Source organism: Caulobacter sp. LARHSG274, assembly GCF_052871235.1.
Genome location: NZ_JBIXJO010000002.1, coordinates 109,959 through 167,103, shown reverse-complemented (window position 1 = coordinate 167,103; position 57,145 = coordinate 109,959). Strand labels below are relative to the sequence as shown.

Genomic DNA, 57,145 nt, shown 5'->3' with positions numbered 1-57,145 from the left:
GCTGGAAGCCTTGGGGGCCTCTGATTGGCTGATGGAATAGCATGACCCACTATCTCGTCGAATATAGGCAGGTCGGCGACGCGGCGCTGCGCGAGCTCAAACGGCCCGACCATGTCGCCTATCGCAAGGGGCTGGGATCACAGCTGGTCTTGGCGGGCCCGTTGCTCGGCGACGACGCCAAGCCCGAAGGCAGCATCGTGATCCTTGAGGCCGAAGATCGGGCGCAGGCGACGCTGATCGCCAACGCCGATCCTTTCGTCGCCGCGGAACTGTTCGACCTGGTGTCGGTCAGGACCTTCCGCATCGCCGCGCTCAACCCCTCGCCAGCCGGCGACCGATAGCGGCCGGATATCGCCACAGGCGTACTAGCGGGCCTCGCCGCGGTCGCGGACGAGCGCGGCGAAGAGCGCCGCGCCGGCCGGTCCGAGCGCTCGCTCGCGTGACCGAGCGACGACGACCTGGAAGCTTGGCATGCGATCGCAGCCGTCCCAGCGCTCGACCGACAGGGCGACCAGACGACCCGCGGCGATGTCTTCGGCGACAAGCGAGCTGGGCATGCTGCCCCAGCCCAGCCCTTCGCAAAGCAGGGCGTGCTTGGTGGCGAAGTCGGCCACGCGCCAGCAATCGAGCGCCGCGACGCCATGTTCGCTGCTGCCGGCGACCTCGCGCGGATCGGTGAGCACGATCTGAAGTTCCTCGCGCAACAGATCCACGCCGATCGGCCCTCGGCGCGCCGCGAGCGGGTGGCTGGGCGCGGCGACGGCGATCAGATCGACCGTGGAAATCGGGTTGCGCTCAAGCGACCTTGGCAGGTCGACGTCGACCACGACCGCCAGGTCCAGCCGTCCTTCGACCAGGGCTTCCCCCAGACCGAACGAGCCCCGCACGATCCTGAGGGAAACCGTCGGAAACATCGCGCGGAAATCCACGCATGTCGGCGCCAGGTCGGCCATCCTTTCGGTATCCGACACGCCGAGCCGCACCTCCGATTCTAATCCGAGGACCAGCGCCTTGGCGTGGTCCATCAACTGGTTGGCGTCGGCGAGGATGCGCCGCGCGCGCGGCAGCAAGGCCTTGCCCGAGGCGGTGAGCGTTGGCCGGTACTGGGTGCGATCGAAGAGCGGCGTTCCGATCTGATCTTCGAATTTCTGGATCGTATAGGTAACGGCCGTCTGCCCGCGGTTGAGTGCTCGCGAAGCGCCGGAGAAACTTCCCGCGTCGACGGCCGTCACGAAAACCAGAAGTTGGTCGAGCCTCAACGCATCCATGACCATCAATATAACTGAAGCTGTCCATCAGAACAAACGCGATATCTTCCAAAACGCCGCCGGAATAGATCGGTGTGAAATACACATCGGTGGAGAAGACGCATGGACACGCCCAAATCAAACGCCTCTATTATAATCCGGATCGCCCTGTGGGTCGCTCAAGGTCTCTTGTTTGTCCCCTTTGTGATGTTCGGCCTCATGAAGCTGTCCAAGCCCATCGCGGACTTGTCGATGATGATGCCCTGGACCGGCCAACTTCCGGTGGCTTTCGTGCGCTTCATCGGCGCGGTCGACGTGGCCGGTGGCCTTGGCGTCTTGCTGCCCGCCGTCACGCGCATCCGCCCGGAGCTTGGCATATGGGCTGCCCGGGGCATTATCGCGCTTCAGGTTCTGGCGATCGTTTTCCACGGCTCGCGGGGGGAATTCATGATGCTGCCCCTCAATTTCGTGCTGCTGACGCTGGCGATCTTCGTCCTGTGGGGCCGGTCGCGCAAAGTCCCGATCACCGCGCGCTGAGCGATCGGCCCGGCCCGACGCACCGGGTCGGGGCCGCCTGCCAATCGAAAGATTGGCTCGACGAATTTTGATCGGATGCAAGGGCCGGCGGACGCGCCCGCCGTTTACGTCAAGGCGCTTCTCTGAAAGGCGTCCCGCCGCCATGGTCCAGGCCGCCGTGGCGGGACCAATCAGCGCCTGGGGGAAGACCTCGTGAACGCCAGGCGATCGAGCATGGCTCACCCGGCGCAGTCTGGTCTCCCCGTGATCGCGCCGAATGTGCGACGCGGCGTTTGGCCCCCGAGCAACCCGTCGCCCCGGCGTCGGCTCCCCTAGCGCCAGTCGAACGCCAGCGGCGCTTCGCGGAACGCAAACCGGTCCAGGTGTCTGGCGACCGCGCCCTTCAAGCCCTCGAGCTGCGCGGCTGATGAGGCCTCGATGCTCACGGCCAGGCCCGCCTCCAAAACCTCGAAGATCACCTTGCCGTCGCCAGGGTGGTCTGCGCCCCGCGCGTTCTTGGGGAACACGACGGTCCCGTGCTGCGGATCGAACTCGACCTTCAGACTATGGGACCAATGCTTGCACAGCTGCTGCAAGTACCGGCTGCCCAGCTTTGTCGGGACGGTGGCGGTGGCCGAGATCGGTTCGTTCATCAGGGGCTCCCAGGGTCTGGTTTGGACATGTCGCAACCGTGCCGGCTCAAGAGACCGTCCTCGTCCGGCGCCGAGCGCAGCCCCGGACGCCCACGCCGTCGATGCACGAGCGGGCGACGTTTGCGTCGCGCTTCTTCGCTTTCGCGCTCGAAGATCAGCGATCGTTCCGACGCGCGATCAGGTCAAGGGACACGGTGGCCGGCCCGTCCGACTGCAAGAGAACATCGTGCCGCACCGGCCTTTGGCGCTCGTCGGGGAAGCAATCGGCCCAGGCTTGTTCGATCGCCTCGTCCTGGTCGCTCGAGAGCTTCCAGACATAGAGGTGATCGACATCGCCCAGCCCGAAACCGGCCTCTGTCAGCCCCTTCTTCATTTCGGCGAACAGCGCGCCTGGGTCTCGCGCCTGGAAAGATCCGAACAGCACGCCGTCCGCGGCGACCATGTTCGCAAAGCCTCCCGGAGCGGCGCCATAGCTGCGGCGTTCGGAGGCGCGCAAGGCGATGGTCTCCACCTGCGTGGCCAGGTTCATCGGCAGGGGCAACATCACCGTACGCCCGGCCGGGCGAGCCGGCGGCGCGAACCGTTCGGCCAGATTGGCTTGCGCCAAGGCGGCGAAGACCGGCTGGCTTTGCCAGCAGTATGCCTGGACGAGGTGCTCGCGATCGAAGCCGCCGATCTCCAGAAGCGCCTGGACATTGGTGAAGGCGAAATTCGTCTGGGCGGCGGGATCCTCCGCCTCCTTGCCCGTCTGCACGTTCCAGCCGGCGATCGCGCCGGTAAACATGACTTCGCCCATCACCGCCGCCAGCGGTATGAAGCCTCGATCGCTGCCCCCGCCCAGGGCCGCGCCCGGCATGGCCACGATCGTCCGACGCTGGCAATTTGCGATTGCCGTCGCCTCGATGACGATCACGCTGTCGCCCGGCCAGTCGCGGATGACGACGTGGCGAGCGGGGCGATCATCCGCCATCGGGAACATGTTCGCCCACTGGACATTCAGCGGGTCACGAAAGGCACGATCCTTCTGCCACACCATCAGATGCCCGACGGACTCGGCGGAGAGCCCCGCGGCGTCGAGCAATTGATTCAAATGATGGAAGCAATTGCGCACCTGGCTTTCAGGGTCGCTGGGCATGTCTCCGCTCACCGGATCGAAGCCGGTGATGGGGCCGGAAAAGAACCAGTCCCCACTGCGCCGGCCATGGTGCTTCAGGCGACCATTCTCGCTCTGGATCCAGATATTCCTCATCGACATGGGCGCCTCGGCTAGAGATCAAGCACGAGGCGCTTGCCGCGCGCTCGACTGACACAGGGAGTGAACATTTCGTTGGACCGATGAGCAGCGTCATCGAGGTACTTGTCGCGGTGATCGACTTGGCCTTCGATCACACGCGTGAGGCATGTTCCGCACACGCCCTCCTCGCAGGAGACGGCGACGAAATAGCCCTCGTCCTCGAGAACGTCGGTCACGCGTCGATCCGCGGGGACCTCGAATACGTCGCCGCTGCTGGCGATCTGGATTTCGAACGCGGCGTCCTGGGACGTGTCGATCGCGTCGGCGGAAAAATATTCCCGATGGATGTTGGCGTCCGCCCACCCAAGCGCCTTGGCGCTGTCTATGACCCAGTCCATGAACGGGGTCGGACCACAGACGTAGAGGTGCTTGCCCGCGGCGGGCCCGGCCAGAACGTCGGCGGGATTGAGCAATTGCGCCTTGGCTTGATCGTCGAAATGCGGCGTGAACCGCGAGGCGAAGGGGCTGCTGCGGATGCGGTCCAGAAACGCCATCCTTGCGGCCGATCGGCCGCAATAGTGCAGAGCGAAGTCCGACCCGATCTCCTGCAGGCGTTCGGCCATGCACAGGATCGGGGTGATGCCGATCCCCCCGGCGAGCAGCAGGCTTTCCTGGGCCTGGTGCAGCGGGAAATGGTTGCGCGGTTGGCTGACCTCGACGAGATCGCCTTCGCTGACATCATCGGCCAGCGACCTTGAGCCCCCGCGGGAGGCCGGATCGCGCAAGACGGCGATGTGATAGCGATCGCGTTCGGAGGGATTGTTGCACAACGAATACTGCCGCACCGGGCCAGCGGGCGTCTTGACGTCGATGTGCGATCCAGCCGCGAAGGCCGGCAAAGGCCGCCCTTCATCGCTGCGCAACTCGAAACTGTAAATGTCGTCCGCTTCGACGATCTTGCGGACGATCCTCAGTTTAAGATCCGTCATCTACTGTTCCGTCCCTTCCAGGTCGAATTGGTGCGGACTGCGCCCGGGGACCTCATGAGAAAATCACCGCGCAAGTCGGGTTGAGCGCCGGCAGCGCCTGATTGCGGTCCTCGATCAGGCCGTTGGCGCCCCGGTCGAACAGTCGAACCGCGCCCGCGCCCTGATTGGAAACGGCGACGAGGGTTCCATCCGGGCTCATCGCGATGTGGCGGGGCGTCTCGCCCCGGCTGGGAACATGAGCGATGAGCTCAAGCCGACCCGCCGCGCCGACCGCGAAACAGGCGATGCTGTCGTGGCCGCGATTGGTCACATAGACGTGACGTCCGGTCGGATCGACGAGGATTTCCGCCGGCAGGTTTGCCCCCGAGAACCCGGCGGGAACCGTCGATATCGTTTGCACGATGGCCAGCGTGCCCGCGGCCGGGTCGTAGCGGAACGTGGACGCCGTGCTGTCCAGTTCGTTCACGACATGGGCGAGACCTTGGCCGGAATTGAGCGCCATGTGCCGCGCGCCGGCTCCCGAGCAGACCTGGGCGAAAGGTTGCGCGCCAGGCGCCAACGCCCCGGTCGCCCCATCGACGTCGTAGATCATGACGCGATCCGACCCCAGATCGCAGGCAAACAGGCGCAGGTTCGCCGCGTCCATGTAGCAGCTGTGCGGCCAAGGCGCGGCCTGGCGGTCCAGGGGGCCTCTTCCGGCGTGCCGGACCACCTGGACCGCGCCCTGGGGACATCCGGCCTCGTCGAGCGGGAATAGCGCCACCGTGGGGCCGCGCGGGTTCGCCACGAGCAGGAAGCGTCCGTCGGGCGAGACATTGACATGGGCGGTGAACGCCCCTTGCGAACGCCGGCGGTCCACAACCGTCAACCGGCCGCTGTCGCGTTCGATGCTGAAGGTGGTCACCGCGCCGCTGCTCGGGTCGGCTTCGGACCATTGGCGTTCGGCCGCGTAGAGCCTCGGAAGCTGGGGATGGCGGCAGAGGAAGGAGGGCGAGAACAGCCCATCGACTTCCTGAACGAGAGCTGCGGGCTTGCCTTCCCCTTCCAGCGACCAGACGGCAAGCTTGTCGGTCGGCATGCCCCCTACATAGACGAACATGCTATGGCGCCGCCTTCGCGGACTGGTCTGAAACGGGACTTTCGAGCCGGCCTACGCCCTCGATCTCGATGGACACCTGATCCCCGCCGGAGAGGAAGCGAAGCTCCCCGATCGGCGGCGGCGCCCCGATGAGGATGACGTCGCCCGTCTCCAGCGTCAGGAAGTCGGACAGGTAGCTGATGAGCTCGGGCAGCTTGACGATGGCGTCGCGGGTGTTGGCCTCGATCTGCAGGTCGCCGTTCAGCCATTGCCGGATGGCCAGGGCATGGGGATCGGGAATCTCGTCAGCCGTCGTGATCGACGGCCCCATGGGGGCGAAACTGTCGAAGGTCTTCGACAGCATGTAGGGCCCGCGCGAGCCGATCAGGGTGATCAGGCGATGGCTGAAGGCCGTCACGTCATTGACGATCGTATAGCCGGCGACATGTGCGAGCGCCGTTTCGGCCGGAATGTGCCGGCCGCCCATGCCGATGATCGCCGCCAGTTCCGGCTCGACCACGATGTCGCTGGCGATGGCGGGCAGACGGATCGGTTGACCGGGGCCGACGATCGCCGTCGCGAACTTGGCGAAGAACAGCGGCGTTTCGGAGAGCCTTTTCGCCGTGGGATGGGCGAAGTTCGACCAGCAGCACAGGATCTTGCGCGGGTTGGCCAGGGGCGCCAGCAGCTTGGCTTCCTCGACCGCGGTCGCTCCGGCCACCGGCGCCTGCAACCGCTCGCGCAGGGCGGGAAGGAGCCAGGCCGCCCGCTCCAACAACGCCACCATGTCGCCCGGCGCCAGGTCCGCCGTGAGCTCGGGTAGGACCCGATGGACATCCACCAGCGAACCGTCATGGATCACGCCGGTTCGAGCGCCGCCGTCCATTCCTTCAAATCGGACAAGGCGCACGCCAGATCCCCCTCTTCCACCCATTTTCAACAGTCGTGCGCCGGCTTGACCTGCCCGCGTCTAGAGCAGCTTCCAGTCGAAGGCCTTGTCGATCGTCTGATCGGTCGGCAGGACCTGCGTCATGTCGGCGAAGTCCCAGCCCACGGGATCGCCGCCGCTCTCGGTGACCTTGATCGCCTTTTTGAGCATCGCCCGAAGTCTCATCACGGCGATGTCGGCCGCGACGAGATTTTCCGTCGAGCGATCCCAGCCCTTGCTCAGCGAAAGCGCCATGGCGAGGTCTTCGGGCTTGATGCCGTCATAGCCGCTCCAGCTGGAGTCCATGCTGGCGCGGTTCTGGAACAGCTTGTTGGGCCATTCCATGAGCACATTGTGGGTTGCGTCGTCATACATGGGCGGAACGAGCCCCAGGAAGATTTTGAACTCTTCCGTGCGATGGGCCAGCTCGGTGTCGTGGCTGTAGAGGATCGTATAGGTCCCCGTTTCGCAGTCGCCCATGGGCGCCTCAATGATGACGAGATCGAAGCCTTCTTCGCCCGGCAGCACCCGAATTCCGGGCATCATCGTGGGCACCAGCCGGGCCTGGCGCTTGCCCTCCTGGCCCGGGACGTCGCGGAACGCGACGTAGCGAAACCCATAGTCCATGTCCTGAACGTCATAGGTCGGCGCCAGGCTGTCCCAACGATCGGGCGTGACCTCCTCGCCGCGCCGCCGGCGTCCCCAGTTGGGGCGTATGGCGTTGGTGTGCAGGATTCCGACATGCGAGCTGTCGACGCCGCCCTCCCACATCGACAGATAGGAGGACTTGGCGTTGGACCGGAAAACCAGGCGTTGCGAGTCGGGGACATTGTCCGAGGGCAAGCTGCGCAGCGGGGGTTCCTTGTCCGCCGGCCCCATATACGCCCAAACGATGCCGCTGCGCTCCACGGCCTTGTAGGCCGTGGCCTTCTTGGACTCACGATAGCTGCAGACCGGGTGGTTCGGCGTGTCGAGGATGTTGCCTTCGACGTCGAATTTCCAACCGTGGTAGATGCAGCGGATACCGCCCTCTTCGACGCGCCCAAGGCCCAGCGACACGCCGCGATGCATGCAGCGGTCGCTGAGGACGCCAACGCGGCCCTCGGTGTCGCGGAACACCACCAGGCGCTCTCCGAGAAGATCGAGGCTGACCGGGTCGCAGTCGGGGGTCGGCACCTGGGACGACATCGCCACGGGGTGCCAATAACGACGAAACATGTTGCCGGCCGGAGTGCCTGGGCCAATTTCCGTAAGAAGATTATTTTCTTGGGACTTCATAGCACTCTCCGCGTCCGACCGGCGAAAACTGACCGAGCGGTCAAATCATCCATCCGATCCTACGCTTTTGATTGTTGGTATGTCAACATTGATCGGCTGCGAAATGGGCTCGGTTTCCACCCGGATCGGGCCGGTTCCGTCTTCGCTTGGGACGAGCAGGCTGAGGCGCCGCGGCCGATTCCAAGCCGCGCCCGTGATCCTATTGCCCGGCTATTGCCGCACGGCGATCAGCTCGATCTGCATCCGCAGCGGATCCGGCAGGGGCGATTCTATGTCGTGCCGCACCGGCCGCGTCGCAGCGTCGGGAAACGCCGCCTCCCACAGCGGATCGAAGATCGCGCGATAGTCCTCGCCCCGATGCCAGACATAGGCATGGACGACGTCCTTGGGTCCGAACTGATGGGCGGCCAGAATTTCCAGGGTGTGCTTGAAGGCGGCCTCGACCTGGTCTTCGAGCTCGGCGATGAACGCACCCGTTTCCTTGCTGGCCCCGAAGGTCGCGCCGGTGAACAGCATGTTCCCTCGCGCCGAAGACATCGGCAGGAAACCGGTCTCACGCTGCCCGGTGTGCGACAAGCCGCCCAGCGCCGTCAGGGTGGTCCTTTCGCCGCCGCGGGCGGCGATGACGCTCAGCTGGATGGCGAACCGTCCGGAATCGACCTTCAGCGCATGCCGGGCCGGGCGAAGGAACTTGTTCGGGAAGGTGGCGGCCCAGGGATCGTTGACCCGCTGCCGCAAGCTGTGGTCGCGTTGCCAGACGAACATGTGGACAGCCTCGTCGAGCTCGAAACCACAATGGTCGAAGATCCGCGAAAGATTGCCGAAGCAGGCGTCGGCCTGAGCGCCGGGGTCGTCGGGCAAGGATCCATCGGCCATGACCCCGGTGATATTGCTCGCAAACAGCAGGCCGCCCATCTCGACGGCCAGGGGTGCGTCGCTGTCCTCCTGAGCCAGGCCGACGCCGGGCGCCGCGCGCACGGCATGGCGGCGCGCGCCCTTGATGGCGATAAAGTCAAGGACGATGGCCCGGCCGTCTGGGAAGTCCGCACCGATGATGTGCCGCGCCGGGCTGTTGGCCGGATCGGGAAAGATGGCCTGCCATTGCTCGCGCACGGCGTCGCGCAAGGCGCTATCGCCAAGCCAGATGAAGCACTGCGCCAGATCATCGAGCGTGCAGCCGCAATCTGAGATCAGGACCTGCAGATTGCGGAAGGCCCGCTCCAGTTCGACGAGCCGATCGCCGGCGCCTTGCCCCTCGGCCTGCCCGCCATCGATCGGACCCGAAAACAGCATGTCCCCGGCCCAGCGCGCCGCCGGCCAGAAGTCGAACGAGCCCGGCGGTTTGAAGACGGCCTGGTTGGGCATCATGCACTCCCGTTCTAAAAAACCAATTGGCTGGCGCGCGCCGTCCGCCGGGCGATCGCCTGAAACGGCGACCACGCCGGCCTTCAGAGACGCCTGGCCTTGTCGCCAGGCCTGGAGGGGCGCTCAGGCCGATCAATCAACCCGGTTCAGGCGTAGGCCTCGCCGCATTCGCGCATCATCGCTTCGGCCGCCGCGCGCTCGGCTTCAGGCAGGAACCAGCGGAAGTGCCCGTTCTTCGCGATCGACGGCAGACCCGTGGCCAGCCTGGACCAGTTGAGGGCGGCGTCGTCGGTGACGTAGATCTCGCCCGTCGCCGTGCCCGCGAAGATGGTGATCTCGTCGCCATGATGATGCAGGCCCATGGCCTCGATGTTTCCCACCAGATCCTCGGGCAGCCCGTTGCGCCGCTCCTGCCATGTGCGGCCAAAGTCGCGGCTGGCCATGAACGTCGGGTTGGAGGTCCCCCACTTGGCCCAGAGTCCCGGGCCCGCCTGGGGACCGGCGACATAGACGGTGTTCTCGTCCCTGGGATCGATGAACATGGCGTCCGGATAGCCGATCCGGTCCGAGCGCTTCATGACCTTGGACCAGCTGGCGCCATCGTCGAAGGTCACGTCGAGCCCCTCGCCGCCGCACATGATGTAGCGGCTCGGATTTGACTGGAACAAGACGCGGTGGTTGTCGTGCCGGAACATGTCCTGTTCGATGTCGGCATAGGCGCGATTTTCGGTCCAGCTCTGACCGTCGTCGTCCGAGATCAGAAGGGCGCCTTGTTCGATGCAGACATAGAGGCGTCGCGGGTTCGACGGATGCCAGGCGATGTCCTTGACGTGCGCCACGTGAGGCGGCGGCGGAAACTTCCACTGGTCGGTTTCCGGGACATCCCAGATCCCGGGCAGGTCCTTCCAGCTCGCGCCCAGATCGTCGCTGCGGTAGAGGGCCGAAGGCTCCGTGCCGGCGAACAGGACCGTCTGATCGCCGCGGTGCTGCGCGGCCAGGGCGTAGACGTGGGGTCGCGAGATCCCGTTCATGGAGGGCTCGAAGGATAGGCCGCCGTCGCGACTGACATAGAGGCCCTGGTTCCAGTGCGCGCCGGCGAAGACCAGCCCCGATCTGGGCTCGTACAGGATGGCGCTGATATGCTTGTCCTCGAGCGCGGTGGACCGCAGTTGCCAGGCGTCCCTGGTCGCGCCGCGCTCGAAGACCTTGACGCCCTTCAAGGTGGCCACGATCAGACGGGTCGCCGGCCGATGATCGGTCGTCACCGTACTGCCGTTGCACGACAAGACGGCGATGACAGGTTTCGCATCTACCATGATGTTGCTTTCTTGCCGGAACAGCGGGCGCCGACTTGCCGAACGCCACGCCGTCTCGACATCTATTTTGACGGGATGACGTACGGCTGTTCCGGCAGGCCCAATTGCGCCAGGCCGAAGTCGATCATGGCCTTGTTCTCGGTAAAGCCGACATGCTGCGCGGCCGAATTGATGTCGCGCCAGAACCGCTGCAAGGTCGAATTGTTGTAGATGGCCGAGCCTCCGGAGAGCGCATAGAGATCGTTGACCGCCTTGCGGCAGGCCTGGACGGCCCAAGACCAGTTGCGGGGCAGTTCGCGCCGCTGGATCTCGCCGAATGCCTCGGGATCGGTCACCTGGTCGATCCTGGCCGCGTCGGCGAGAACCACCAGGATGGCGGCGTCGACCGTCGCGGACGCCCGCGACAGGGCGATCAGCATTTCGTCCCGGCCCGGCGCCGACGGATTGGCGGCGATCGAGGCCTGCAGGCTGCTGGCGAAGGCCTTCACCGCGCCGCGCGCCATACCCAGGGGCGCGCCCGCGATCGAGAAGGGCGTCACGGTTCCAAAGGGAAGGCGATAGATCGGCTTGTCGTGGAAGGCCGCTCCGGGGGTCAGCCCCTTCACCATGTCCGTCACCAGGACGCTTCTGTGCTCGGGGATGAAGGCCTCGGCCACCTTGATCGACCGGCTGCCGGTCCCGCGCATGCCAACGGTGAACCAGTCGTCGACGATCTCGATCTCCGATCGGGGCAGAAGGAAGAAGCGAGGCTCGACCTGGCCGCCCTCCCCCTTCACCGCCCCGCTGGCGATGATCCAATCGGCGAAATCAACGCCGCTGCAGAAGCGGCCCGAGCCGTTCTTGAGGACAAATCCGCCCTCTGTCGCGGTCACGTCGGCCGCCAGGCGAAACAGGGTGGCCGTCAGCGCGCCGGGCAGATCGGCCACCTCTTGCTGAGCTTGGGGCGGGAAAAGGTTGAGCATCCAGCTGTGCCCCGCCAGAACCCCGAAGACCCAGCCGGTCGAGCCACAGGTTTCAGCGATCTCAATGGTGACCCGGACCAGCGCCTCGACGCCGACTTCGGAGCCCCCGAACGCGCGCGATCCGACCAGGCCAAAAAGACCGCTGCGCTTGAGCTCGGCGATCGAGGCGTCGGAGATCCTGCGCTCGGCTTCGACATCCGCGCACCGGGTGGCGATGTCGGCCTTTAGTTCACCGGCGCGTTCGACGGCCTCTTCCACCGATCCGACGATCGGCGAGCTCTGCACGGCGCCCGCCGTCGGCGAACCCATGTTCGATGCAAGTTGCATACGAGTCGTTCCTTCGTTCTGAGCCCAAGGCCGAGCGGTAGTTGTCATCATTTAAGTTGGTATGTCAACTAAACTGGCGCACCGAGCGGTCATGACCGTCAAGTTTTTACCGGGCGGATATCCGGCTTGTTTGAGGAAATTGCAGTATTCGCCAAATCCCGAAGATCATCGGATCGACGATGTCGAAAGTCGCGGGCGTGGTCTGCACGACATCGCGGTTTCAGGCGGCGGCTAGAGCATCGTGGGAAAGGGGGACACCGGTTTTCTGCAAAAACGGTACGAGAACAAAAAGCTAGAGCCCATCGCGTGAGTCTCGTATCGCGCGATGGGCTCTAAGTGGCCCGATCGATCAATCGATCGACCGGGCTGCCGAGGAAACCATCCTCCGATCCGCGCCGTCGTGCGGGCGACAGCGCCCGGACCGGCCGTCAGAAAGCGTACCTCACCCGGGCGCCGTAGGTGCGCGGCGCGGAGATGAAGGGAAACACCAGCGCCGGCAGGACCGGGCTGATGCTTCCGCCCGTATAGACCGCCTGGTTCTCGATGTTCTTCACATAGAGCGTCACCGAAAATGCCTTGCCTGGGGCCTTCCACGTCACGTCCGCGGCGGTCCGCGTATAGCCGTCGGCCCTTGAGCCCGACGTGAAATCGCTCAGAAAGTAGTAGCTCGAAGAAAACTGGGTATCGATGTTGAAGACGATCTCGCCGGACGCGCCAAGATCCTGGGTGTGTTGATAGCCCACGCGACCGGACCAGCGAGGCGCGTTGACCAGGGGCTTGCCGCTGCAATCGATCTGCCGCGTCCCGAACGGTACGCCCGGAACGAACGGGCCCACCTCGCAGCCGTTCGCAGGCGGCGCCGGGCTGAACTGGGCGCTGGTATAGGAGAAGGCGCCGTAACGGGTGTTGTTGTACTCGACGTCCGCGGAGACGATATCGTTGGAGGTGATCATCCCCATCACCGAAACATCGACGCCATAGAGCCTGGCCGAGGCGGCGTTGGCGGTTCTGTAGGTGATGCCCCCGCTCTGGGCCAAGCCGAGGAAGGACTCCTGCTTGTCCTTGTAGTCCCAATAATAGCCCTCGACATTGACCTGGAGGCGGTTGTCGAAAAAGCGGTTCTTGAGGCCCGCCTGATAGGACGTCAGCTTTTCCGGATTATAGCCATTGTCGAGGATATCGGCATAGAAGCCGCCGGCCTTGAAGCCGGTCGCGACGTTGGCGTACAGCATGGAAGCTGGCGCGACGTCGTATTCCACGCCCGCCCGGAAATTGACGGCCTTGTCCGTCCGTCGGCCGCTGGTGTCCAAGGCGCCGGGCGGTGCGGCGTCGACAGGGAACGTCCTGATCGGACCGGTCGGACCGAACGCATAGGGGACCTGGGCCGTGAGGCTGTCGGTGACCTTCTTCTCCCACGTATAGCGGGCGCCGCCGGTAAGGCGAAGACGGTCGGTCAGGCTATAGGTGGCCTCTCCGAACACCGCCAAGGTCTCGTCGATCATTTTCGGCCTGAAGGTGACCAGATCGAACACCGCCTGGTCGGTCTGATATTGATCCTTGACGCGCTCGTGGGAGGCGAACCCTCCGACAATCCATTTCAACCGCGACTGCCCGGAGTCGGCGAGCCGCACCTCAAGCGACTTCTGGACACTATGGGTGTCCACGAAGACGGGGACGATCACCGCCGAATAGGTCAGGCTTCTGAGATGTGAATCGACGTACGACGGCAGCACCGTGAGCGTGACCCCATTGAATTCATGCTCGTAGTTGGCCGTGACTCCGTAGGTGTCGACCTTCTGGAAGCCGTTCGAACTGGGGATCGTCGCGAAGAACGGGTCGGCCGAGGCGATCACCGCCAGGGCCCGCGGATCGGAGGGGCCGACCCAATCGCCCGCGCCGGCGGGGCCCGGCAAGACCACGGCCGCCGAGCCCTTGCTGTCGTCGCGGGTATAGGACCCGGTCAGCAGAAGACTGTCCTTGGGCGTCGGCTTCCACAAGAGTTCGCCGCGGACCCCTTGGTTGCCTTCATCGTTATAGCCGTCGCTCAGGTAGCCATCCCGGTCGACGACCTGCCCTGCGAGGCGGAAAGCCAGGGTATCGGTGATCGGCCCGGTGATCGCGCCGGTGAACCGTTGCTTGTTGTAGTTGCCGTACTCGGCCTCGGCGAACCCGCCCAGGGTGAATTGCGGCTTGGCGGTGATGAGATTGATCGCCCCCGACGTCGCATTGCGACCATAGAGCGTGCCTTGGGGCCCTCTCAGGACTTCGACACGTTCAAGATCGAAGAACTGTCCGGTAACGGAGAATGCCTTGGGATAGTAGACGCCATCGATATTCAATGCGACGGCGGGATCTGTCGTCGAGGTCAGCGTCCGATCGCCGACGCCTCGAATATAGACCTGCATCTGCGCGCCGGCGCTGGCGATCTGGAGACCCGGCACCAGCGAGCTCAGGGCGTCGGCATTGACGACGCCCTGGCGCGTCAGGGCCTCCGCGCCGAGCGCGGTGACGTCCCGGGACTGCTTTTGCAGGTTTTCGGCCCGGCGCGACGCGGTGACGATGATCTCGTTCAGTTCCGTCGAACCCGAGCTACGGGTCGGTTGCGTCCCGGATGCCTGGACGCTTTGGGCGTAAGCGGGGATCGCCGCCGCCGACGCGAGAAGCCCGCCGAAGATCGCAAGTTTGCGGATTGTGCGCTGAGCCAAAATTCCCTCCCTGATGGTGTTCGGCGCGCCAATTCGAGTTGGACACTGCCTTTGCTTGAAGCGATCGTTAAGCTTCAAAAGTTGGCATGTCAACATTGATAAGGTTGATCGGAGCTGCTTCCGTCGTGAGGGGCCGGAGCGATTTGCACTCCGCTGCGGCGCGCCTGGGATGGGTCGCCGCCGGCCCGCGCACAATCAACTCAAGGGCCTGCGCCTCGCCGGGGCCCGCTGTGACGGGCTCAAGCCACCCTCGGCCGTCTCAGCCTCCCTCGCCGCCATCATCGCCTGAGGCCGACGATCCGGTCGGGAACTAGGCGAAGACGAAGGCCCAAAACGGCAATTCTTGACCCGATTTTGCGTTGACATACCAACTATCTGCGGCACGATGGCCGCGGCGCGTCTGGTGCGGGAGCGATCCGGCGGCCCGGCGTCCGGCGCCATCGAAGCTCATGCCGAAGGTTTTCGCAGTCCATGAGCACGCCTGGCGCCCTCTCCCACCCCGCAACCCGGACCGACGCCGGCCGGACAGATGAGGCAAGACGCCATGGTCAGCTATTTGCGAAACGCCTGGTACGCGGCGGCGTTTGCAGACGAACTGCACGATCGTCCGCTCGCGCGCACCCTGCTCGACATGGCCGTCGTGCTGTTCCGCGGGGCGGATGGCGCGGCCGCAATGTTGCTGGACCGCTGTCCGCACCGCTTCGCCCCCTTGTCCAAGGGCAGGATCGCGGGCGACGGCATCGAGTGCGGTTATCATGGACTGCGGTTCAACAGCGCCGGCGCCTGCATCCACAACCCGCACTTGCCCGACGGGCGAGCGCCGGCCGCCGCGCGCGTTCCCGCCTTCCCGGTGCTGGAGCGTTTCGGCATGCTCTGGTTTTGGCCCGGAGATCCGTCGCGAGCGGATCCGGCGCTGTTGCCGGCCCTGCCCTATCTTGAGGACGATGCGACGTTCACCGTCTTTCGGGGGCATCTGCAGGTCCGGGCCAACTATCAGCTGATCATCGACAATCTGATGGACCTGAGCCACGCCTCCTTCCTGCACCCGCAGTTCGGGTCGGGCGGCGTCTCCCCCGAAGTCGCGCTCGCCGCCACGACCATGCGGCTTGAGCGCCGCGATCGCTCGGTTTTCAACTATCGCATGCGATCGGGGCTATCGGCGCCCGCAGGCGTCCGCGCGCTCTTCGGTTTCGACGACCGACCCGTGCACACCAAGACGCACATGACCTATCATGCGCCAGGCCTCTTGGATCTGGACGCCGGCAACTGGTATCCGGACCAGGACGAGGACGAGGGCCTGCTCATTCCGCAGGCCCATTGCGTGACCCCCGAGACGGAGTTCTCGTCGCACTATTTCTATTCCGCGGGCCGCAATCGCGGGCACGACGATCCCAGGGTCGCCGATGCGATGACGGCCTTGCTCGACACGGCCTTTCGGGAACAGGACGAGCCGATGATCGAGGCCGTCCAGTCGCGGATGGGATCCGTCTCCGACCTTGACGTCCTGCGTCCGGTGCTTTTGACGACCGACGCAGCGCCCGTGGCGGCCCGCCGCCTGTTGGCCAAGCTGATCGCCCAGGAAGGCGACGAGGCGACGGCGGCGCAGAACGGCGCGCCGGCGACGCAAAGGGACCGTCGGTCGGCGCAAGAACCGGTGACATGACCACCCCCTGAAACTTTCCGAACGAGATCCGCGCCGGCCCCGGAACGGGGGGACGCACCAAGGGGCGCGGCTCACGAAAGAAAAGATCGCCTGGGCCGGGACGATCATCATCCCGGCCGCCCAGTCCGTCGGCCCGCGCCGGACGATCGGAGAATCCTCGGGCCGCCCGCCCAGCGACTCAAGCCCCTGGCCTAGAGCCAGTCGCACGGAAAAGTTGCGGCCGGTTTTCCGCAGTAGCGATGCGAAAACAAAAGCCCAAGGCCAGTCGCGCGATTCCTACATCGCGCGACTGGCCTTGTTCCAAAGTCCCCGATCTGCTCGGCGATCAGCGTGACCCGGCCAGCCCGGCCTGACGCCTTCCAATGTGGTGGCTGACGGGAACCGCCACGAGGAAACCGACCACGGCGATCACGGAGGCGACCAGGAACCCGTGCCGAAGCGCCGACGCGGTGAAGCCCCCTCCTCCTGTCGCGGCCGCGGCCAGGACGATGGCCGATCCGGCGGCGATACCGATCTGCTGGCAGGAGAAGATCAGGGCCGACATCGTTCCCTGTTTGGCGGGTTCGACCGCCTGGGCGCCCGCAGCCAGAAGCGACAGAACGCAAATCAGGCTCGCCCACCCGCCAAGCAACATCGGCCCCAGGATCGAGACGCCGTAGTTGCCCTGGCTCAGCAAGACCGCGAAGAGGACAAGGCTGGCGGCCAGGCCGCCGAACCCGATGGCGATGCTCTGCTGCAGCGTATAGCGCTTGAACAGATACGAAATCGTCTGGCCGGTGAGCACGCCCCCCACGGCCAGCGGCAGCATGCCCAGGCCGGAAGAGGCCGCCGACCAGCCGAAGAGATTTTGCATGACCGTGTTGGGCAGCAGGAACAGGCCTGTGGACGCGGCCATGGTCGCCGCCATCGCGATCGGCGCGGTGATCGCCGTTGCGCGCGTGAAGAGGGCGGGCGGCAACAAGGGATGGGCGGCGCGCCGCTCGACCAGCACCAGGAGGCCCAGGAGGAGCAGGCTCGCCGCGCCGATTCCCAGGCGTTCCGGGGTGGAAAGACTAAACCCGGGCAAGCCTGCTACGGCCACGACAAAGCAAACGATGATCGCCGCGATCAGCAGCGCGCCGACATAGTCGAAGCCAAGTCGAACACGGTCGATCAATGCTTTCGGCACGATCGTCCGCAGCATCATCAACAGGCCGCCGGCGAGCACGATGTCGACCAGGTAGGAGGCGCGCCAGCCGAACTTGGCCGTAAGCAGCCCCGCAAGCAGCGGGCCCGCGGCCGTCGCCAGGCCCTGGGCCGCGCCCAGGATCGCATAGGCCTGCCGGCGAGGCGCGCCTTCGGGAACAATCGTGTTCATCAGCGAGAAACTCGCGGGCGCCAGAAGCGCCGCGCCTATGCCTTGCAGCGCCCTGGCGGCCAGCAACACGCTGAAGTCCCAGGACAGTATGACAAAGACGGTCCCCGCGATGAAACAAGACAGCCCGATGGCGCAGCACAGGCGTCTGCCGAACGTGTCGGCAATGCGCCCGCCCGTCAAAAGCAGGCAGGCATAGACCAGGGCATAGGCAGAGACGACGCCCGCGAGCGCGGGGCTGCTCAGGCCAAACTCCATGCCGATCCGTGGGATTACGACCCCGGCCATGCCGAAGTCCATCGAAAGAATGGCTTGGCACGCGCAAAGGAAGACGATCAAGGGCGTGTAGCGAGCGCTCGCCTCATTGGCTTTGTCGCGGGCTGACGGCGCCGTCCCGAGCTTGTCCATCATTCGGCCCCGTCGGAGCCGACCAGGTCGGCCGGGTTTCTCAGGAAGCCGGCCCCAAGCGGGGGAGCGGTGCTGAGCTCAAGGGATTGAGTCATTGGACGCATTAGGTTGATCCCACAAAAACTGGGCCTGAGATGGCTGACGGCGGATCGGATCCCCGGTGCGGATACGAAAGACCGTCCGTTGTGCTCTGCGCGGCGGCGAGGGTCGAAGCGCCCTAGCCGGCTTCGACGATCTCCAGCCGGTCGTCGACCATCACGCCGTCCCGCATTTGCCGCACGCGCACGGTCCTTCGGCCCTCGGAGGTCCGTAGCGCTTCGGTCCGGGTCTCGCCGTCGGGCGCGCCGGGTCGCGCCACGCGGACGCCGACGAGCTTGCCGTCGCGCTCGTCGACCTGCACGCCATAGTCGTTGAGCGCGCCTCGGATGCTCACGCCGCCCTGCTCGACGTCGCGGACCACGGCCTCGACCGGGCGGGTCCAGGGATCGCCAAAGCCGCCCCCCCCGCCGCCGCCGGTGGCATAGATGACCCCGGGGGCGAGTTGGGCGCGGTGCTTGGCCTCCATCCGCCGCAGGCCCAGCGTCTGGCCGTCGTCGGTCGCAAGCTCCGCTTCCGCGCCAAAGGCGGGCCAGGTCGCCGGATCGCCGAACATCGCCTGCAGCTTGCCGGCAATGGCGTGGAGCCGGCCCATATCGCCTTCGGCGACGCCGTCGATGCGGAAGTTGTTGATCGGCGGCGCGGGTTGCCCGCCCATCAGGCCGAAGCTGAGCGGGCACGCATAGCCCTGCCCGACCGCATAGACCGACGCCCCGCCGCCATACATCTGGAACGCGCTGGAGACGGTGAGGCCGCCGCGGAAACGTCCGGCGCCGCCGGTGTCGCCATTTTCCCGGCGATAGAGATAGAGGATCGGGAAGGCGATCTCGGCCGATTCCACGTCGCCCGTCGAAGCGGCGGGCCCATCGGGCAATCCTCCCGAATCCATGCCGTCGCCATCGTTGCTGGCGGCCAGGCCCTGACCGGTCTCCATCAGCATCGTGCCGAACGGGACGCCATTGGCGCGTGCGCCGAAAAGCTGGACGAGGTTGGTGCCCGACGCGAAGCCCGCATGGGCCCGCTCGCCCGATCCGTCGCCCAGCGCGGCCAGTCGCCCAAGCGCGCTCATCACGCCATAGGACGCGCTGCGCGCGCCCAACACCGAGCCGCCCGATACGCCGGCCGGCCAACTGGCGTCGCACACCGTTCCGGTCTTGGAAACCAGCTTTACGCAGCGTTCGACCGCCGCCGGCGACCAGGGCATGTCGTAGCAGAGCAGCGACAGCAGCGCCGAGACCACCGAGCCCTCCAGCGCCGTGCGCGTGCAGTTGATGAGCGCTGGCGCTTGCGGACTGGAGTGCGAGAAGTCGACGGTCAGCCCGTCGGCGTCGTTGTGCACGTCGATCACGATCGCATAGAGGCTGTCCGGATCGATCCCGTCATGATCGAGCAGCACGACCTCGCGAAACTGCGTGTGCGGCATTTCGGCCAGCCGGCGCCGCAACTTGCGTTCGCTCATCTCGATCATGCCGGCGCAGACGTCCTTGAGCGTCGTCACCGAATAGCTTTCGGCCACTTCGCGCAGCCTTTGCATGGCGATGTTGTTGGCCGCGATCTGCGCGCGCAGGTCCAGCCGCATCAGATGGGCCAGCCGCGAGCGGCGCAGGTAGCCGGCCTCGACGTCGAGCTGCACTTCACCGCCGCGGACGATGCGGATCGGCGGGAAGACCGGCGCTTCCTCGTAGATGGACTGCGCGCCCATCGCAAAGCCGCCGGGAACAGGCCCGCCCACGTCGAGCTGGTGGATGACCGACCCGACCCAGGCGACCAGTTCGCCCTCGATGAACACGGGGGCGACGCAGGCGACGTCGTTCTGGTGCAGCGCGCCCTTCCAGGGATCGTTGCATAGATACATATCGCCTGGACGCACCATCTCCAGGCCGTAGTCGGCGATCAGCGAGCGGACGACCCAGGGCGTGACCGCCGCCTGGGCGGTGATGTAGAGGCCCGACAGCACGCCATTGCCCTCGGCGTCCATCAGGCAGGTGTTGAAATCGCCCGCCTCGCTGGCGATGGGCGATCCGGACATGGCCTTGATGGTCGTGCCCAGCTCGCCCTGGATCACCCAGAGGCGGTGGCGCAGGATCTCGAACGTGATCGGATCGATCCGGTCGAGAACATACTGTTCGTTGTTGCGCGCAGGCGCTTCGACATTAGCCATGGACGCTCACCTCAAGCATGTTCAGATCATCGCGCCAGCGCGCGCGCCAGCCCGGCGGCACGACAACCGACGTATAGTTGCCGGTGACGATCGCCGGGCCAGCGACGCCGCCAGGTTCACGCGCGGCGGCGAAGCCGGTCACCGGCGCGTCATGTTCCGTGCCGTCGATCCACAGCATCCGGGCCGAGGCCGAGGCCTCCTCGCCGGCGTCGGCCCGGGCCCGCTGGGCCAGCGGCCGGTCCTGGGCGATCGGGCGGGCGGCCCTGACGACCGCGGCGGTCAGCTCGATGGCGTTGCTGGCGTCGGCGGATCCCGCGCCGTAGCGTTGCTCGTAGGCGGCGGTGAAGGCCGCGCCGAGATCCCAGCCAGCGTCGCCCGTCTCGGGGATGGCCACGCGCAGCTCGTTGGATTGCTGGTTGTAGCGCAGTTCGGCGAAGCGCTGGACCGAAGTGCCCGGATCGCCGTCCAGTTCGCGCCGCATCGGCGCCTCCATGTCGGCGAAGACGCTCTCGAGCCAGACGGGATCGACCGGCAGGACGCGGTGGACCGAGCGGGTGACGACCGCGCCTTCTTCTGCGCCGAGCATGCCGAAAGCGGAGAACCCGGAGGCCAGCTCAGGCACCAGGAACCGGGTCACGCCCAATTCCGCGCAGATCGCGCCGGCATATTGCGCGCCGGCGCCGCCATAGACGAGCGGCACCGCCTGTCGCGGGTCGACGGCGCGCTCGATGCAGGATTTGCGCACAAGATCGGCCATCTGGGCGCAGGCGATCCGCAGGATCGCCGAGGCCGCCGTGGCGGTGCTCATGCCGGCGGGGCGCGCGATCTCCTGGTCGATCGCTTCGGACGAATGGCGGGCCGAAAGTTCAATGCCGCCGGGCATGCGCGAGCCCGGCGGAAGCCAGCCGGCGACCAGGGCCGCGTCGGTCAGGGTCGGCTTGACGCCGCCGCGCTGATAGCAGGCGGGACCCGGAACGCTGCCCGCGCTTTCGGGACCGACATGGACAAGACCCAGATCGGCGTCGTAGCTGGCGATCGAGCCCCCGCCCGTGCCGATCGAGGCGACCTCGAAGGTAGGCACCGACAGGTGCAGCCGCTCGATGGTCGGATGGCGGTTCCAGTGCACGTTGCCGCCGTGGATGACCGCCACGTCGAGGCTGGTGCCGCCAAGATCGGCGCACAGGATGACCGGCAGTTCGTCAAGCGCCGCGCGCGTTAGGCCGCGCGCGCCGACCACGCCGCCGATCGGGCCCGAAAACAGGCTCGGCACGGCCCGCTTGGCGACCAGCTCGGCCCGCTCAAGATCGCCCCAGGCCCGCGTCACCAGCAGCCGGCCGTCGAAGCCGCGTCGCCGCAGCTCGCCCGCCAGGGCGTCGAGATAGCCGTCGGCGATGTCCACGATATAGGCGTTCAGCGCGCAGGTGGCGAAACGCTCATATTCGCCCACCGTGTTCGACAGGTCCGACGAACAGCTCACCCGCACGCCCGGCAGGGCTTCGCGGATGGCGCGGGCGGCGGCCTGCTCGTTTTCCGGGTTGACGCACGACCAAAGGAAATTGACCGCGAAGGCGGTCGCGCCCAGCGCCTGAAGCCGTTCGGCCGCCTGGCGGATTTCGGCGGCGTCGAGCGGTTCCAGGATCCGCCCTTGGGCGTCGGTGCGCTCGCGGACGCCGGCGATCAGGCGCTTGTCGCGGAAGAGGGCCGACTTCCTCAGCTTGGCGAGGTTGGTCATTTCCCACTCGGCCAGGCCGGCGACCTTCTGGTGCACGCGGCCGATCGCCAGCGTGTCCTCGAAGCCCGCAGTCGTGATGATCCCGACGCTCGCCCCTGCGCCGGTCAGGGTCGCGTTGAGCATGGCGGTGGTGCCGTGCGCCAGGACGGAGGCCCGGCCGAGGATCTCATCGACGCCGCCAATGTCCTTGGCTGCGTCGGCGATCGAGTCGATGATGCCGCGCCAGAGCTCGCCCGGCGTCGACAGCGCCTTGCCGATCGTCAGCCCATGGGGCCCGGCGATGACGCAGTCGGTAAAGGTGCCGCCGGTGTCGGTGCCGATCAGCACGGGGCCGCTCCAGGCGGCGGTCGGTTGGGGGGACGCCATGGCCAAGATATCAGTCCGCACTGATGTCAGCCGGGTTCGCATGGCGCGTGGAAAGCCGTCGATCGGCGCGCGGCCGGGCCTGGATCATGGTTAACCTTCCCTAATTACGGTAACGGACGCCCAATCGAGAGCGCACGGCCTTCTTGCCGATTTCGATGGCGATCTCGTTTTTGAATACTCGATGATATAAACAAAGCTATGTTGGTACGTCAACCTAATATGGCCGTGCTCATGGGCGATTTCCTCCCCTGACGCCGCCCGCACCTGGGCAATCCGACGATTTGGCGGCAGTTTCGACTTTCAACGGCGGCGATCGCCCCCGGTGCGGCATCTTGCATTGCGCCGGAAGGGCGAGTGCTTTAGTTGCCATGACAAGACCGTGCGGCGTCCGTGTGGAAGCTGGAGCGTGGGTAGATGATGAAAATCAGGCAACCAGAAGAGCCGCCACAAGATGACAGCGAGACCGATCTCTTGAACCGCGACCAGTATATTCCCTGGTTTTTAGTCAAGCTCGCGAACGGCATGACGCGTGGCGCCTCAAAGACCTATCTCAAGCTATTTGGCGTCGGCATCATGGAGTGGCGAATTCTTTCCATGCTGGCCATCGAGGGCGGCATTCTGGCGGCCTATATTTGCGAATCACTTGATTTGGACAAGGCTTCCGCGAGTCGGAGCATCAAAACCCTACAGGCCCTCAACCTGATCGACGTTGACGAAAAGGCGTCGCAGCGCGCCCGAAAACTCTACCTGACCCAGGAAGGAAAAGCCCTTCACGATCAGATTCTCAAGATCGCCGTCGAGCGGGCCCGGCTGCTGACGCGAAACGTCTCGCCCGACGAGAAGGCGTTTCTCCTGGCGCTGCTGCGCCGCATGGTCTCCAACCTTGCCGCCGTCGACGCCTACGACTCCACCTTGATCGCCGAAAAGACGAAGTGACGGACCCGTCGGCTGGCGTGAGTCCCGCCTGGCTGGCCGGCTGACGCCCAGCATCTTGCCCGTGCCTCTTCGGCGGCCGACAGCGCCGAGCCCTTGATTACGTCGGCGCCCCGACAGGCTTGGCGAGCGACGCCAGGCGTCGTCTCGCGCCGTCGCGCGAACGGCTGTCCCCTCGCTGCTGGCGCGCCGATCGTGTTCAGCGCAATACCCGACAAGATTCCCACCGTCCCCGCGGCCCGCAAGGCGGCCTAAAACCCGCGCACCTTTCGGCAGGGACCGGTTGGCGATTTGACGGCGCCGGCCGGCGCGCCCCTCCCCTTTGCCTCATCGCACGATTTAGCATTCCAATTATGCATTTTATTTTGCATACAGTTCGCTAACACGATCGCCTGACTAAGGAACGTCTCTCTTGTTTCAGATCGCTGATTGCCATGCCCACGTCGTGACCGCCGATCGGATCGCCTTCCCGCCCGTCCGCGCGGATGATGCGGCGATCGATGTGGTCGTCGCGCGCAATTTCGACACCCAGCAGCTCCTGGGCGACATGACCGCGCAGGGCGTCGGCCAGGCGCTGCTGGTTCAGCGCGGGCAGATCTATGGCTTTGACAACAGCTACATTTGCGAAGCCGCAGCAAAAAGCGGCGGCCGGTTGAAGCCGGTTTGCGCGATCAACGCGCGACAGGAGGGCTGCGGCCAGGTCGCCCATGACTGGAGGCGGCGCGGCGCGACCGGTTTTCGTTTAATGGCGGGCCTGCACGAGACCGGCTTCGAATGGCTCGACGGCCCCTATGCAAAAGGTCTTTGGGATGCGGCGGCCGACTGGCAATTGCCCATGTGCGTCCACCTCTTCCCCAAGGCGCGGTCCGAAGGATTGGAACGCCTGATCGCCTTGACGGACCGATACCCGAAGCTTCCCATCGTTGTTGATCACCTCACTAATGTGGTGATCACTGGGCCGGGCGAGACCGGGATCGACGACTTGCTTCGCCGCCTCGCCGAACGCCCCAATGTCATTCTTAAATTCACGACGATACCCTTGGGCGGCCTCAAGGAGCGGGGCCTGCACGCCGCCGAGGTCTTGCGCGCCTATATCGCGCTGGTCGGCCCAGAGCGCCTGACCTGGGGCTCGGATGTGACCCAATCGGCCGGGAGCTACGCCGAAATGGTCGCGCTTGCGCGTGACGCTGTCGGCCAATTCGACGCCGCGACCCAGCGTCTGTTACTAGCCGGCACCGTCATGAAGACCTATGGGCTGGATCAAGCGCCTCGAATTTGAAGGCGCACAGATCATCGCTCTGGCGGCGCGCGGCCATGAGATCAGGGCGCCGGTTCCGAGCTTGTGCGCTCGCATGCGGGGGTTGATCGGGCAGCGGGCGATCCGCGGATCACCCCCGACGCACGCCCAAGACGCCGCCAAATAAAGTTGGCGTCCGTCCGGAAAGGCGCGGACTCAGAAAGCGATCCCGCCGGACCAAAAGCGCAGATCACCAGGATTCGCGCCTGGGTCCCGGCCAGCCTCGCCGTCGGAGACTTCAGGTCTAAGAGATGCTCCAGACCGACAAGACTGCCTTGCAAGCAAGGCGGGTCACACGGGATCGCGATCGCCGCCCCCGCTGTTCAGAGGCCCCGATCCGCCAGAAGCTCCAGCACCATCACCTCGAACGCCCGTCGCCGATCCGACCTGACGCGCAACAATTGGCGGGTATGTTGATTGGCCAAGGCCTGAACCAGGTCTGCCTTGTTGACGATGTTCCGCTCTTCAGAGGGACGACGCGGAAGCGGAACCAGGGCTCGATAACGATCCGTCAGGCTCCAGAGACGCATGGCCTCCCGGACAAAGATCTTGTTCGGCGATAGGTTGAACAGCGTTTCGTGAAATTCACGATGCCGAGCCCACCAGGCTCCGCGGTTACCGGTATTGAGCAGATCTTCCAGTTCAACGGCCCGGGCGTGAAGGTCTTCAATCTCTTCGTCGTTCGGCCAACGGACCGTCGACAACAGCTCGTCCTCGACCAGATCGCGGAGCTTGAAAAGCTGCTTGGCCTCATCGGACGAGAAGCGCGCCACGAAGAATCCGCGATTGGGATCGTGTTCGACAACACCCTCGGCCGAAAGCATCTTGAGCGCCTCGCGGACAGGAACCCGGCTCGCTTCAAACTGGTCCGCCAATTCCGTCTGCCCCAGCCGCATGCCGGGTGCGAATGTGCCACACGCGATCATCGTGCGAAGCTTGCTAGCGATCGTCGACGGCACAGCCTCGGTCGTCTCGTCCTTTCGTGCCGACATCGTTACCCAATTTCCTAACACATTGGGAAATATGACTAGCGCGAATGCATACAAAAGGAAACCGGCCACCTTGGCCGGAAACGCGCCCGTCCCTTCGTTGACCCTCACGGGTCGCCCTCCTCCGGTCGCCAGCCCGCGGGTCTCGATAGGGATAGCCAACAGGCGCCCGGATGCAATTGAGCGCGAACAGGCCGATCCAAACCGATCCGGCCGAGCCGCCTGTTGGCTTTCAGCTCGTGCGCCATCTCGTCGGTGCCCTGCGCTCGCCGCTGGCCCTCGCCGCAATCGCGCCCTGGGTTGACGAAACGGCCAGCCTCCGCGGAGCCATCCATCCTAGTGGATAGAACACGACGCTTGAACCCTCTGGAGATCGCTCAATTCCCTCCCGAAAGGGTTTGGGCGGGTTCCAGGTCGCGGCGAAACGCCCGCAGAAGTAATTAGACTCTGCCCCCGAGAAAGGGTCGAACGAATGAAGCGATCACGGTTCAGGGAAGTGCAGATCGTCGGAAGGCTTGTCGGCGTCTGACATCCTCTCGATCGCTCGAACGATCTTCAGACGTTTGGGCCCTGGCTCTTCCAACGGCATGTACGGCGCGAACACCGTCTTGAGACCGCGGGAGCGACGGACTATCGCCGTCTGACACGTGCTCGGCGATGACCCTCAGGAAGGCCTCTGCGTCGAAGGGTTTGGAGATGAAATCATCCATGCCTGCAGCCAAGCATTCATCGCGGTCGCTGGTCATGGCGTTGGCCGTCATGGCCACGATGGGAACCAAGGCTTCGTTGCCGCCGAGCGCCCGAATCCGACGGGTCGCCTCAAGGCCGTCCATGACTGGCATGTGCACATCCATCAGGATCAGGTCATATCCGCCCCCTCGGGCCGCCTCGATCGCCTGGACCCCGTTGGTCACCGTAACGACGCTATGACCGCCAACTTCCAGCAGGGTGGTGGCCAGAAGGATATTGATCGCATTGTCCTCGGCCACAAGCACCCGGCCGCCCTGGCCGGTCCTCCCAGGATCGCCGGGAACCTCGACGGGGGCCGGCGACGCTCTGTCGGCCATGAGGTCGGAGAGGCAGTCGAGCAGCGCCTGCTGGCGGACAGGTTTGGTCAGAAAGGCGTCGAAGCCCGCGCTGGCCGCGCGGTCGGTGCTGAGGGGCGCGCCCATCGACGAGGCTAGGATCAACATCGGTTGCGGCGACAGGTCGCTGGCGCGGATACGCTCGGCGACCGTGTCGCCGGCCAGGCCCGGCATCATGTGGTCCATCAGCACCAGATCATAGGCCAGCCCCTTGGCGTGGCTTCGCCTCAGCGCCTTCAGGCAAGCCTCGCCGTCGGCGACCTCGCGGACGATGGCGCCATGACCCTCCAGCTGGCGGCGGAAGATCGTGCGATTGATCTCCAGATCATCGACGACCAGGATTCGGACGCCCTGCAGATTGATCGGACCCCGGCGGGCGCCAGGCGTTGCACGGCCCGCCGCGAGCACGACATCGATCCAGAAGATGCTCCCGCCGCCGCGTCGATCCTCGACGCCGATCGTCCCGCCCATGAGATCGATCAACTGGCGGCAGATCGAGAGGCCAAGGCCGGTTCCGCCGAACCGACGGGTGATTGAGCCGTCAGCCTGCTGGAACTTCTGGAACAGCTTACCCTTGGCCTCGTCGGACAGGCCAATGCCGGTGTCGCTCACCTCAAAACGCAATCCAGTCTCGCCGTCTGGCGTGCGGCGCGAGATCACTTCGACCGAGACGAACCCCCGCTCGGTGAATTTCAGGGCATTGGAGAGCAGGTTGAGCAAGACCTGCCGCAGGCGTGTAGGATCGCCGCGCAAGGGTCGTCTTGCCCCCTCATCCAGATGGGAAACCACCTCCAGACCTTGGTCGAGGGCGCGGGGCGCGAGCAGCTCGGCGACATCCTCCACGACCTTCTCCAGGCTGAAGTCGATCTCTTCGAGTTCGACCTTGCCCGCCTCAAGCTTCGAGATGTCGAGAATGTCGTTGATAATTCCGAGCAGGCAATCGGCCGACGTCCGAATGGCCTCGGCGAACTGGCGCTGTTCGGGCTTGAGGTCGCCGCGCAGGAGCAGGGATGTCATGCCGATCACGCCATTCATCGGCGTGCGGATTTCGTGGCTCATATTGGCCAGGAACTCGCTCTTGGCGCGGTTGGCGGCCTCGGCCTCGTCGCGGGCCAAGGCCAGGGCTTGCTCGCGCTCACGCAGGATTTTGCCTGACCGGAAGAGCCGCATCTGGTCTTCGACAACGCCGCCCAAGGCGATCAGGTGGCCTCGCTCCTCGTCTGTCAGACGGCGAGGCTCAACACCGAGGATGCACAAGACCCCGACGTTGAGACCCGGCGTCGGCGCCAGGGGGACGCCCGCATAGTGCCGAGAGCCGAGTTTGTGGGCCAGATGGGCGAAGCGCGGGTCGAGCATGGCGTCATAGACTTCGTGGACGCCCTCCACGGCGATCGTCAGGTCGCTGAACGTCCCCTCTCGCGGCAGGCGGGTCGGGACCGATCCCCCCGACGACAGCCATTTCAGCTCGTTGCGATCCACCAGATTGATCGCGGCCGATTGGCCTTCGAGCAGCTGCTTGGTGATCGCACACAGGCGTTGGAGTTCGTCGCGTCGATCTTGGTATAGGAAGTCGTAGGCGCGAAGATCGGCGATCCGTTCTTCCTCGCGGCCAAGGGCGTCGTTCGTCAGCATCCGGGGCCTCTGCGCCTCCCATGCAGCACTGTTATGGGAAAGGTGCGAACGAACCTTTGGGCGCGGGGCGCGGCCGAATGCCACGGCGGGATGCGGTCATGAGATCGGGCCCGAGCGGCGCCGGAATTATCTTGCCCCTCAAATCACCGCAGCGACGCCGCATCGAGTTGAATCGCTTTGGCTGCCCCCGGGGCTTCTCGCCCCGGGGGCGCTTTCTTTCGACTGGCCGGTCCGCCTTACAACCAGTTCTTGGCCAGCCATCGCAGGGCGTCCTGCCGCGCATCCTCGTCCTCGGGCGTGCGGGCGCCGAATCCTCCGTGCGGCATGGCCTCGCCGATGTAGAGATCGGCCTCCACGCCGGCCTTGCGCAAAGCGGCGTGGAACCGAACCGTATCCGACAGGAAGAGGTCGCGCGTGCCGCTGCGCAGATAGGTCGGCGGAAAGCCACGCGATAGGTCGCCCTTCAGCGGCGAGAGATAGGGATCGTTGAGGTCGGCGCCGTGGGCGTAGACGGCGACGTTGGCGTCCTTGCTCCAGACCTTCAGCAGGGTGTCGACGTACTGGTTCGTCTGCAGGGTGTCGCCGCTACAGGTCGCGTCGGCGAAGAGGGTCTCCAGGACGAGCGCCCGCGGCGGCGGCAGGCCTGCGTCGCGCGCTTTCAACATCAGGGCTGCCGCCAGGTTCGCACCGGCCGAGCTGCCGGCGACGAGGAGTTCGCCGGGCGGGTGCATCTTCACAAGCTCGCGGTAGACCGCGAGGCAATCGTCAAGCGGCGCAGGGAACGGATGGTCGGGCGGGGTCCGGTAGTCGACACCGTAAACAGTCCCGCCATACCGCTGCGCCTGCACCTGCGCCAGCAGGCGCGCCACCTTGCCGCCAAAGCCCGTCCAGCCGCCGCCATGAACCGACAGGTGCGGCTTGCACCGCTCTGGCGCCGCGTCCTTGGGGGTCACCACATAGACGGTTACGCCGCCGATGATACGGGTCTCGACGGCGAATCCAGGCAGCACCACCTCTCCGCCGCCGGTCATTTTCAGCAGGGCCGCATTCTGGTCAGCCACCATCCGGCGCCACGCGTCGGCGTCGGCGGCCGGCGGCGGCGACGCGTAAGAGATGTCGGCTCCGCGCCGCAAATAGGCGCGGGCCGCCTCGCTGATCGAGGTCGGGGGCCCGATCACCCGGGCAGGCAGGTGCACAAGGCCGTCGCGCACAGCGAGCGTCGAAGCCCCCGCTTGCCCAAGGGCGGGCTCGGCGCGCGCCGTTCCAGCCAACGCCGCCCCAGCTCCCGCTGTGATCAGAAGTCGTCTGCCGATCGTCATCGATCCTACCCCCCGCGTCCGCGCTGAACCTATAGACTGGATGCGGAATCGGCGAACGCCGACCGATCGATCTAAGCGCATGGCACACCGCCCCTGCCGGGACATTCAGCGCTCGTTGACGGCGATCTTTGGCAAGCCGACCGCCTTGCGCACTTCGGGCTTCAGATCCAGGACGAAGAAGCCGCTTTCCTGGCAAGCCAGCCAGATCTGTCCGGTTTTCGGAATGTAGCGAACATGTCCGCCGCAGCCGTCGCCCGGCTTGAAATAGGCGACTTCCCGCGGCGCCGCCGGCTTTCGGATGTCGACAATACGCAGACCGGCCCACAGGAAGTTGAACAAGCCCAGACGCGTGTCGGTGGCGCTATCGACATCGTTGAAGTGCAGCGCGGCGGTGCCGGCCGAGGGCACAATGCCGCCGGTCGCCTTTTCGCTCGGCGTGGGCGACGGGCAGTTTTGCGGCTGGTTCATCGCCAACCGAACTTCCCCGTCGATATAGGGTTTGCGTTCGTCGGCGATGTTGACGATCTTGGGCCAGGATCCCGGACAGGCCATGAGTTCGCCGCCCCCCACCAGGTGAGGCGCCCCCCTGATTTTGGCGCGCATCACCGAATGCCAGCCGCCGTGCTGCGCCGTGGCGATCAAACGCATCTTGGGCTCGGGACGGCCCTTGGCCAGGTCGCTGTTGTCGAGAATATAGATCCCCCCAGCATTGGGGCCCAACCCGTCCTTGTTAGGCGGCGAAATCTTGATCCCCTGGTTAAGGTCGCCGCCGGTCGACGCGATCACGCCGGCATAGATTCGGGTCTCGTCGGGGCTGATCGAAATCTCGTGGGCGGCGAACTCAAAGCTTGATCCGTCCGGTCTGGTCGCCTGGAACTTGCCGATGAAGCGTGGATTGGCCAGGTCGCTGATATCGAAAGCGGCGATGCCGCCCTTGCCGTCGAAGGGCGAGATGATCGTGCCGTAGAGGCGCTTGCCGTTGGGCGCCAGCGTCAGGGTGTGGACGCTCTGGGGCCATTTGATCTGCGCCACATGCTTGGGATGGGCGCAGTCGGAGATGTCGTAGAGCTCGGTGAAGGCTTGGTCGTCCTTGGCTCCGTAGGAGCCTGCGGCAAGGACGCTGCGCCCCGGCGCGGCGATGGCGGCCAACGTTTCGCTGGCATAGAGCGCGCCGCCTTGGCGCAACAGTTCCACCTGTTTGGGGGTCCGGGGGTCGCTGACGTCGATCACCGCCACCCCGAACGTCTCCGGCGCGGCCTTGGCGCCCCAGACTATGAACTTGGGGGAGGTGCTGGAGACATAGGCGCAGTGATCAGCCCAGGCCAGTTGCAGATTGGAATCGCGCTGCTGGAGCGGCTCGTGCCCGATCACACGCACGCCTTTGGAATAGGGATGCGCCAACAGGCCGGCTTCGCCGGGCATGGTTTGGCCCTGCAGGCCGGGCTCGAGATTGTCAGGACTGGCGGGCGAGGACTGAGCCAGGGCTGCGGAGGCTTGCAATGCAGCGGCCAGCACCGTCGCCGAAGCCAGACCTCGCCAAATGTTCATCAACGATTTCATCACTCGTCTCACCTGTGAAATCCATGCGCCCAAGGCCGCATGAGAGAGCGCCGCGTTGGCACGGGCCGAACGTTGGGCAACGTGGCGAGGCCTCAGCCCGGGTTTGCGCTCACGCTATTTCGGGCTGAGGGTTGCTTTCTATTTGAGGACGCCGGCTTGGCGTCCCGTCTCGCCCATCACCAGCAAGCGCCGATCCTTAGGCGAACAGCTCCAGTTGGCCGCGTCCTTGACGTCGCCCTTGCCGCTGTAACGCGCCATTTCAGGGAACTTGCACAGCTTCTGCGTCCAGTTCGGGTGCTTCAGAGCCGGGGCGGAGGGCGCGCCTGGCGCATATTGGCGCGCCATCACGCTGGCCGTCAGCGCCTCGGGCGCCTGCCCCTTTTCCACCCAGTCCTCCATCGCGCCAAGAGCGTCGAAGCTGTTGGGGCCGACACCGCTGATGCTGCAATGGCTGGTTGCCGGGATCATGAACAGCCGCGCCTTTTGCTGAACCTTGGCGTACCCGCCATAGGTGCGCGCCAGCGCCTTGTAATAGTTGATCGAGGCGTACGGCGTCAGCGCCTCGTCGCTCCAGTTGTGCCACATCAGCAACTTGGTCTTGCCGCCCATCAGGCGATCGGCGTTTTCCACCAGATGTCCGCGTCCTGGACGGACCGCGGCCTTGACGGCGTCCACCTGCGCGGAGTCGACAATCGCGCGATAGTCGGTAACCGCGCCTGGTCCGCCGTCACGGAACACATAGTTCGACGCCAGGTCGAACTTGGGATCGTTCCGGCGCGTGAAGATCTTCTGGACCGCATCGCCCAGGACCGACACTTGGCCAGCCGGAGCCAGTTGCAGTTCGCTCACCGAATAGCCCGGCTGAAGAACGCCGCCCTTTGCATCGGTAACAGCGGTCAGATAGACACTGACGAGCTTGACTTGGTCGTCGGTGAAGCACTCACCCGTCTGGGCTTCGCCGACGCACCTTGGCAAGTCGCGTTCCGCGCGGAAATTGCAGGCGGCCGGGTTTTGGATGATGCCGTCCGTGACGCCGTCGATCGGGTCGCACTGGGCTTTGACGAGGCTGTCCAGGAACGTCAACTGGGCTGAGGACACCTTGGTCTTCGTGCGTGCGGCTTGCAGAGCGATACCAGAGGTCTGCAGGCCCGCCCCCACGATGTCATAGGGCGAGCCGGCGATGATGCCGTCGAACTTTTCGGGGAAATAGGACGCAGCGACCATGGCGTCGCGCCCGCCGCCCGAGCAGCCGTTGAAATAGGAACGTTCGATCTTGGCCGGCTGGCCCTTGGCGCGGGCGTAGAATGCGCTGGTGAATTCCTTGCCCAGGTCAGCCAGCACGACGTCGGCGCGATAAAGGAAGTCGTCGACATAGTCCTGATCGACCGTGCCATCCTTGCGGATCGCCCATTTGCCGCCGTCCATGCCGGTGTGGCCCTCGTCGGTGGCGAAATGGGCGTAGCCTTTCTCGATGATCTGACCGGGGTAGCCCTGGGCGGTGACCGTCACTGACGGAACCGCGGGATTGTTGACGTAGAATTGGCCGCAGTGCCCGCTACAGCCCGACTGCAGGTATTTCCCGTTCCAGTTTGCGGGGAAAGTCGCCAGGAAATTGGCCGTCTTGCCGGTCTTGGGGTTGGTCACGAACGAACCTGTCACCTGGCAATAGGCGGGCAGTTTATCCTTGGCGGCGACAAACCGGGTCGCAACCGGGAAGGGTCCGTTCTCTGTTTTCTTGATCGTGACGGCCGTGGTGGACAGTGTCGAAGCAACCGCCTGGACGGCGCTTTCCTGGCACAGGCCCTGCAGATCGATCGGAGCCTGAACGGGCTGGGCCGCAGCGGGGCTGCGTTGCGCCAGGCCGACGGCGGCCAACGACAAGACCACCGTCGCGCCGGCGGCGATCTTGGCGCCGCGCCAAGCGATCTTGCTGCGATGACCCTGTGCGCGCATTCCCTCGCTCCCCGTCCTTACCTACCAACCATTCGGTATTTTTCACCATTCGCGCACGTTGAACAAAAACGTCAATGGGATTTTGAGACCAGGAGCGCTGAGGGACCGGCTCGTCGAGGCGCGCAAGCGCCTATGGCCGATCGGGGGCCGGCTCGGCGGAAGCCGCCGAGGCGCGCGCCGTCATGGCCCGGCTCAATTCGGAGCGGACGTCTGGATCGGTGGCCAGATCGATCGGCAGACGGCCGTCGGCGGCCTTGATCATCGGATCGGCCTCGCGCTCCAGCAGAGCACGCACCGCCTGGATCGAGCCCATCTGCGCGGCGAAGTGAAGAAGCGTGAAGCCGTTTTCATCCTGCGAGTTGACGCTGATCGCGCCCATCGTAATGCTCAGCAGGGCGCTATCGAGCTCTCCGGACATCAGGTTTCGACGGGCATCCCCGAACGCATCCTGGGCCTGGGCGGCGGAGGAAGCCATGAGCCCCGCCATCAGCATGACAGCGAAGGTCTGCCTGATGCCTCGCATCTATCCAACTCCCCAAACACGAAACGCCGATGGTCGGGCGAGCGAACCGGGCTCGTAACAGCTTGCACGATCACGCAGACGCATCCTCCAGCCGTCCTGATCAGCCACCCGGATCGAAGAGGTTTTCGTCTCTGGTCCGCTCAAGTTCTTTTGTCCGCGATCAGCCGCTCGAAGCGCAATGTTCCGATCACCTTGAGCGGTCCGCCGCCGTGATCCAGCGGATGGTTGGCCCCGTCGAGCACCGGCACCGCCTCGAAGTCGAACGGACTTACGCCATCCAGACAAGCCACGTTGATCGCAAACTGGTTTGGATCGAAGCGCCGCTGATGATGAACATGGACGCCGCAACGCGAGCAGAAATAGTGGCGCGCCTCCAGAGTATTGAACCGATAGGTCGTCAGCACATCCTGCCCGATCGTAAACTTCAACAAGTCCAGATCGGTGAACACCATCACCGACCCCTTCATCCGGCAGTATGAGCAGGTGCAGCGCACGATCTTGTCCAGCCCAGCAGCCAAGGTCACCTCGAACCGGACGTCGCCGCAATGACATTGGCCGCGAAATGGCGAGGCGCTGGACCGCACGCTATAGCGCCTAGACCGAAACTGGAGCGAGAGGGCTTGCGGCCGTGTGCGCCGGCGCGCAGACCGCCATGATGTTCCAGCCGTGGCGCCAGCGGGCTTGCCGGGGCGTTGTCGCCAGGACCATTTGGGATTTCCTTCCACGGACGTCGAGGCTTGGATCTTGAGAACGGAGCAAACTGCCGCAACAGACCTGGCGGCTTTGCGACCAGACTGCGTGCGAGGCGCCCTCAAGAGGGACGGCGCGCACGCAGTCTCAAGGACCAAGAGGCGGCAGGCCCTACTTGGCGGGAATTTTCGCCAGGTCGGCGTCGATCTTGGCGAGAACGGCGTCGGACAGCGCCTCTCCCGAATAGGGCTGCAGGGCCTTCAGAGTCATGCCGCGGGCCATGCTGATCTGCTCGTTGCTGATCATGTCATGGATATACTTGTCCAGGACCGCCTTGGTGGCCGGGTTATCCAGCAAGTCGCCCATCTCTGACTCCGAACTATAGGCCGGGGCTGACGCTGTCGTGGGAGCCGGGGCGGTTTGCGCAGCCGGGGCGGCTTGGTCCGCCGCGTCGAACGAGGCCACAGGCGCCAGCATCGCCATAGCGGCAAAAAGCTCTACGAACATCGAATTTCCTCCTGATTGGTCTTACCCATTTGCACACCCGAATATGGCTGAAAGCCGGTCATTTTTGCCATCTTTACAAGAACTATAGCGTGCTCGTCGCGGGGCGTCGTATAAAATTGGTTCGAGTCTGGAAGATCCGACAGGAACAATTGGTCGACCAGCCAATGATCGTCGTGGCGATGGCGATCCGGCGCGCATATGAGCCGCCCGTCGTCGCTTCAACCTTGGCCCGCCCTTTTGGACCGGCCTTTAACGAGCATCTGAAATCATGGCCGCGCCAAACCTCACGACCACGCGCCCGTCGTCCTTGATCGAGGGCCCCGCCCTGGCCGACGAACCCGGCCTGGGGTTGCTGACCTTGCCGGGATATCTGGGCCAGATCGCCGATCGCTTCGCCGATCGGGAAGCCCTGGTCGCCCATCAACGCGATGGGAGCGTCACGCGCTGGACCTATTTGGCGCTCCAGGCGCATTCGTTCGCTGTCGCCAAGGCGCTGATCGCCGGCGGTCTGGCCAAGAATGGTCGGGTGGCTGTGCTGATGAGCAACAGGCCGGAATGGTTGGCCAGTGTTTTTGGCGTCACCTTGGCGGGCGGCGTCGCCGTTCCGCTCAGCACCTTCAGCACGCCCTCCGAACTGGCGCATCTGCTCCAGGTCAGTTGCGCCTCGACCGTGCTGCTCGAAGGCCGTGTTCTCAAAAAGGATTTCGTGGCGATTCTGTTGGCCATCGTACCCGCTCTTGGGCGAGGCCAGGCGCCGCCCCTGAGCGATCCGCTGTTTCCCTACCTGCGGCGGCTGGTGGTGGTTGGAGACGCGCCATCACCAGGCTTTGAGCGTTGGGAGTCCTTTTTGGCCGACGGAGCGCAGGTTTCCGACGCCATGGTCCAGGCGTGCGCCGGATCCGTCACGCCGGCCGATCCGGCCCTACTGTTTTTCTCCTCCGGATCAACGGGCAAGCCCAAGGGGATCGTCAATTCCCATCGCGCCGTGGCGATCCAGTGCTGGCGTTGGCCGCGCCTGCTGGGGTTGGATCGCGACGTCCGCTGCTGGTGCGCGAACGGCTTTTTCTGGTCCGGATCGTTTGGCCAGGCCGCCGCAGCGACGCTGTCGGCCGGCGGCTCGCTGGTTCTGCAGCCGACCTTCGACGCCGAGGAAGCCCTGCGGTTGTTCGAAGCCGAAAGGGTCACCACCGTCGTGGCCTGGCCTCACCAGTACGCGCAGTTCGCCGAGGCCCCCAGCTGGGACACGGTTGACCTGAGCAGCCTGCGTCACGTCAGTCGCGGCAGCACCCTGGCGGACCACCCGAGCGTCGATAGTGATTGGGACGAGCCGACCGCAGCCTACGGCGCGACGGAGACCTTTACGCTGAACGCGGCCTTTCCGAGCGGCACGCCTCGCGATCTGGCGAACGGAAGCCACGGCGTGCCCCTGCCAGGCAACAGCTTGAAGATCTTGGACCCGGCGACCGGCGAGACGCTGCCCCGCGGAGAGCCGGGTGAAATCGCGGTCAAGGGCCCCACCTTGATGATGGGCTATCTGGGTGTTCCGCTTGATGAAACGCTGGATGACCAGGGCTTTTTCCATACCGGCGACGGCGGCTATGTCGACGACGCCGGCCGATTGATCTGGGAGGGACGGCTCAATGACATCATCAAGACCGGCGGAGCCAATGTCTCGCCCATCGAGATCGATACGGCGCTGATCGGATGCGACGGCGTCAAGATGAGCCAGACCGTAGGCGTGCCCGACGACAAGCTGGGCGAGATCATCGTGACCTGCGTGGTCGCCGTGGAGGGCCGCGAGCCGAAGGAGACGGTAATTCGCGAATGGCTGCGGGCCAGGATCGCCAGCTACAAGGTTCCGCGCGTGGTGCTGTTCGTGACGCAAGAGGATTTGAGCTTTACGGGCAGCGCCAAGATCCGCACCGCCGCGCTTCGTGATTTCGTGATCCGCGGCCTGGAAACCCGGCTCACTTGATCGGGCGCGAATGGTCCGTGTGCTATGCGCGGGCCCCTCCGTTTTCATCCTGGCGACTGACCGGCCCCATCGCGCTTGATGCCGGCGATTCCGACCTGCGGCACGCGCGATCTGTTCTTGCCCAACGCCTTGCTGATGCATCGGGCGCCGCGCCCGGGGTGGAGGCTCGATGCATGTACGGAAGGTCTTTCCCGACGACGACTTTTCGGCGCATCCGAAGACCAGAAAGTGCTCGCCGAACAGGCCCGTTGATCTGCGAGATGCTGGACGGTCACGAGACCTCGTCCAGTTGCAGTTGGTGAAAAAAGGGCGGGCGCCGGCAGCGCCCGCCCCTGTCGTTGCGCGGCTGGGTGTCGTCAGCGCGCGCCGAAGGCGTAGCGAAGATTGATGCCGAATTCCCGGGGCGGAGTCGAATTGATGATCGAGTAGGTGCTCGTCGCCGTGGCGGCCACCGTCGTGAACGTCGGCAGCGTCAGTCGCTGATAGTTGGTCTGCGCCGGCGAGCCGACCGTCGTCGCCTTTTCGACGTTGAGCAGGTTCTTGGCGAACAACGAAAGCTCCCATCCGCGGGCAGGCGAGCGAGCCCCCAGGAACACGTTGAGCAGGCCGTAGCTTTTCACCTGGTCGTAGTTGAACGTCGGGTCGCCTTGCGAGTCCCCCAGGAAGGTGAACAGCCCACGCACATAGCCCTCGACATTGTCGTTGAGCGGCATGTGGAATTCGGTCTGCGCGGTGGCGCTGAACGGCGCCTGGAAAGCCGAGCGCTGGGTCACCTTGCAGGTCGAAAGGTTGTTGGCGCCGACGCGGGCCTGCAGTGCGGCCAGGGTTGGCGGCCCGGTCAGGGCGTCGGGTTTTCCGTCGCTGTTCAGGTCGTTACAGGGAACAACGCCGCCCTTGATCTTGCCCAGCGAATAACTGGCCAGGAGGCCTAGGTTCCAGTTCGGCGTGACGTTGTAGGCGGTCTCAAGCTCGACACCGTTCACCTCGACGGGGACCGGCGCCGCATAGGACAGCACCGCGACACCCGGGGTGATCGTAACGACGCCGCCGGTGACGGTCGCGCCGTAGTTCACGTAGTAGATGTTGTCGCTGCCCTTGTAGGGGAAGTTCTTGAACGTCTGATGATAGCCCGTGACGTTGAGGCGAAGCCGCTTGTCGAAGAATGAGCTCTTGAGGCCCAGCTCGTAGTTGCGCGAGGTTTCGGCGGGCAGATTGGTGAAAGACTTTTCGAGCGCTGAAGGCGCCACGCTGAAATCGCCGATCACGTTTGGGCCCACGCGACGTGACGTGCCCGTGTTGGCGTAGACCATCAGGTCGTCGCCGAAATTATGCTTGATCGACGCGGCATAGACCCAGCCCTTGTCGTTATAGCCTGGGGTCGGGATCACGGTGCTGCCCGCAATGGTCAGCGAGCCGTCGTCAGACTTCTGGTCGATGTGGCGCACGCCGCCGGACAGTTCGGTCGATTGGCCGATATGCGCGGTCAGATTGCCGAAGAAGGATGTCTCATAGAGCGGAACCGGCTTGATCACGATCGGCGTGGTCACGATCGTCGCCAATCCGCCGCCAAACGCAGCAGGCAGGAAGACGGGGGTGTCCTGAAGGTTGGTGACATGACTCTCGAGACGGCTGCGGAAACCGCCGATGACATAGTCGAACATGTCAAACAGCCGCTCTTCGTTCTGCAGCCTCAGTTCGTGAGAGGTAAACTTGCTGCTGGTCGGCGTGCGCTGATAGGAGTCCCGGCCGGGAATGAAGTTGGCCTGGTCGGCGTTGGTTCGCCCATTGACGTCCAGGGTGTAGTGCTCGCCCTGATAGATCAGGCGTTGCCCCAAATGGCTCAGTTCCGCGCGCCAGTTATAGACCTCGAATTTCTGACTGAAGGCGCGCGGCGTCTCCTCGATCGACTGGCGATCGCCCGGGTCAATAAGGGACGGGCTAGGCGCCGCGGCCGGATTGAAAAGGGAGAACGACGCATACTGGTCAAAGGAGCGGCTGCGGCTGTTCATCCGCTGGTAGACGCCCTCCAGGCGCAGGAAATCGGCGGGCGTGACCAGCAGGCTGACGCGGCCGCTTTCGGTGTGGTTGTTGGGGCCGCGCGTATCGCTGCCAGGGCCGGTCTGGATCGTGTGGACGCGGTTGCCTTCATTGTCCTCGATCGAACCGGCCACACGGAGCGCGGCGATCCCGTTGATGATCGGAATTCCGAAACCGCCATTGACGTTGCGCCCGCCGGTGTCCGAGGCGGTCACGCTGATATTGCCGCCCGGCCTGTAGAGGTCGGGCTTCTTGGTCGTTATAGTGATCGAACCGGACGGCGTGGCTTGGCCGCGCAACGTCCCCTGCGGCCCGCGCAGCACCTCGACCTGGCCGATGTCGTAGATGCTCTGCAACACGACCAGCGCCTGCAGCGGCGCATCGTTCTGGTAGAAAGCGACCGTCGGATTAGGACTGACATTGATGTCGTACTGGATGCCGCGCAGCTGGCCGCCGCCGCCGATGCCGTTGCTTTCGTTCTTCAGCTGAAGGCCCGGAACGATCGACTGAACTTCGTTGAAGTTGCGGATGTTGAGCTTGTTGACCGTCTCGGCGGTCACGACATCAACGACCTGTGGAACGTCCTGCAGCGCTTCGTCGCGACGCCGGGCGGTGACGATGATTTCGGTGACCGTGGAGGTCGGAGAGGCTGTCTGCCCGGCAGGAGCCGTCTGGGCGTAGGCCGCCCCGCCTAGCGCAAGGCTGCTGACCGAACACAAGACCATGGCGATGGTGGTACGCATAATCCCTCCCAATGTTTTTATTTGTTATCGAATTTGTGCTTTTGGCCTGACCACCTGTCAACCAGATACGTATTTTCTATTGTTCCAATTTTTGAAAACTGATCGGACCAAATGTCGAACAATTGGTTCGCTCGAGGAACGCTCCCTCGATCTTTCGGCCACGGCTGACGCGCGGCCTGCACCTGAAAAGCTCATCTTCATCCTGGGCCAGACCAAACGAGAACCCTGTTGCCCGCAGGCCTTTTCTGAGTTCATCCCGCGCCGTATGGCCGTTGCTAAGCAGCGCGTTATGGCGCGAGGCGCCGCCCGGCCTGGTAGGGAAACAAACCTTTCGATGCAGCAAGCATCGCCGGGACGATCCTTACCGAGCTCGGCTTTCGCCCCGCTTGGAACTGGCGACGACGGGATCAATTTTGAATTAGACTCTGCACTTCAGGCGCCTGAAACTGGTCAGACCGATTATCGAGAGTTAGGGCTTATGAGCGACGAAACATCCGCCGCCATCCGCGAGACGCGCAAGGACTGGATGACCGAGCATCGCGAGATGTATCTGCGATCCGGCGGCGCCCAAGGCCATATCATGGACATCAGCGCGGTCGGCGGGCATGCCTTTACGACGCATTGCATGATCAAATATGTCGGCCGCAAAACCGGCAAGGTGTTCATCACGCCCCTGATCTACGGCGACATCGGCGGCGAGGTGGTCATCTGCGCCTCCAAGGGCGGCGCTCAGGAAAATCCGGCCTGGTATCTCAATCTGCGGGAAGCCGAAGAGGTCGAATTTCAGGTTGGAACCCAGGCCTTTCGGGGAACTTGGCGTGAACCCGAAGGCGACGAACGCGCGAAGGTCTGGACCTTCATGGTCGAAGTGTTTCCGTCCTACGCGACCTACCAGGCCTCCACCGACCGGCAAATCCCGCTGATGATGCTCAAGCCGGTCACGCCGATTCCGGTGTTCAAGGAAGAGGACGCGACCGCCACGCGGCAGTTTTGAGGACCGGCCTGTTTGAGGTCGCCTCACACATCATGTCCATGTCCGATACGGAGCATGAGCACCGGACCCGGAGAATCCGTTGATTTGGCGATCCGCGCGATGCTCTAGCTGTTCGCCCTCTAGGACGGCTCGCCGGCCAAGAGGGCGGATCAGGCCCGAACTCCCGTCAGCTTGGCGGTGCCGAACAGGCCCATCTTCACCTTGCCAGTGAGCCGATCACCATCGATTTCGATCGCGTATTTGAGCGTGATCTTCATGGGCTTGACGACGTTCAGGTCGAAGTTCAAGCGCGCGCCCTCGACGACGCCGTTAAAGTCCTGCGCCCCGTCCGAGCTGGAGACCTCGCCCGACAGGGCGGTTCCATCGACATCGAAATGCAGCTTTATCTCTTGAGGGCCCATAGGCGTGGCCAGAACGCACTTCCAGTCGCCCGCCACAGAGGCTGGCGCGGCGAGGACCGCCGTCGGCGGCTCCGTCGCCGCGGCCGCCGGCGACAGATCCTCGCCTCGTGCGGCTTCCTTCTCCGCTGCGGCCTTGGCGGAAGCCGTTGCGGCGGCCTCCTGGGTCTTGGAGCGCCGATGTGCGGCGCGCGAGATGTCCTTGCCTTCCATTAGCGCCAGGATCTTGGACGGCGTCAGCGGCAGATCCAGGCAACGGGCGTTGAAGGGCCGCTCAGCATCGAACGGCGCCAAAGCGTCGGCGATGGCGTTGACCAGGGTTGGAGGCCCGATGATGGCTCCGCCCTCGCCCACCCCGCGAAACCCGCCCTCGGCCTTTGAGGGCGTGTTGGCGTGGACGAATTCGATCTCGGGAATGTCGGAGATCGCCGGCAGCAGATAGTCCTTGAAGGTGACGGTGGTGGGATTGCCGCGATCATCGTAGCCGAACTCTTCCAGCAGGACCGATCCGATCCCCTGGGCCAGGCCGCCGGCGATCTGCCCTTCGACCATGGCCGGATGGATGATCACGCCGCAGTCCTCGCTCGACACCCAGCGCTTGATCTTGACCATACCGGTCTCGGCGTCGACCTCGACGATGCAGGCATGAGCGGCGCTGGTGAAGGTCATCGGCGGTGGATTGTAGCGGTACTGGGCCGACAACCCGGTCTCCATGCCCGGCGGCAGGCGATCAGGCTGGCCATAGGCGATCTCGGCGATCTGGCGCAGGCTGCGGGTCATCTCCTCAGCGCCCCGGACCTTGACCAGGCCGTTCTCGATGCTGACGTCGTCGGAATTGGCGTTGAGCAGATGGGCGGCGACGCGCTTGATCTTGTCCTTGAGCAAGGCTGCGGACTTGATCGCGGCGCCGCCGCCGATCACGGCCTGACGGCTGCCGCCGGCCCCGGGGCTGAAGCCGCCGCGCGAGCTGTCGCCCTCGTGCACCGTGACGTCCTCGTAGGGCACGCCCAGTTCTTCGGCGAAGATCTGGGCCATCGTCGTCTGGGTGCCCTGGCCCTGGGAATGGGTGCTCATGACGGCGGTGATCTTGCCGGTCGGCTCGACCTGCACCTGGGCCAATTCCCCGGTCATCACGTCGATGCTGCCGGCTGCGCCGGTCGGCTCGATATAGGTCGCCACGCCCAGGCCCAGATAGCGCCCTTCCTTACGAGCGGCCGTCTGCTCGACGCGGAAGGCGGCCACGTCGACCACCTCCAGGAGCTTGTCCAGACATTCCACCGGGGTAATGTCCTCGACCGGCACGCCCATGATCGAGACCATGGGCTGGTCGCCCTTGGTGATCAGGTTGCGGCGGCGGATCTCGATCGGGTCCAGGCCGATCTCGCGGGCCGCCTGGTCGAGCAGCACCTCGCGCGCCAAGGACTCGATCGCCCACGGGCCGCGATAGGCCGCCATGCCGGCGGTATTAGAATACCAACCCTGGGCCTGAAAGCTGAAGGCGGGCATCTTGTAGGCCGACCACAGGAACATGACCACGGCGATGTTGCAGTCCGCGCCATGCGGATAGGCGCCGTTGTTGAGGTGATAGTCGGCGTGCGAGGCGATCAGTCGCCCGCTTTCGTCCAGAGCGATGCGCAGGGTCATTTCCTGCTCGCGCGCCTGGTTGGCGCCGACCAGGTTCTCCCAGCGATCTTCGATCCATTTGATCGGCAGGCCCAGAAGCATGCCCGCCGCGATGACCGACATCTCCTCCTTCCAGGGCTGGTTCTTCAGCCCGAAGGAGCCGCCGACGTCCTTGGCGATAACTCGGATGTTGGAGGGGGCCGGATCGAAGGCGAGGCTGAGATTACGTGCGATCAGGTGCGGGCTGGCGCAGGCGATATAGACGGCGAGTTCCTCAGGTCCCAGCGGGTTGACCACGACGCCGCGCGTCTCCATCGGCGACTGAGCGATGCGCTGGTGGCTGATCGTGCCCGTGACCAGATGCGCGGCTCCGGCCAACAAGGCCTCCAGCGCGTCATTGACCTCGTCCTCGCCCATGGCGGCGGCGATGTTGGACTCCGTGCCGGGATGGACGGGCGGGCCGGTGCGGGCGTCCTCGATCGTGACGACCGGGTCTTGCTCGTCATACTCGACCACCACCAGGCTGGCGGCGTCCTCGGCCAGATAGCGATCCTCGGCGATAATCAGCACAACCGGCTCGCCGACATAGGCGACATGGTCCTTGGCCAGGGGCGTGATCTCGATTTCCGGCGGGGCCAGGAAATAGTTCAGCATCTGAATCTTGAGCTTCGAGAGCAGGTCCTCGGCGATCATCACCGCCTGCACGCCTGGCATGGCTTGCGCCGCCGACAGGTCGATCGCGCGGATGCGGCCGCGCGCGATGGGGCTGCGCACGAAAGCGGCGTGCAGCATGCCCGGCACGACCACGTCATCGACGAATGTACCGCGTCCCGTCAGAAGGCGCCCATCCTCCTTGCGCGGTACGCGCTGGCCGACGAAACGGCCGGCGTTGATCGCGGCGCTCACGGCGTTTCTCCGTTCACCACCTGGCCGGCCAGGGCGCGCGCCGCACGGCGAATGCCCTGGTAACCCGTGCAGCGGCAAATATGGCCCGACATGGCGTCGAGCAGGGTCGTCTCGTCCGGATTGACCGCATCCGTCAGCGCGGCCATGGTCATCACAACGCCGGGCGTGCAGAAGCCGCATTGCAGGCCGTGGGCTTCGCGCAGGGCCTGCTGGGCGGGATGCAGGGCGCCGTCCGGACCGGCCAGTCCCTCGACCGTGGTCACGACCGCCCCGTCGGCCTGCACCGCCAACATCAGGCAGGATCGCACGGCCTTGCCATCGACGATCACGGTGCAGGCGCCGCAGACGCCATGCTCGCAACCGACATGGACGCCGGTCTTGCCCGCGTCGATGCGCAGGAAGTCGCTGAGCGTGCGGCGCGCCTCGACATTGGCCAGCCGTTTTTGCCCGTTGACGATCATCTCGATCCGGTGCTCGCTCATGCCGCCTGCCTCGAAGCGAGCGCGTCTTTCAGCGTCCGCGTGAAAATACGTCGCCCCACAGTCCGGCGATAATCGGCCGTGGCGTGGTGGTCATCGAACGGATCGGTCTCGGCGACCGCCAGATCGGCGACGCCGGCCAGGTTCAGGGCGTCCAGGGATTGGCCGATCAGGGCGGCCTCGGCCTTGCGCGCCTTGACCGGCGTGGCGCCCATTCCAAACCAGGCCAGGCCTGCGCGCGCGACCCGGCCGTCCCGCACGACCAGCGACCCGATCAGCCCGACCAGCGCGAAATCACCGGGACGCATCGTCACCTCGCGAAACAAGGTCACTGACCCTGGCGGCCAGTCGGGCACGTCGATCGCGGTGAGCAGCTCGTCAGGTTCGATCTGGGTGGCGTAGGGGCCCAGGTAGAAGTCCTCGGCGGCCAGGGTGCGGGTCCCGCGCATTGAGCGCAGTTCCAAGCTCGCTCCCAGCGCGACGGCCGCCGCCGGCGCTTCGGCGGCCGGTTCGCCGAAGGCGATCGAGCCGCCGATCGTTCCACGATTGCGCGTTTGGTGATGGCCGACATGTTCGATCGCCTGGACCAGGACCGGCAAATCGCGCCGGAGGGTCTGATCGGCGATAATGTCGTTCTGCCGGGTCATCGGGCCAATCCGCGTGCCCCCCGAGATGCGACTGACGCCCTGCAGTTCGGGGATGCGGTTGATGTCGACGAGGATGAAGGGCTGGCTCATGCGTAGGGCCAACAGCGGCATCAGCGTCTGACCGCCGGCGATCACCTGGGCGCCGCCGCCGGCCTCGGCCAGCACCCTGCAGGCCTCTTGGATGCTGGCGGGGCGGACATAGTCGAACGGCGCGGGCTTCATCGCCGCCCCGCCAGAATCTGCGCCAGCGTCGCCTCATCCAGCACGAGCGTGATCGCAGAGGTTCGCCGGCCAAATTCGAAACCCGCAGCGGCGACGATCACCACCAGCAGCCCCACCGCCAAACCCGTCCAGTCCGATCCCGTCCCGCCGCCGCGACCAACGAGGAAGCCTGTCAAGGCCGTCACAACCAAGGCCAGGATCCAGGCCACGGGCAATCCGCCCGATGGCGGCGTCGCCGCCGTCCACCCTGGAACGCTCGCGACCGAAGGCGGGGCGGCGGCCTGGGCCTTGTCCGCCTCAGGCGAGGCCGCGCCGGTCACCTGTTCATTGAATTTCGAAAAGAACTTCGCCGAAAGCTGCCTGGCGGTCGCTTCAATGATAGGTCCGCCCAGCTGCGCGAGCCGACCGCCAATCTGGGCGTCGACCGCGTAGTTGAGGATCGTGGCCTGGCCGTCGGGCGTCAGGGAAACCTTGGCCGCGCCTTTGGCCGAACCGGCCATGCCGCCATTGCCCTCGCCCACGATCGTGTAGCCGCTGGGCGGATCAAGATCGGTGAGCGCGACCGCGCCCTCAAAACGGGCTCCGATCGGGCCGATCTTGATCTCCACCGACGTCTTCAAGCGGTCAGGACCATCCCGCTCGAGCGATTGGCAGCCCGGAATGCAGCGCCGCAGAACGTCGGGATCATTGAGCGCACGCCACACCGCTTCGCGCGGAGCGGCGATGTGTTGTTGGCCGGAAATTTCCATTCAAGATCTCTCCCGATGCAACCAGGGCCGTGTCGCGGGCCGAGCAAACGCTGTTGTCGCGTCAGTTCAGATATCGCCCGCCGTTCACGCTTAGCGTGTGGCCCGTGACGTAGTCGGCCTCGTCGCTGGCCAGATAGGCCACCGCCGCGGCGATATTCTCTGGCCGGCCGGGGCGCTTCATCGGCGTCATCGGAGCGTAGACATCTATGTCAACCGGCGACTCGCGCAGGCCTTCGGTGTCGACAAAGCCCGGCGGCACATTGTTCACGGTGATGCCGCGCGCGGCATATTCGATCGCCAGGCCTTTGGTCAGGCCGATCACGCCGCCCTTGGACGCCGCATAGTGGGCGTGCAGGCCCGAACCGGCCTGAGCCGCCGAAGAGGAAATATTGATGATCCGCCCCCAGCCGGCCGCCAGCATGTCGGGGATGATCGCCTTGCAGCACAGAAACGGCCCCTTCATGTTGACCGTCATCAGCTCGTCCCAGGCCGGTTCTGTGAGATCCTCGAACTTGACGAAGGGCGACAGGGCCGCGTTGTTGACGAGGATGGTGACGGGCCCCAATGCCTGGTGCGTTTGGGCCAAGGCTTGGGCGATCTGATCGGCCTTTGAGGAATCCCCGCAGCAGGCGACGCTTTTTCCGCCCGCCTCGCGGATCGTCGCGGCGGTAGCCTCCGCGCCGTCGAAATTCAAATCCCATGCCGCGACCGACGCGCCGTCCTGGGCCAGTCGCAGAGCAATTGCTCGACCCAGCCCTCGGGCCGCGCCCGTAACGACCGCAACTCTCCCGATTAACGACATAGGACCTCCCAGACGCAGTGTTCTTGTTGAATTGGCCATACCGATTGTAAGTTTTCGGCGGCGCGCTAATTGCGAACATTTGTAAGGGGATATAGCGTCAATTGGAAAGAGGCGGTCCGACCAATTACGTAGAGATCGCCGGGACGTTGGGGAGACGGACCGAGGCATGACGACCCAGTCGGCCATACCGGCTCAGACGCTGGCCTATATTGAGCGTCGCGAGGATGAGATTCTTGGCCACCCGCCGCGGATCCCGCCGTTGGACCGCGAGTCGGTCGCCGACGCGGTCCAGGAATCGACGCGAAAGCTCCGTGGCGCATTGTTCGCCAACACTCCGCCGCTTCCTCTGGAGGTGATCCCTGAGATCATGTTCATGCTGTGTCGCCACCAGACGCTGTGGGATGCGGTGATGGCGCTGTCGATGCAGTTGTTCGACTCTCCATTGCTGCCGCCGCGAGACCGGCAACTGGCGGTTCTGCGCACCGGCTGGCTGTTGGGCGCGCCCTACGAGTTTGGCGAGCACGTCGAGCGCAGCAAGAAGGTCGGCGTCACCGCCGAGGAAATCGACCGGATCGTCGAGGAAGGTTCGACCTGGTCGGGCTGGAGCGAACATGACCGGGCGATCTTGCGGGCGGCCGAGGAGTTGCGCGCGGAGGCGATGATCAGCGACCAGACGTGGGCGACGCTGGCGACCAGCTATTCCGAGGCGCAACTTTTCGAGCTGTGCGTTCTGATCGGCCAGTTCACCAACGTCGCCTATTTTCAGAACGCGCTGAGATGCCGCCTGGAGCCCCGAAATCCGGGGCTCGCGGCACGATGAGGCGGTGGTCGAAAGCGCCTGCAAATCCGGAGAAACGGTTATGAGCGACATGGAAACACGACTGGCCGAGATCGAGCGCCAGCTTCGCTATCTGAACGATCGGCGTGAGATCGAGGACGTCGTTCACAGTCACGCGCGCGGCCACGATCGTTTTGATTCCGAGCTGATGACGGCCTGCTATCATGATGACGGCGTGGACGAGCACGGCAGCTGGGCGGTGCATCTGGGCCCCGATTACGCCGCATGGTCCAACAAGACCCATGACGGCGGGTCGATCATGTGCATGCACAACATCACCACGCACAACTGCGAGATCAACGGCGACGAGGCCCATGCCGAGAGCTACGTGCTGGGCGCGATGCTCAACAAGGACGGCGAGACCTGTCGTTTCCTAAACGGCCGCTATGTCGACCGGCTGGAACGGCGCGACGGAGTATGGCGGATCGCGCTGCGCCGCTGCACGGTCGATGTCGTCCTGAAGGGAGATTCCTCGATCATGAAGACCGAACTCTTCAAGAAGTACGGCATGATCAAGGGCACGCGCGGCAAGGACGACCTATCCTACAACCGCCCGCTGACGATGGAGGATCCTGTCGATCGGTGGTGACGCGCGGCGGGCAGGCGCGACGATCAGACGCGACGGTCAGGGCGGCGCCTGACCGCTTTGCCCATCGCCCGCCCCAGTCGCATTGAGAAACAAAGCCCAAAAGGACCAAAAGGCGATCAGCATGGTGCATTCCATCGCGCCGACCTCGCCAAAGGCTTCGACAAGACGCGCAAAGAGCGCGTCCGACACCGTGCTGGCCACCACGTTCTCCGCATACTCCATCACCAGACGCTGATGAGGGCTGAAAAGATCGCTGGTGCGCCAAGTGACCAGAGCGCGCTGCCTTTCGGCGTCGAGACCGGCGGCCTGGGCCACAGAGGTCCTGGCCGCAAAGGCGTAGGCGCATCCCAGCTTCAGATTGACCGTTTGGATCGCCAGCTCGCGCAGATCGGCGCGCGCGCACCAGCCCAGCTTGCCGGCGACAAAGCCGCTCATGTCGGCCAGCCGTCCCGCCAGCGCCGGATTGAGCGCAGCGATCGCGAGGCCCGCGTGCTTGTCGTCTATGCAAGGCTCGGCGACGCCGGGATACAGATCCTCGAAAAATGCGCAAAGCGCCCTCCTGGTCGCCAGGTCCGGCGCGCCAGGATAATCGCCGGGGCGAAAAATTGGGGTCAGCCGCGGCATGGGGCTCTCCAAACTGGTCAACCAATTGCTTTGCCCACTATGCTGGGCGCGCCACCCGCCCGGCAAGACGTGGGGGTATGGGTTGAAACGAGGCCGGCATGATCAAGCAAATGGTGTTCCTGAAGAAACGCACGGACATGACCATGGAGGCCTTTCTTCAATATTATGAAGAACAACACTCCCAACTTTCCAAGAAAATGGGCGCCAAGCCCGCCCTTCCCAACGCCCAGCGTTATGTCAGACGCTATATTACGCCAGAAAAGAATCCTCTTACGGGAGAAATTATTCACCCAGGATACGACTGTATCATGGAAATATGGTGGAATAGCCGGGAAGATTTCGAATCCGCCATGCGGGGACTTTCAGACCCGGCGATGCTTGAGCACCGCCTGGCCGACGAACTCAAGCTGTTCGCGACCAACAGCAACCCGGTCTGCACTGTTGAGGAACACGACTCGCCCGTTGGGCCCGAAAACAAAATCCCTCGCTGGATCGACGCTCAAGCGCAGTAGAGCGCGCCCCGTTCGGATGAATCGGGTGGAGAACGTTGTTCGAAGTCGACCAGTCGGGTAATATTGGTAAAACAAGTTAGGGAACTGGAAAATGCCGATCGGAAAGGTGCTCGACCCCACCGCGGCCGGGCTGGTCGACAACGCCAGCCCCGGGCCTGACGCCGGCCCGCTCACGGGCAAGCGCATCGGCATTCGCGTCGATCAGATCTGGCGCTCCTGGGACTGGATCAGCGAGCAGTGGGACGAGAAATTTCGCCAGGCCGGCGCTACGGTAAGCTACTGGCGCTCGTGCGGTCGCTCCGGCGAAGAGGGCGAGCGGATGGACGCCGAACTGCGCACCTGGCTTGGGACGATCGACGTGGCGGTCGTGGGCCTGGCCAATTGCGGTTCCTGCACCGGCTGGACGATCCGCGACGCCATCGCTTGCGCCAATGCCGGCCTGCCCACGGTGGCGATCGCCACCAAGAACTTCGAAGATTTCGCCCACACCATCGCCGCGCGAGGCGGGCGCTCGGGCCTGCGCGTGCATGTGCTGCCCTACCCGCTCAACGAGCGTGAGCGCCAAGAGGTCAACCAGATCGGCGAGGCCTATTACGCCGGCCTGCTCAAGATCATGGGCGCGCAACTCCAGGCCAAGCAGGATGCGGCATGAACATCGTCAAGATCAAGCCGGCGGCCAATCGGCGTATCGATCCGATCAAGCCCCTGGTCAGTCGCGACTGCGGCCCCGACGCCTGTGAAATCGACTGGCTGACCAGCCGCCGGGTCGACACCGAACTGGACGTCGAAGCCTTCACCGCCTTCTCGCTCCAACAGGGTTGGGGCGATGGCCTGCCGATGATCCCTCCGACCGAAGGCCGGGTGCGCGCCTTCCTCGCCAGGAGCGATCGCTTTCCCGACGAGGTGGTCGCGCATCTGCCGCCCTCCAACGCCGAATGCACGGTGGAGAAAATCGTCATCAATGCGGTGATGGCCGGGGCGCCGGCGGAGTCTCTGGAACTGCTGATCGCCGCCATCGGCGCGATCGCCGATCCCGATTTCGAGCTCTACGGCGTCAACACCACGACCGCACCGGTCTTTCCCGCCTTCGTCGTCAACGGCCCGGTGCGCCAAGCGCTCGACATTCCGTTCAGCTACGGCTGTTTCGGCGGAGTAGCGACCCGCGCGGCGTCGATCGGCCGGGCGCTGCGACTGATCCTTCGCAATGTCGCCGGCCAGGTCGCCGGCGTTACTTCCCAGACCACCTTCGGATCGCCCGGCCGTATTTCGGGGATTGTTGTCGGCGAATGGGAGGAACGCTCGCCCTGGGCGCCTCTGGCCGAGCGCCGGGCGGGCGTCATTGGCAATGCGGTGACCTCATTTGGCGCCATGGGCACGATGAACATCCTGGACACCACGTCGCAGCGCGCGCGTCATTTCCTGGAAATGATCGGCAAGTCGCTGATTTTTCCAGGTAATAATTGCTACTCGCCATCGATGCCGTTCGGCGAGGTGATGGTCGCGCTGAACCCGATCTGCGCCGACATCATCGTTGAGGACATCAAGGCGATCAAGGACGTCCAGGAGTGTCTGTGGCGCTATGCGGCCATTCCGGCCGACTGGCTGCAACCGCTGCACCGCGAGCAGCTTGAAGCGCAAGGTCGCGTGCGTGAGGACGGCAAAATCTACCTGACCCCCGAACCCAAGGACATGCTGCTGTTTGTGGCCGGAGGGTTGGGCGGCCTGCACGCCACGGCCCTGCATACGTTCGGCAGTTCACTGTCCCAAACCCGCGCCATCGCCGAGCCGCAGCCGGCGCAAGCCGAACACGCGGCCCAATAGGCGTCAAACCGTCCCGGGCGCTTCGGCGCTGGGCGGTCACGGCAAGGTCACCTCGCCCAAATGCTTTGACGAGGGGAGCGATCATTGCGCCGGTCACGGCGATGGCGATCTCGAACCGGGCCTTGCCGCCCATGTGCGGATCACAGCGCCACCCGCAGTCCCACCCGCACCATGCGCGGGGCGGCATAGCCCTCCACGCCGTCGGCCGTGCGCGACGTCTGGATTTCGGCGTCCAGCAGGTTGTCGCCCGCCAGGTACACCGTCACCAGCGGCCGCACCCGCCAATCCAGTCGCGCATCCAGCCGCCAGGCCGGGTCGAGCACGCGGCTGTTCAAATCGTCCTCGAACCGCTTGCCCTCCCAGGTCAGGTCGGCGTCCAACACCAGATCCTCGCGCAGTTCGGCCGACCAGCCTGCCGTGGCGCTCCAGACCGGGGCCTGGGCCGGGCGCTTGCCGGTCAACTGCGGAGCGGTCGAACCGCCATCGAGGCGCGCGTCGGTGACCGACAGGGCCGAGGTCAGGGTCACGGGCCCGATCTTGCGCTCGGCCCTCCCCTCCAGGCCGAAGGCGTCTATGCGGCCGGCGTTCTGGCGCTGGCGCAGCACGCCTCCGGCCGGGATGAAGCCGCCGATCGGGAAGGTTCCCGGTCCCGCGCCCAGGGTGACATTGACGATCGGGTCCTCGATCCGGTTCCAGAACGCCGTGGCCTCGACCAGCCCCTTGGCCCCCTTGTGCGAGACGCCGGCCTCCAGACCCCCAAGGCGCTCGGGTTTCAAGGCGGCGTTGGCCTCGGTCACGTCGTTGCCCACCCGGAACGGACGATAGAGCTCGTTGAGCGTCGGGGGTCGAAAGCTGGTATAGCCGGCCGCACGGAGCACCGCGCCGCCCAGCTCGCGGGTCACGCCCAGGCGGCCGCTGACCACCTCGCCGCCGCGGTCGGCCGGATGCTGGTCCAGCAGCACGGCGCCGGTGGCCAGGAGCCGCTCGACCCGGAAGCCGTCGGTGTTTCGCCAGTGGTCCAGCCGCAGCCCGCCGGCCGTCAGCCATGGCCCGCTAGACCACGAGCCGTCGACATAGGCCCCGACCACCGAGGCCTTGCCGCCCGCCACGCGGCCTCGCGTAAAGGCGCCGCGCGAATAGCTGTAGCGCTCGCGCTCCTCGCCGTCGGCGAGGCGGGCGTCGGCGCCCAGTTCCCATTCGACGCCGCCGAGCTTCTGACGCAGGGCGCCGTTCACACCCCAGCCCGTGGCGGGGGTCTTGTCCTGGCTATTGGCGGGCGTGGCGCCGGCCCGGTCGGCGGCCACCGAGACGGAGCTGTTGAACAGGTCGCTGGTCCGCCGCCAGGCCTGCAACCGCCAACCCAAGGCGGCGCCGCGCGGCGTTCGGACCAGGGTGGCGCTGAACACCTCGCCCGAGGCGTTGGCTCGCGCGCCCGCCAACCCCGCCCCGCGATCCTCCTCGAAGAATCCGCCACGCAGCGACAACAGACCCAGGCGCGTGGCCATGTCGACGCGGCCGGAGATGCTCTTGGCTGCAAGATCGGTCCTGGTGTCGGCCGCGCCTTGGGCCGGACCACGTACCGGCGCATAGCCATCGGACTTGTCGTAGGAGGCCGCGCCGAACAATTCGAGGTTACCCAAGGTCGACACCGCCGCCGCCGAGGCGCGCTGCGATCCCGATCCGCCGGCCCAGACATCGGCGGCGACGCCCGCATCGCGTTCCTTCAGGCCGATGACCCCGGTCAAGGCCCCTGCCCCGTATGGCCCTGCTCCAGCGCCGCGCACGATATCCACACCGGTCAGGGATTCCGGCGCCAGTTGGGACCAGATCACCCAGCCCCCGAACGGGTCGTTCAGCGGCACGCCATCCAGGGTGACCAAGGTCCGCCCCGCGCCCGACGGCGCGATGGCCCGCAGGCTGATCCCCTGGGTCGTGGGATTGGCCGACAGGCTGGACGTGCGACGGAACAACGAGACGCCCGGCGTGCGGGCCACCGCTTCGTCAATCCGCTGTGACTTGGCCAGATCGCTCTTGCCCAGGTGAACGATCGAGAAAGCCGCATCCGCCGCCGGTGGCGGCAAGCGGGCGGCGGTGACGATCACCTGCTCGACGGAAGGCGGCGTGTCGAAGGGCATGGAAAGTCCTTGCTGGAAGTCGATGTCGAGTGATCCCGTCGCCCATCGCAAGCACGTCCCGATCAAGGCGCCGCCCAGGTGCACGGGCGACTTCTTGGCCGGTCGCAATTTACGCCAACCGGGTTGGACACGGGGGCATGGCCCCCGCTCTTCACCAGACCAGCGGAACCGCTTTTGGGCCGATAACGCCGCCCGGCCAGTAGGAGATTTCGGCGTCGGACTTCAGGGCGAAATCGGGGATCCGACGCAGCCATTCCTGCAGGCCAATCTTGATCTCGAGCCGGGCAAGATGCGCGCCCATGCAACTGTGGACGCCACCGGCGAAGGCCAGGATCGGTTTGCGCGGTCGATCGAAATCGATCCGCATCGGATCAGGAAAGATGTCCGGGTCGTAGTTGCAGGCCGGCAGCAGACTGTTGAGCTTTTCTCCGGCCTTCATCTTGACGCCGCGCAGCTCGACATCCTGCCTGAGGGTCCGGCCCGAAAACGTCACCGAAAAGGCCCGCAGCAGTTCCTCGACCTGGCCCGAAGCGTTTTCCGGATGGGTGATGATCTCACGGCGTCGATCCGGATTACGGGCAAGCCAAACCCAGATGTTGTTGAGCGTCGCAAAGACGGTGTCGAGCCCGGCGATGAACAGGAAGAAGGTGAAGCCGAAAATCTCCCGCTCCGTCAGGGCCACGCCATCCGGCGCGGCGTGGACGATCGCGCTGACCGCCCCGGCGTCGGGCTTGTCGGTCTTTTCCCTGATGACCTGGGCCAGATAGGCCTCGATCCCGCGCATGGCGGCTGCGGCCTTGGTGCGATCCATGGCGTGCAGCAGGTCCATGGCCCACCCAACGAAGGTGTCGCGCATGTCCTGCGGCAAACCCATGAAGTTGAGAAAGACCGATACCGGCATCGGCCGTCCAAAATCGGTGGTGAACTCGCATTGCCTCTGATCGATGAAGCCGTCGATCAGTTCGTTGGTGAGGCTTCGGATATAGGTCTCAAGGTCGGCGACCGCGCGCGGAGACAGCATGGGGTCCAGGATCGCCCGGTATTTGCGGTGATCGGGCGGGTCGATCTCCAGTGGGATCATCATGAAATAGTTGTCGGGGTCACGCGGAAACGGCGTGGCGCCCAGGGTCGTGAAGAGCTCGGGATGACGCAGCGCGAAGAACGCATCCTCGTGCTTGATCGTCATCCAGCTGTTCCCGATCGCCGGGCTGGCGTTGTAGAAGATCGGGGGATGGGTCTGGTGCAGGCTGGCCATGAATTCATGCGGTGCGGCCAGAAATTCGGCGCCCACCGTCACGCCCGTGTCAAAGACCAGTTCGGGGGGAACGTGCGGCGGGATGGCGACGGCGCCTGGAACGCTGGGTCCGGCCATGTTCAGTCTCCTTGCTGATCAATGCTCAGTATTGCTGCTTGGGCATATGCACCGTCAGGCCTTCCAACGCGGCGGTCATGACGATCTGGCAGCTCAGTCGGCTATTGGGCTGTTGCGATTGCGCGGCGCCTTCGAGCATGGCGCGTTCGTCATCGGTCGCGGGGGGCAACTGGTCTAGCCAAAGCACGTCGACATAGCAGTGACAGGTCGCACAGGCCAGACCGCCCCCGCACTCGCCGACGATCCCTTCCACCCCGCTATAGACCGCGCCGCGCATGACGTTTTCGCCGCTGGCGACATCGACGGTTTGGACATCGCCGTCGAAGGACACGTAGTTGACGCAAGGCATTGGCATATCTCGAAAATGCTGCGCCGACGGGCGCTGAAAATGCAGTTTGCAGGGGCCGCGCGGCCAAGCAATAAAAGACGCGAAAAGCCCGCTTTCTTCGCTTGACCGATATCCGAGCGCGGCAAATGGCATATTGGCTATGCGGACGCCGCGCGGGCCGCTAAATCGGTCAACCCGCACGACGCCATGATGGTGATCGAGAAAGGTAAGACCAGTGGCAGTCAGCTCCCCTCGTAAACCGGCCAAACGGCGCGTTTCGACCAAGTCGGCCAGCCCTGACCAGCCGCTTCGGCTGTACAAGAAGGTCGTGCGCCAACTGGTCGCCGATCTGCGCTCGGGCAAGTACGCCGTCGGAGACCGCCTGCCTGGCGAGCGCGAGTTGGCCATCGCCCATGGCGTCAGCCGTCCGGCCGTGCGCGAAGCGGTTCTGGCGCTTGAGGTCCGCGGACTGGTCGAGGTGAGGATCGGCTCGGGCACCTATGTCGTGCGTCTGTCCGAATCTGATGAGCCCGATTTTACGATCAGCGCCTTCGAGGCGATGGAGGCGCGCCTGCTTATCGAGGGCGAAGCCGCCGCCTTGGCGTGCCTGCAGATCACCGAAAGCGAAATCGCCGAGCTGGACGGGCTGGTCGCCAGGATCGCGGTGGGCAATCGCAACGGCACCTCCACCGAAGAGGCCGAAGCGATGTTTAGCCAGGTGCTGGCGCGCGCAACGCGCAACGGTGCGATTGAAAAGCTTCACGGCCAGCTGTGGCAGTTGCGGTTTACCTCTCCGGAATGCGCTTTGCTGCTCGAAAAGGCGCGCGCGGCCAATGTTCGGCCCGTGGTCGATGAGTACACCGCCATTGTCGAGGCCATGCGCCGGCGCGACCCGGCCGCGGCGCGCACGGCGATGCGTGCGCATCTGAATGCGGTGATCGATCATCTGCTGTTTGCGATCGAGGAAGAGGCGGTTGCGGCCGCACGACAATCGGTGCTGTCGACGCGCAAGCGTCATGCCCGGGTCGCCAACCTTTGAGGTCGGCGTCCGGGGCTCACGCCCCAGACGCCTTGAACCCTCAGGCGCGCTCTGGCGACGCGACATGGGTTTACATGCCCTTTGCGGCTGCGGCTGCGGCTGCGGCCCCGGCGGGCGCGGCGCCGGGCTTGCCGCCGGCTGCGGCGGTCTGCAGGGCGACGGCGCGAAGATAGTAGCGAATATCCTCAATCGCGCTGTCGCTCAGTTGCGGGAAGGCGGGCATGCCGTTGAGCTTGAGCGCGCCGTTCTTGACGATCGCGTGCATGGCCGCCTCGTCGTGAATGACCCCGGAATAGCGCAGGTCCGGAGCCGCGCCGCCGCCGATGGCGTTCATGCCGTGACAGGCGATGCATCCCGTCGTCGCAAACGCCATGCCGCCTGTCTGAGCGCGCGCCGCATCCGGCCGGAACTGGGGGTCAGGCGCGATGATGCGATCGGGCATGGTGAAGGCCGGCGTCGCATCCTTGCCGTCCAGCGCGAAGGTCAGGACTTGGCGGGGCAAGGCATAGTCGGTGCGATAGGCCGCATTGCCGGTCGCCAAGATCCCGCCGCCTTGCGAGCCGCTGCCCGTCAGGACGGTGATATATTGCTTGCCATTGACGCGGTAGGAGATTGGCGGAGCTACGACCGGCGCATTGGTCTTATAGGACCAGACCTGCTTGCCGGTCTTGGCGTCATAGGCCACCAGACGACTGTCGATCCGCCCTTGGAAGACCAGGTCGCCAGCCGTGGCCAGCACCCCGCCCGGCCAGACGCCTGGCGTCTCAATTTGCCAGGCCACCTTCTGTTTGACCGGATCCCAGGCCTTCAGGAAGCTTTTGCGACTGCCTGGCAGCGGTGCGTCGGGCACCATGGTCGCGCCGATGCCGGCGGCGGGACCGACCATGCCAGGCTGCGGCGGTCCGATCAGCGCGCCCATCTCGATCACCGGAATATAGACCAGGCCGGTGCGCGGGCTGTAGGCCTGAGGCAGCCAACTGTGCGCCCCTTGCGGGCCGGGCCACAGTTCGAACATGCCTGGATGGTCCTGATAGCGGATGCCGGGATTTTCGACCGGCCGCCCGGTCTTGAGATCGATCCGGTCAGCCCAGGTTACCTTGGCGTATTTCTCGGCCGACAGCAGTTCGCCGGTCTTGCGGTCAAGGACATAGAAGAAGCCGTTCTTGGGCGCCTGCATGAGCACTTGGCGCGTCTTGCCGTTGATGGTCACGTCCGCCAGCGTCATGTCCATGGTGGCGGTGCAATCCCAACCCTCCTGCGGACAGACCTGATAGTGCCAGACATAGGCGCCGGTGTCGGCGTTGACCGCGACGATCGAAGCCAGGAAGAGATTGTCGCCGCCCCCGGGGCTGCGCAGTTTGGGATTATATGGAAAGCCATTGCCCACCCCGACATAGATGAGGTTGAGCTTGGGGTCGTAGCTGAACGAGTTCCAGGCCGTGCCGC

Annotated in this window: 48 protein-coding genes (2 of these 48 only partly in view); 15 read left to right on the top strand and 33 right to left on the bottom strand. The window is 65.0% G+C overall.

The features are described from left to right. Window positions 1-40, top strand: the end of a protein-coding gene (locus ACIPQB_RS05105) for a flavin reductase family protein (RefSeq protein WP_446484132.1). 503 nt of this gene lie to the left of the window's left edge; the window shows 40 of its 543 coding nt (coding positions 504-543); the start codon falls outside the window, past its left edge; its stop codon occupies window positions 38-40. 1 nt (window position 41) lies between these two features. Then, the gene (locus ACIPQB_RS05100) at window positions 42-341 is read left to right on the top strand and encodes a YciI family protein (protein ID WP_446484131.1); all 300 of its coding nucleotides are present in this window, start codon (window positions 42-44) and stop codon (window positions 339-341) included. A gap of 24 nt (window positions 342-365) precedes the next feature. Here the strand turns inward: ACIPQB_RS05100 and ACIPQB_RS05095 are convergent, their stop codons facing one another. Continuing rightward, a complete protein-coding gene (locus tag ACIPQB_RS05095) occupies window positions 366-1,274 on the bottom strand; it encodes a LysR family transcriptional regulator (RefSeq protein ID WP_446484728.1) in 909 nt (302 codons plus the stop codon). Between the two features lie 96 nt (window positions 1,275-1,370). Here ACIPQB_RS05095 and ACIPQB_RS05090 point away from each other — a divergent pair, with 96 nt between their 5' ends. Beyond that, entirely contained in the window at window positions 1,371-1,784 is a 414-nt protein-coding gene (locus ACIPQB_RS05090) for a DoxX family protein (RefSeq protein ID WP_446484130.1), read from the top strand. A gap of 311 nt (window positions 1,785-2,095) precedes the next feature. Here the strand turns inward: ACIPQB_RS05090 and ACIPQB_RS05085 are convergent, their stop codons facing one another. From ACIPQB_RS05085 to ACIPQB_RS05045, 9 genes are all read right to left on the bottom strand, one after another. Then, window positions 2,096-2,416 (bottom strand): DUF2218 domain-containing protein, encoded by a 321-nt coding sequence (locus tag ACIPQB_RS05085; RefSeq protein ID WP_446484129.1) that lies wholly within the window; start codon window positions 2,414-2,416, stop codon window positions 2,096-2,098. 154 nt (window positions 2,417-2,570) lie between these two features. Then, the gene (locus ACIPQB_RS05080) at window positions 2,571-3,671 is read right to left on the bottom strand and encodes a RidA family protein (RefSeq protein ID WP_446484128.1); all 1,101 of its coding nucleotides are present in this window, start codon (window positions 3,669-3,671) and stop codon (window positions 2,571-2,573) included. Between the two features lie 11 nt (window positions 3,672-3,682). Continuing rightward, entirely contained in the window at window positions 3,683-4,639 is a 957-nt protein-coding gene (locus tag ACIPQB_RS05075; RefSeq protein WP_446484127.1) for a PDR/VanB family oxidoreductase, read from the bottom strand. A 52-nt stretch (window positions 4,640-4,691) separates the two neighbouring features. After that, the gene (locus ACIPQB_RS05070; RefSeq protein ID WP_446484126.1) at window positions 4,692-5,738 is read right to left on the bottom strand and encodes a lactonase family protein; all 1,047 of its coding nucleotides are present in this window, start codon (window positions 5,736-5,738) and stop codon (window positions 4,692-4,694) included. Between the two features lies 1 nt (window position 5,739). Continuing rightward, window positions 5,740-6,579, bottom strand: a complete 840-nt coding sequence (locus tag ACIPQB_RS05065) for a fumarylacetoacetate hydrolase family protein (protein ID WP_446484125.1) — start codon at window positions 6,577-6,579, stop codon at window positions 5,740-5,742. Window positions 6,580-6,687: 108 nt separating this feature from the next. Continuing rightward, complete coding sequence (locus ACIPQB_RS05060) at window positions 6,688-7,923, bottom strand: Rieske 2Fe-2S domain-containing protein (RefSeq protein WP_446484124.1); 1,236 nt, start codon at window positions 7,921-7,923, stop codon at window positions 6,688-6,690. Window positions 7,924-8,133: 210 nt separating this feature from the next. After that, on the bottom strand, window positions 8,134-9,363 hold the full coding sequence (locus tag ACIPQB_RS05055; RefSeq protein ID WP_446484123.1) for a RidA family protein: 1,230 nt from the start codon (window positions 9,361-9,363) through the stop codon (window positions 8,134-8,136). Between the two features lie 71 nt (window positions 9,364-9,434). After that, window positions 9,435-10,604 (bottom strand): WD40/YVTN/BNR-like repeat-containing protein, encoded by a 1,170-nt coding sequence (locus tag ACIPQB_RS05050; protein WP_446484122.1) that lies wholly within the window; start codon window positions 10,602-10,604, stop codon window positions 9,435-9,437. Between the two features lie 62 nt (window positions 10,605-10,666). Next, window positions 10,667-11,893: an acyl-CoA dehydrogenase family protein gene (locus tag ACIPQB_RS05045; RefSeq protein WP_446484121.1), complete on the bottom strand. Its 1,227-nt coding sequence runs from the start codon at window positions 11,891-11,893 to the stop codon at window positions 10,667-10,669. 91 nt (window positions 11,894-11,984) lie between these two features. On the opposite strand from ACIPQB_RS05045, the gene ACIPQB_RS05040 reads away from it, so the two are divergent. Then, window positions 11,985-12,128 (top strand): hypothetical protein, encoded by a 144-nt coding sequence (locus ACIPQB_RS05040; RefSeq protein WP_446484120.1) that lies wholly within the window; start codon window positions 11,985-11,987, stop codon window positions 12,126-12,128. Window positions 12,129-12,321: 193 nt separating this feature from the next. Here the strand turns inward: ACIPQB_RS05040 and ACIPQB_RS05035 are convergent, their stop codons facing one another. Beyond that, on the bottom strand, window positions 12,322-14,598 hold the full coding sequence (locus ACIPQB_RS05035; RefSeq protein WP_446484119.1) for a TonB-dependent receptor: 2,277 nt from the start codon (window positions 14,596-14,598) through the stop codon (window positions 12,322-12,324). A gap of 544 nt (window positions 14,599-15,142) precedes the next feature. Between ACIPQB_RS05035 and ACIPQB_RS05030 the strand changes: the two genes are divergently transcribed. Then, window positions 15,143-16,261 carry a Rieske 2Fe-2S domain-containing protein gene (locus ACIPQB_RS05030; protein WP_446484118.1) on the top strand — a complete coding sequence of 373 codons (1,119 nt, stop codon included), beginning with the start codon at window positions 15,143-15,145 and terminating at the stop codon, window positions 16,259-16,261. Between the two features lie 325 nt (window positions 16,262-16,586). Here the strand turns inward: ACIPQB_RS05030 and ACIPQB_RS05025 are convergent, their stop codons facing one another. The 3 genes from ACIPQB_RS05025 to ACIPQB_RS05015 all read right to left on the bottom strand — a co-directional run bounded on the left by ACIPQB_RS05025 (window position 16,587) and on the right by ACIPQB_RS05015 (window position 22,378). Then, window positions 16,587-18,026 (bottom strand): MFS transporter, encoded by a 1,440-nt coding sequence (locus ACIPQB_RS05025; protein ID WP_446484117.1) that lies wholly within the window; start codon window positions 18,024-18,026, stop codon window positions 16,587-16,589. Window positions 18,027-18,240: 214 nt separating this feature from the next. Further along, window positions 18,241-20,280, bottom strand: coding sequence for a hydantoinase B/oxoprolinase family protein (locus ACIPQB_RS05020; RefSeq protein ID WP_446484116.1), 2,040 nt, complete (start codon window positions 20,278-20,280; stop codon window positions 18,241-18,243). Continuing rightward, on the bottom strand, window positions 20,273-22,378 hold the full coding sequence (locus tag ACIPQB_RS05015) for a hydantoinase/oxoprolinase family protein (RefSeq protein WP_446484115.1): 2,106 nt from the start codon (window positions 22,376-22,378) through the stop codon (window positions 20,273-20,275). The genes ACIPQB_RS05020 and ACIPQB_RS05015 overlap by 8 nt, the downstream gene beginning before the upstream one ends. A gap of 414 nt (window positions 22,379-22,792) precedes the next feature. On the opposite strand from ACIPQB_RS05015, the gene ACIPQB_RS05010 reads away from it, so the two are divergent. Together ACIPQB_RS05010 and ACIPQB_RS05005 are read left to right on the top strand one after the other, a co-directional pair. Further along, window positions 22,793-23,314, top strand: coding sequence for a MarR family winged helix-turn-helix transcriptional regulator (locus ACIPQB_RS05010; RefSeq protein WP_446484114.1), 522 nt, complete (start codon window positions 22,793-22,795; stop codon window positions 23,312-23,314). Between the two features lie 409 nt (window positions 23,315-23,723). Further along, the gene (locus tag ACIPQB_RS05005; RefSeq protein WP_446484113.1) at window positions 23,724-24,590 is read left to right on the top strand and encodes an amidohydrolase family protein; all 867 of its coding nucleotides are present in this window, start codon (window positions 23,724-23,726) and stop codon (window positions 24,588-24,590) included. Between the two features lie 341 nt (window positions 24,591-24,931). On the opposite strand, the gene ACIPQB_RS05000 is transcribed toward ACIPQB_RS05005, so the two are convergent. The 8 genes from ACIPQB_RS05000 to ACIPQB_RS04965 all read right to left on the bottom strand — a co-directional run bounded on the left by ACIPQB_RS05000 (window position 24,932) and on the right by ACIPQB_RS04965 (window position 34,725). Beyond that, window positions 24,932-25,708 (bottom strand): GntR family transcriptional regulator, encoded by a 777-nt coding sequence (locus ACIPQB_RS05000; RefSeq protein WP_446484112.1) that lies wholly within the window; start codon window positions 25,706-25,708, stop codon window positions 24,932-24,934. A 377-nt stretch (window positions 25,709-26,085) separates the two neighbouring features. Further along, window positions 26,086-28,314, bottom strand: a complete 2,229-nt coding sequence (locus ACIPQB_RS04995) for a response regulator (protein ID WP_446484111.1) — start codon at window positions 28,312-28,314, stop codon at window positions 26,086-26,088. 236 nt (window positions 28,315-28,550) lie between these two features. Then, window positions 28,551-29,633 carry an alpha/beta hydrolase fold domain-containing protein gene (locus ACIPQB_RS04990; RefSeq protein ID WP_446484110.1) on the bottom strand — a complete coding sequence of 361 codons (1,083 nt, stop codon included), beginning with the start codon at window positions 29,631-29,633 and terminating at the stop codon, window positions 28,551-28,553. Window positions 29,634-29,738: 105 nt separating this feature from the next. Beyond that, window positions 29,739-31,193: an LVIVD repeat-containing protein gene (locus tag ACIPQB_RS04985; RefSeq protein ID WP_446484109.1), complete on the bottom strand. Its 1,455-nt coding sequence runs from the start codon at window positions 31,191-31,193 to the stop codon at window positions 29,739-29,741. A 138-nt stretch (window positions 31,194-31,331) separates the two neighbouring features. Continuing rightward, window positions 31,332-33,146 (bottom strand): tannase/feruloyl esterase family alpha/beta hydrolase, encoded by a 1,815-nt coding sequence (locus ACIPQB_RS04980; RefSeq protein WP_446484108.1) that lies wholly within the window; start codon window positions 33,144-33,146, stop codon window positions 31,332-31,334. A 130-nt stretch (window positions 33,147-33,276) separates the two neighbouring features. Then, entirely contained in the window at window positions 33,277-33,669 is a 393-nt protein-coding gene (locus tag ACIPQB_RS04975) for an ankyrin repeat domain-containing protein (RefSeq protein WP_446484107.1), read from the bottom strand. 140 nt (window positions 33,670-33,809) lie between these two features. After that, window positions 33,810-34,253 (bottom strand): GFA family protein, encoded by a 444-nt coding sequence (locus tag ACIPQB_RS04970; protein ID WP_446484106.1) that lies wholly within the window; start codon window positions 34,251-34,253, stop codon window positions 33,810-33,812. A 277-nt stretch (window positions 34,254-34,530) separates the two neighbouring features. Beyond that, complete coding sequence (locus ACIPQB_RS04965; RefSeq protein WP_446484105.1) at window positions 34,531-34,725, bottom strand: hypothetical protein; 195 nt, start codon at window positions 34,723-34,725, stop codon at window positions 34,531-34,533. Window positions 34,726-35,134: 409 nt separating this feature from the next. On the opposite strand from ACIPQB_RS04965, the gene ACIPQB_RS04960 reads away from it, so the two are divergent. Then, window positions 35,135-36,841, top strand: a complete 1,707-nt coding sequence (locus ACIPQB_RS04960; protein WP_446484104.1) for a class I adenylate-forming enzyme family protein — start codon at window positions 35,135-35,137, stop codon at window positions 36,839-36,841. 356 nt (window positions 36,842-37,197) lie between these two features. Here the strand turns inward: ACIPQB_RS04960 and ACIPQB_RS04955 are convergent, their stop codons facing one another. Further along, entirely contained in the window at window positions 37,198-39,621 is a 2,424-nt protein-coding gene (locus ACIPQB_RS04955) for a TonB-dependent receptor (RefSeq protein WP_446484103.1), read from the bottom strand. On the opposite strand from ACIPQB_RS04955, the gene ACIPQB_RS04950 reads away from it, so the two are divergent. Beyond that, on the top strand, window positions 39,602-40,615 hold the full coding sequence (locus ACIPQB_RS04950; protein WP_446484102.1) for a nitroreductase/quinone reductase family protein: 1,014 nt from the start codon (window positions 39,602-39,604) through the stop codon (window positions 40,613-40,615). The genes ACIPQB_RS04955 and ACIPQB_RS04950 overlap by 20 nt on opposite strands. A gap of 149 nt (window positions 40,616-40,764) precedes the next feature. Here ACIPQB_RS04950 and ACIPQB_RS04945 read toward each other — a convergent pair whose 3' ends face one another. The 5 genes from ACIPQB_RS04945 to ACIPQB_RS04925 all read right to left on the bottom strand — a co-directional run bounded on the left by ACIPQB_RS04945 (window position 40,765) and on the right by ACIPQB_RS04925 (window position 46,480). Beyond that, entirely contained in the window at window positions 40,765-43,542 is a 2,778-nt protein-coding gene (locus tag ACIPQB_RS04945) for a xanthine dehydrogenase family protein molybdopterin-binding subunit (protein ID WP_446484101.1), read from the bottom strand. Beyond that, complete coding sequence (locus tag ACIPQB_RS04940; protein WP_446484100.1) at window positions 43,539-44,024, bottom strand: (2Fe-2S)-binding protein; 486 nt, start codon at window positions 44,022-44,024, stop codon at window positions 43,539-43,541. Before ACIPQB_RS04940 ends, ACIPQB_RS04945 begins: the two co-directional genes overlap by 4 nt. Further along, window positions 44,021-44,890, bottom strand: a complete 870-nt coding sequence (locus ACIPQB_RS04935) for an FAD binding domain-containing protein (protein ID WP_446484099.1) — start codon at window positions 44,888-44,890, stop codon at window positions 44,021-44,023. Before ACIPQB_RS04935 ends, ACIPQB_RS04940 begins: the two co-directional genes overlap by 4 nt. Then, window positions 44,887-45,639 carry a CoxG family protein gene (locus ACIPQB_RS04930; protein ID WP_446484098.1) on the bottom strand — a complete coding sequence of 251 codons (753 nt, stop codon included), beginning with the start codon at window positions 45,637-45,639 and terminating at the stop codon, window positions 44,887-44,889. The genes ACIPQB_RS04935 and ACIPQB_RS04930 overlap by 4 nt, the downstream gene beginning before the upstream one ends. Window positions 45,640-45,700: 61 nt before the next feature. Further along, window positions 45,701-46,480, bottom strand: coding sequence for an SDR family NAD(P)-dependent oxidoreductase (locus tag ACIPQB_RS04925; protein WP_446484097.1), 780 nt, complete (start codon window positions 46,478-46,480; stop codon window positions 45,701-45,703). A gap of 127 nt (window positions 46,481-46,607) precedes the next feature. Between ACIPQB_RS04925 and ACIPQB_RS04920 the strand changes: the two genes are divergently transcribed. Together ACIPQB_RS04920 and ACIPQB_RS04915 are read left to right on the top strand one after the other, a co-directional pair. Beyond that, window positions 46,608-47,261, top strand: coding sequence for a carboxymuconolactone decarboxylase family protein (locus ACIPQB_RS04920; protein WP_446484096.1), 654 nt, complete (start codon window positions 46,608-46,610; stop codon window positions 47,259-47,261). A gap of 40 nt (window positions 47,262-47,301) precedes the next feature. Beyond that, window positions 47,302-47,868: a nuclear transport factor 2 family protein gene (locus ACIPQB_RS04915; RefSeq protein ID WP_446484095.1), complete on the top strand. Its 567-nt coding sequence runs from the start codon at window positions 47,302-47,304 to the stop codon at window positions 47,866-47,868. Between the two features lie 36 nt (window positions 47,869-47,904). On the opposite strand, the gene ACIPQB_RS04910 is transcribed toward ACIPQB_RS04915, so the two are convergent. Then, window positions 47,905-48,492, bottom strand: coding sequence for a carboxymuconolactone decarboxylase family protein (locus tag ACIPQB_RS04910; protein WP_446484094.1), 588 nt, complete (start codon window positions 48,490-48,492; stop codon window positions 47,905-47,907). Window positions 48,493-48,590: 98 nt separating this feature from the next. Between ACIPQB_RS04910 and ACIPQB_RS04905 the strand changes: the two genes are divergently transcribed. From ACIPQB_RS04905 to ACIPQB_RS04895, 3 genes are all read left to right on the top strand, one after another. Further along, window positions 48,591-49,004 (top strand): EthD domain-containing protein, encoded by a 414-nt coding sequence (locus tag ACIPQB_RS04905; RefSeq protein ID WP_446484093.1) that lies wholly within the window; start codon window positions 48,591-48,593, stop codon window positions 49,002-49,004. A gap of 91 nt (window positions 49,005-49,095) precedes the next feature. Then, the gene (locus ACIPQB_RS04900) at window positions 49,096-49,656 is read left to right on the top strand and encodes a UGSC family (seleno)protein (RefSeq protein WP_446484092.1); all 561 of its coding nucleotides are present in this window, start codon (window positions 49,096-49,098) and stop codon (window positions 49,654-49,656) included. Continuing rightward, window positions 49,653-50,825 (top strand): hypothetical protein, encoded by a 1,173-nt coding sequence (locus ACIPQB_RS04895; RefSeq protein ID WP_446484091.1) that lies wholly within the window; start codon window positions 49,653-49,655, stop codon window positions 50,823-50,825. Before ACIPQB_RS04900 ends, ACIPQB_RS04895 begins: the two co-directional genes overlap by 4 nt. A 140-nt stretch (window positions 50,826-50,965) precedes the next feature. On the opposite strand, the gene ACIPQB_RS04890 is transcribed toward ACIPQB_RS04895, so the two are convergent. The 3 genes from ACIPQB_RS04890 to ACIPQB_RS04880 all read right to left on the bottom strand — a co-directional run bounded on the left by ACIPQB_RS04890 (window position 50,966) and on the right by ACIPQB_RS04880 (window position 54,945). Further along, the gene (locus ACIPQB_RS04890) at window positions 50,966-52,960 is read right to left on the bottom strand and encodes a TonB-dependent receptor (RefSeq protein WP_446484090.1); all 1,995 of its coding nucleotides are present in this window, start codon (window positions 52,958-52,960) and stop codon (window positions 50,966-50,968) included. A 151-nt stretch (window positions 52,961-53,111) separates the two neighbouring features. Then, window positions 53,112-54,332 (bottom strand): cytochrome P450, encoded by a 1,221-nt coding sequence (locus ACIPQB_RS04885; RefSeq protein ID WP_446484089.1) that lies wholly within the window; start codon window positions 54,330-54,332, stop codon window positions 53,112-53,114. 25 nt (window positions 54,333-54,357) lie between these two features. Further along, window positions 54,358-54,945: a 2Fe-2S iron-sulfur cluster-binding protein gene (locus ACIPQB_RS04880; protein WP_446484088.1), complete on the bottom strand. Its 588-nt coding sequence runs from the start codon at window positions 54,943-54,945 to the stop codon at window positions 54,358-54,360. On the opposite strand from ACIPQB_RS04880, the gene ACIPQB_RS04875 reads away from it, so the two are divergent. Next, the gene (locus ACIPQB_RS04875; RefSeq protein ID WP_446484087.1) at window positions 54,896-55,699 is read left to right on the top strand and encodes a FadR/GntR family transcriptional regulator; all 804 of its coding nucleotides are present in this window, start codon (window positions 54,896-54,898) and stop codon (window positions 55,697-55,699) included. The genes ACIPQB_RS04880 and ACIPQB_RS04875 overlap by 50 nt on opposite strands. 70 nt (window positions 55,700-55,769) lie before the next feature. Here the strand turns inward: ACIPQB_RS04875 and ACIPQB_RS04870 are convergent, their stop codons facing one another. After that, on the bottom strand, window positions 55,770-57,145 hold the 3' portion of the coding sequence (locus ACIPQB_RS04870; protein WP_446484086.1) for a PQQ-dependent dehydrogenase, methanol/ethanol family. Its footprint extends 706 nt past the window's final position; the window shows 1,376 of its 2,082 coding nt (coding positions 707-2,082); its start codon lies off the right edge, out of view; it ends in the stop codon at window positions 55,770-55,772.

Excerpts from the sequence above, each read along its gene's own strand:
- ACIPQB_RS05100 (WP_446484131.1), top strand. The coding sequence starts at position 42 with ATGACCCACTATCTCGTCGAATATAGGCAGGTCGGCGACGCGGCGCTG.
- ACIPQB_RS05095 (WP_446484728.1), bottom strand. The coding sequence starts at position 1,274 with ATGGTCATGGATGCGTTGAGGCTCGACCAACTTCTGGTTTTCGTGACG.
- ACIPQB_RS05090 (WP_446484130.1), top strand. The coding sequence starts at position 1,371 with ATGGACACGCCCAAATCAAACGCCTCTATTATAATCCGGATCGCCCTG.
- ACIPQB_RS05085 (WP_446484129.1), bottom strand. The coding sequence starts at position 2,416 with ATGAACGAACCGATCTCGGCCACCGCCACCGTCCCGACAAAGCTGGGC.
- ACIPQB_RS05080 (WP_446484128.1), bottom strand. The coding sequence starts at position 3,671 with ATGTCGATGAGGAATATCTGGATCCAGAGCGAGAATGGTCGCCTGAAG.
- ACIPQB_RS05075 (WP_446484127.1), bottom strand. The coding sequence starts at position 4,639 with ATGACGGATCTTAAACTGAGGATCGTCCGCAAGATCGTCGAAGCGGAC.
- ACIPQB_RS05070 (WP_446484126.1), bottom strand. The coding sequence starts at position 5,738 with ATGTTCGTCTATGTAGGGGGCATGCCGACCGACAAGCTTGCCGTCTGG.
- ACIPQB_RS05060 (WP_446484124.1), bottom strand. The coding sequence starts at position 7,923 with ATGAAGTCCCAAGAAAATAATCTTCTTACGGAAATTGGCCCAGGCACT.
- ACIPQB_RS05050 (WP_446484122.1), bottom strand. The coding sequence starts at position 10,604 with ATGGTAGATGCGAAACCTGTCATCGCCGTCTTGTCGTGCAACGGCAGT.
- ACIPQB_RS05045 (WP_446484121.1), bottom strand. The coding sequence starts at position 11,893 with ATGCAACTTGCATCGAACATGGGTTCGCCGACGGCGGGCGCCGTGCAG.
- ACIPQB_RS05040 (WP_446484120.1), top strand. The coding sequence starts at position 11,985 with ATGACCGTCAAGTTTTTACCGGGCGGATATCCGGCTTGTTTGAGGAAA.
- ACIPQB_RS05030 (WP_446484118.1), top strand. The coding sequence starts at position 15,143 with ATGGTCAGCTATTTGCGAAACGCCTGGTACGCGGCGGCGTTTGCAGAC.
- ACIPQB_RS05025 (WP_446484117.1), bottom strand. The coding sequence starts at position 18,026 with ATGATGGACAAGCTCGGGACGGCGCCGTCAGCCCGCGACAAAGCCAAT.
- ACIPQB_RS05020 (WP_446484116.1), bottom strand. The coding sequence starts at position 20,280 with ATGGCTAATGTCGAAGCGCCTGCGCGCAACAACGAACAGTATGTTCTC.
- ACIPQB_RS05015 (WP_446484115.1), bottom strand. The coding sequence starts at position 22,378 with ATGGCGTCCCCCCAACCGACCGCCGCCTGGAGCGGCCCCGTGCTGATC.
- ACIPQB_RS05010 (WP_446484114.1), top strand. The coding sequence starts at position 22,793 with ATGATGAAAATCAGGCAACCAGAAGAGCCGCCACAAGATGACAGCGAG.
- ACIPQB_RS04995 (WP_446484111.1), bottom strand. The coding sequence starts at position 28,314 with ATGCTGACGAACGACGCCCTTGGCCGCGAGGAAGAACGGATCGCCGAT.
- ACIPQB_RS04990 (WP_446484110.1), bottom strand. The coding sequence starts at position 29,633 with ATGACGATCGGCAGACGACTTCTGATCACAGCGGGAGCTGGGGCGGCG.
- ACIPQB_RS04985 (WP_446484109.1), bottom strand. The coding sequence starts at position 31,193 with ATGAAATCGTTGATGAACATTTGGCGAGGTCTGGCTTCGGCGACGGTG.
- ACIPQB_RS04980 (WP_446484108.1), bottom strand. The coding sequence starts at position 33,146 with ATGCGCGCACAGGGTCATCGCAGCAAGATCGCTTGGCGCGGCGCCAAG.
- ACIPQB_RS04975 (WP_446484107.1), bottom strand. The coding sequence starts at position 33,669 with ATGCGAGGCATCAGGCAGACCTTCGCTGTCATGCTGATGGCGGGGCTC.
- ACIPQB_RS04965 (WP_446484105.1), bottom strand. The coding sequence starts at position 34,725 with ATGGGCGACTTGCTGGATAACCCGGCCACCAAGGCGGTCCTGGACAAG.
- ACIPQB_RS04960 (WP_446484104.1), top strand. The coding sequence starts at position 35,135 with ATGGCCGCGCCAAACCTCACGACCACGCGCCCGTCGTCCTTGATCGAG.
- ACIPQB_RS04950 (WP_446484102.1), top strand. The coding sequence starts at position 39,602 with ATGGCGATGGTGGTACGCATAATCCCTCCCAATGTTTTTATTTGTTAT.
- ACIPQB_RS04955 (WP_446484103.1), bottom strand. The coding sequence starts at position 39,621 with ATGCGTACCACCATCGCCATGGTCTTGTGTTCGGTCAGCAGCCTTGCG.
- ACIPQB_RS04940 (WP_446484100.1), bottom strand. The coding sequence starts at position 44,024 with ATGAGCGAGCACCGGATCGAGATGATCGTCAACGGGCAAAAACGGCTG.
- ACIPQB_RS04935 (WP_446484099.1), bottom strand. The coding sequence starts at position 44,890 with ATGAAGCCCGCGCCGTTCGACTATGTCCGCCCCGCCAGCATCCAAGAG.
- ACIPQB_RS04930 (WP_446484098.1), bottom strand. The coding sequence starts at position 45,639 with ATGGAAATTTCCGGCCAACAACACATCGCCGCTCCGCGCGAAGCGGTG.
- ACIPQB_RS04925 (WP_446484097.1), bottom strand. The coding sequence starts at position 46,480 with ATGGCCAATTCAACAAGAACACTGCGTCTGGGAGGTCCTATGTCGTTA.
- ACIPQB_RS04920 (WP_446484096.1), top strand. The coding sequence starts at position 46,608 with ATGACGACCCAGTCGGCCATACCGGCTCAGACGCTGGCCTATATTGAG.
- ACIPQB_RS04915 (WP_446484095.1), top strand. The coding sequence starts at position 47,302 with ATGAGCGACATGGAAACACGACTGGCCGAGATCGAGCGCCAGCTTCGC.
- ACIPQB_RS04910 (WP_446484094.1), bottom strand. The coding sequence starts at position 48,492 with ATGCCGCGGCTGACCCCAATTTTTCGCCCCGGCGATTATCCTGGCGCG.
- ACIPQB_RS04905 (WP_446484093.1), top strand. The coding sequence starts at position 48,591 with ATGATCAAGCAAATGGTGTTCCTGAAGAAACGCACGGACATGACCATG.
- ACIPQB_RS04900 (WP_446484092.1), top strand. The coding sequence starts at position 49,096 with ATGCCGATCGGAAAGGTGCTCGACCCCACCGCGGCCGGGCTGGTCGAC.
- ACIPQB_RS04895 (WP_446484091.1), top strand. The coding sequence starts at position 49,653 with ATGAACATCGTCAAGATCAAGCCGGCGGCCAATCGGCGTATCGATCCG.
- ACIPQB_RS04890 (WP_446484090.1), bottom strand. The coding sequence starts at position 52,960 with ATGCCCTTCGACACGCCGCCTTCCGTCGAGCAGGTGATCGTCACCGCC.
- ACIPQB_RS04885 (WP_446484089.1), bottom strand. The coding sequence starts at position 54,332 with ATGGCCGGACCCAGCGTTCCAGGCGCCGTCGCCATCCCGCCGCACGTT.